Genomic DNA, 57,671 nt, shown 5'->3' with positions numbered 1-57,671 from the left:
ATTGACAGTTGGAAATAATGCCAAGCCAATCGCGATAAAGGCAATGGTTACCAACCAAACAATTTTATTGGCTGATTTGGGAATCATATTGCCATCGCCATCGGTATTTTTTGACCAATAAAAAATGCCATATAAATGGGTAAAAAAGTTAAACAGCGGCGCGAGCATCAAACCCACCGCACCCGCGGTTCCCTGTACAATGGTTTCACCTGCCGTTGCCAACATACCAAAGCCATTACCCGCGACATTGCGGCGAAAACTTAGCGATACCACACACAATAGCCCGATAAAAGACACCCCCAAATAAAACCAGTCTAACGCTCGATGTTCTGTGGTCAACCAAAAGACCGTAGCCAATGCCACCACCCCAAAAAAGAACCATACCACCGTCCATTCTTGTGCCCATTCACCGGTAATTTTATCCAAAATCGCAATTCGCATTTCGCCTCCAACAGTCATTACAACCATAACAACATTTTTTAATTAAGTTTCAAAAAATAAAACCAAAAATTTTCAGCATATCTACCAAGCATGTTTACCAAGTATGTCTAGAAAATTATTTTATGCCTCGATATCTTGGTAGTGGTGAAAAACGTGTGCATCAATGAGCGCAATCGCATCCAAGAATCGCTGATGATAGTCTGGGCTATCAATAAACAGCGGCGCAATATGATGACGGGCAAAGATTTGTTTTAAACGATTTTCAAAACGCTCACGCTGGGACTCGCTGCCTAGCGAGCGCATCCCATCGGCGACCCAAGGGGTATTATTGGCAAGCATCAGCGTATAATCTAAGCGAAACTCATCGATACAGGCGGTCAAAAACGGGTGGGTACGCCCTTCATATTCTTCACAGAATGCTTGCGTGGTCACAAAATCCGTATCCACCAAGGTGATTGGGGCAGGGGCAAAGCGTTTGGCGGTGCGTATCGCTTGTTCATGGTCAGTTGCCATGAGCGGATAGTCATCGTATTGCATACCAAGCTCAGTACCCCCCAAATCGGTTTGCACAAACAAGCGCCCCATTTCTAAGCCATAGCTTGCACCATAATAGTTGGCTAATTTATGCAGTAGTGTGGTTTTACCTGAGCTTTCACCACCCACCAATGCCACAGTTTTGGTGTAGTCACCTCGCGCTTGCGGGTGAATGGCTGACCAATACAGCGCGGGGTTATTGTGAATCTTGCGGCTATCAAAGCCGTGCTGGCGTGGCGTGGTGACCACAGGTAAATGTAAATCATAATCGACAAACGGATGGGTTTCATCCATAAACACAACAGGGGCTACTACCTCTACCTCATGGCTAGACGCGCTCAACTTAGGATAACGTTGTTGCAAATCCGCTAATACCGCATTGACCTGATCAACGCTCAAATCTTGATAATTGTCTTCATACGAGGGGGTCACCAAATCAGGTAAAATCTCTATATGCACAAATGGCAAATCAGCAAATGCCATCGTCATCCAGCGCGCTTTATCTTTCAAATCAATGGAAAAATTTGGATTTGGCGCAGGGTGAGCGGTAATAAAAATATATAAATCTTTGACTTGCCCAGACGCATGCAAAATCGTTCTTACATGCCCCAAATGCAGCGGCTCAAAATGTCCAATAATGATACCCACATCTTGCATCATGCTTTCCTCAATACTTCATCATGGTTTTTTTAACTATTTTTTATCGACTTGATTTTTTGATTACTTGGATAGATATCCCTAATAAGGATATAAAGAATAAGGATATAAAGTAACGCTATGATAATCGATTAGCCGCTACGAAGTTACAATCGTTTGTAACGCTAGTATCACAATTTGTAAGAATCGGTGTATACACGCCACCAAACACACTATATAGCCGCAAAACTGCGCTTGTTATAATCGCTCATGATAATAATGCGGTAGAAAAAGTTACTAAAAGAAACATCATTCTACGTTTTGTCACCCAACAACCCCCTGCATTTGCTTATAATAAATCATAACCAAAACATAGCATTTTTAATCAATAATTTTAGCTGATGGCATTAAGTTTTAGCATTGAGTTTTAAAGGCATTAAATTTTAGAGATGTTAGGTTTTAACTAAGTCGTAAGTGGTTTTCTCTATTTTTAACAGGTAAAAAATTGAATGGCAAATAAACTGGTAAAACTTCATCGCTCTCAGAATCATCGTATGATTGCAGGTGTGATGGGGGGTATTGCAGAGTATTTAGGCTGGAATGTAACATTGGTGCGTTTGTTGTTTGTCATTATCTCAACCGCGAGTGTCGCAGTGCCAGGTATTTTGATATATATCGTGCTATGGATTGTCATGCCAAATGCTACCCAAAATTCCTATCGTACGGTTTGATGGGTGTATAGGTTTCTTTGTATAACTGTTAGGTAGCAAAAAGAATAGCCAAAAAAATTAAAAATATTATGAATAATAACAACTAGCTATAACAATAACTATAAACTTCTCCACTTTTCCTCCTGCCCAGATAATACATTATCTGGGTATTTTTTTAACCTAAAAAAAGCCTTAAGGAAATACTTAAGGCTTTTGTTTATATTAAAAATCTTGAAAAAATTGACTAAGGCACAAAACGTACAGGCTCGGCAATCACTTGCTGGGCGCGTTCTGCGACTTTATCAAAACGGTGGATACTATTACCTTGGTTGTCAACAGCGACCGTCACCGGCATATCTTCTACCTCAAACTCATAAATCGCTTCCATGCCTAGCTCTGGGAAGGCAAGCACTTTAGCGCCTTTGATAGCTTTTGAGACCAAGTAGGCGGCACCGCCCACTGCAATGAGATAAATTGCCCCATGTTTGGCGATGACTTCACAGGTCGCAGGGCTACGCTCGGATTTACCAATCATCCCAATCAAGCCTTGATCCAAGATTGTGTCGGTAAATTTATCCATACGCGTTGAGGTGGTGGGACCCGCAGGACCGACCACTTCATCGCCTACTGCATCGACAGGACCGACATAATAAATAAAGCGATTTTGTAAATCCACGGGTAACGCTTCGCCTTTGGCAAGCATATCGACCATGCGTTTATGCGCGGCATCACGACCCGTTAAGATTTTACCGCTAAGTAGTAAGGTATCGCCGATGTTAAACTGACCTAAGGTTTCTTTGGTTAAGTCGTTAACATTGACTTTAATCACATCATCGGAGCCAAAGGACACTTCTGGCCAATCTGATAGTGAAGGGACAGGCAAGGCTGCTTCACCTTGACCGTCTAGGGTAAAGTGAATATGACGAGTCGCCGCACAGTTTGGAATCATGGCAACTGCTTTACTTGCGGCATGGGTAGGAAAGTCTAGTACTTTGACATCCAGTACCGTAGTCAAGCCGCCAAGACCTTGAGCGCCAACGCCAAGCTCGTTCACTTTGTCGTACATATTAAGACGTAAGCGCTCAACGCTATCAAGCTCGGCACCGCTTTGGGCTTTGGCTTGTAAATCATGGATATCGATGTGTTCCATGAGCGAGCGCTTGGCAAGCATCATGGCTTTTTCTGGCGTGCCGCCGACACCGATACCTAAAATACCAGGTGGGCACCAACCGGCCCCCATTTGAGGAACGGTTTTTAACACCCATTCTTCAATCGAATCTGAGGGGTTTAGCATCGCAAATTTTGCTTTGTTTTCTGAACCGCCACCTTTTGCGGCACAAATCACATCAACTTTGTCACCCGGTACCACGCTCATGTGCACCACCGCTGGCGTGTTGTCTTTGGTGTTTTGACGTTTACTAATTGGGTCTACTAGGATGGATGCCCGTAATGGGTTGTCTGGATTGTTGTAAGCACGGCGTACCCCTTCGTTAACCATGTCTTCAACGCTCATATTCGCGTCATCGCCTAAGTCCCATTGCACGTTCATACCGATATCAAGGAACACCACCGCACTACCAGTATCTTGGCAAATCGGACGATGACCCATCGCTGACATACGGCTGTTGGTGAGGATTTGCCCCATGGCGTTTTTGGCAGATTGGTTGGTTTCTTTTTGCCATGCTTCATATACAGCATCAACGAAGTCTTTTGGGTGATAATAACTGATGTATTGAAAGGCGTTGGCGATAGAATTGATAAAGTCGTCTTTCTTGATGACGGTCATTGGCTGGTCCTTTTCACTGGCTAAATAGTGGCGCTATTATAGCATTGTCATTTGCTAGATTGGCAAACAAGATTGGCAAAAGGGCGCAGCAATAACCGTTTTAAATGGTCAACCGCTAAAATTTTTATCCCATTAAAAAATTATTAACAGTTAATGGATAATACTTGGCAATGCAAGATTGAGTAACTGCATAAAACTGATATGTAGCCAGCCATAAATCGCCATAAATCCCACTATCAACACTATATAGCTTGCGGTGATAATTTTACCCTTTAATACAACTAAAGAAGGCGGGATGAAGGGGGCAGCGCTATCAGAGATTGGTGCATCGCCAAAATGATTGGGTTGCCAAGGTGTGCTACTAGTTTGATGGGCGAATAGCTGCTGCTGGCGGATAACGCGATACTGCATGACATATACCATACCCAGCAAGCCACCTATAATTGCACCGCCCACATGACTGGCATTATCAATACCGCCCACCAAAAAACCATAGCCCAAATTAATCACCATGACTATCAATAACGAGCGAAAATTTAACGCAAAATTATTGAATGATGTTTTGGTTAGCGCTGTTACCAATAGCGCCATCCCAATGCCCATGATACCGCCTGACGCACCGGCACTAATGATTGGCGGCTCACCTGTCATCACGCTATGCAAGCCCAAAAAGTTATTGAGCAAATTGCCGCCAACACCTGATAACAAAAACAACGCTAAAAAATTGACAGCGCCAAACATCCGCTCTGCCACTTGTCCAAAATAATATAAAGCAAACATATTAAACAGCAAATGCATAAAACCAATATGCAAAAACAGGCTGGTCACCAATCGCCACGGCGCATCACCCAGTGAAAAGGGTAAAAAATTGGCACCCCAAGCAATTAACGATTGATTAGTGGGATGGGTCGGATTGACGCCAAACACTAGCTGTAATGCAAACACCCCAATACAAATTACCACCAACGCCAACGTGATAGGGTAGTGTTGTAAAGCTTGTTGGATTGGGGATTCAAATGCCATAGCGCGCCTTATATAAACCAATTTAAGTGTAAACCAATTTAAGTGTAAGCCAATTTAAGCCAAAATTTCAAAAGAAAAAAGCCTGTATAAAATCATTATCATCAATTCATAAATCGCAATTATAGTATGAAATGGTAACAATGTTTTGCAAATCCGTCTGCTCAATCTAGAAAATGATAAGCTAAGCAGGCGGCATTTCCCCCAAATTTTTAGCATCGTAGATAAAAATTATAGATATAACTCATAGATACAAAAGGCTTTATGATAAAACGCCAACCCAAACCGCTTGTCATCCTCATTCATGGTTTGCACATGCATGCCTGGGCGATGCGACCGCTTGCCAAAAAACTCACCAAACTTGGCTATGAGTGTCACAGGTTTGGGTATTTTAGCGTCGCGCATAATCTTGCCAACCATAGCCGCCGTTTGCACCGCTGGCTGACCAAACATGAAAAACCGAATGCGCCTATTTATTTGGTCGGTCATAGTCTGGGTGGGCTGGTCATTCGAGACTTTTTGCAGCGCTATCCACAGTGGCAGATTACGCGCTGTGTGACACTTGGAACGCCGCATAATGGTAGCATCAGTGCCAATAACATGTTCAAAATCCTGCCCAAATTCATCGGTCGCTCGTATCTACAGGGGCTAGATGGCAGTGCACCTGCACTCAACGATGGAGTACAGCTAGGTAGTATTGCGGGGGTTCGGTCGGTGGGGCTTGGCAAAGTGGTATTACCCCGTAACCGTGAGCTTGCCAAGCTTGAGCCGCATCTGCAGCCCAATGACGGCACGGTGTTTGTGCATGAAACCCAGCTTGCCACTGCCAAAGACCATATCATCGTCAATGCGTCCCATACGGGACTCCTGATAAATGATGAAGTGGCGATACAAATCCATCACTTTTTGCAACAAGGGCATTTTTTGCATACAAAAAATTGTTGAGACAAAATAGGGTTAAAAACCCGTCAATTCAAAGTTTTTTTAAGAATTATCTTGGGGCAAAATGCTATAATCATCCAAAGTTTTTTAGGCGCGCTATTGAGCGATGATGTATTTAGCCATAATCCATTTAGCGATGGTCAGGCAAAGCTGTTGAAGAAGGTTAAGCTGTGTTGAAAGCAAGTGATGGGATGGGTTGTATGATGGGTCATAAGGTGCGTACCAATGTCAATGCGCAATCATCAGCCATCAGCGCCTTGTTAATTGCCTCGGTGAGTATATCGGGTGCGACCTTAACTGCCTGTAGTCCGTCATCGACGCCGCCATCCCCAACGTCACAATCGGCTTCGACCACCGCTTCGAGCGCTAATGGCAATGATGCCAGTAATACCAATGCGACCCCAAATGCAAGTATTGCGAGTACAACTCCAGCAGTGCCCAATCAACTCACGATTTACACCTCCATTGACAAAGCGGCCCTTGAGCCGTTATTAACTAGCTATGCTAGGCAAATCAATGTGCCGATTCATATCGTGCAAGATGAGCCAATGTCAATTTTGGCACGGTTAAAAGCAGAAGGTGCCAATAGCCCTGCGGATGTGATTTTGACTGAAGATGCGGGGATTTTTAGTACCGCAGTCGAAGAGGGGCTGTTACAACCCTTTAATGCCGAAAAAGCAGTGGCGCATGTCCCAGAGCGTTACCGTGATCCTGATGGCAATTGGATTGCGTTATCTAGCTACGCGCGTACCGCGGTGTATGATAGTCGTGTACTCCATACCAACGATATTTCAAGCTATGCCGATTTGTCTAAATTAAAATGGTCACAAAAACTGTGCCTAAGCCAAGGCAAATACATCCCTAATCAGTCACTGGTTGTCAATCTCATCAATAATCTGGGCGATAAACGCACCCAAGAAGTGATGCAAGGCTGGCTTGCCAATCTAAGTGTCCCTGTGCTGCTGGATGACAGTGAAGTGCTAAAGGCCATAGAAAGCGGTAAATGCCAAATCGGTCTGGTCAACAGCAACCACTACGGACGCTATCTGCAAGCGCATCCCGATACCCCGATTAAAATCAAATGGATCAATAAGGGCTACGGCGGCGTCAGTACCAACATTACAGGGGTTGCCATTCCCCATGCCGCCAAGCATACCGAGTTGGCGCTTGGGCTGATTGAATGGCTGGCTGCCAAAGATCAGCAATCACTGTATGCCAGTTTAAGTAACACCTTTCCGATTGACCCCAATGCCGAAGCCTCGGTCTTACTCAAGTCTTGGGGGGATATCGAAGTCAGCCCGATACCTGTGAGATTTTATGGCGAAAGACAAGCGTTGGCAGTCGATTCAATGCAGCAAGCGGGTTATTACTAATTAGCTTTGCTCACCAAAAAATGCAAATAACGCCCTAGCCATTTATAAGGGTCTTGTCCGCTATAGGCGACTTCCATATCAATTACCGCTTGTGGATTGGTATGTCCACCACGCTTGAGCGGTGAATAATCATGAAACACCCGTAACCCTGACGTATGCAAGATTTGGTAATGATGGTCACCAATCCAAGCAATCACCTCATCTTTTGCCACCGGGTGATTGGGCGTCAAACTGCCATTATCGGCTTTAAAATCTTTGTTATGTAGTAGATTAAAATTGCCCATCACCAAGTTACGATACACAAAGCTGGCAGGGTTATAAAAACACAGCGATAGTACTCCTTTTTCAGCGCCATCATCGACAAGCCACCGATCGAAAAAATCCATAATCAGTTTTGGCTCAGCCAACCACTCAAGCACCGCATGACACAGGATTAAATCATATTTGCCGGTTAATTTATCATCCAATTGCTGATAAGGGCAGGTATGCCAGGTGATATTTTGTGCCGCCTCGCCTGCGTTTTGTTTGGCAATCTCAAGCATATTGGCAGAGATGTCATTGATGGTGACGTCATGCCCGTCTTTGGCAAGTTCGATACTGATTTGCGCCAAGCCTGCACCAACATCCAATACGCGAAGCGGTCGGGTTTGTGTCTGTTGCCATGACTTTACCCAGCCAAAGATATCATGGCGCAGCACGGCAAGGCGAATTTCACCTTTTAAGCCGCCGTATATTTTTTTCTCAAAATGCGCGCTGATGTCATCAAAATTGCGGTCTTGGTTCGTCATACAAGATTTTTCAGTCCGCGTTGTTTTTCGCGTTGATAATCACGCTCTTTTAAGGTGGCGCGTTTATCGTGTAGTTTTTTACCCTTAGCAAGGGCAATTTCGCATTTGACGCGGCCATGACTCCAGTACACTTTAAGCGCCACACAGGTATGACCTTTTTGGTTGACCATGCCAAAGAGCTTATCAATCTCGCGGCGGTGCAGCAGTAGCTTACGGGTGCGAAGGGGGTCAGCGACAATGTGAGTCGATGCCGATAACAGCGGCTGAATGTGCGCGCCAAACAAAAAGGCTTCACCATCTCTAAAAATCACATAGCTTTCGGTGATACGCATTTTACCCGCACGGATGGATTTGACTTCCCAGCCGAGTAGCTCAAGCCCCGCTTCAAAGCTTTCTTCAATAAAATACTCGTGACGCGCTTTTTTGTTGCTAGCAATCAGGCTAGGCATTTTTGGTTTTTTAGTCATTTAGGTTTCCTTGCTGCAACATCGCGGACATACCCAATGCTGCACAGCGTGTGTTAATAATTTTGTTGCCATAATCTTATTACAACAATCGTGTTGCCATAAATCAGTATGATAAGCCGTTTAATATGGCGATAAATCCCGATAAATCAATTCTTGGGTTTTGATTACTAAGTTTAAGTTTTTGATTATTGGGCTTTGGATTACTAAGTTTTTTATTGCTAGGCTTTACCCTAAGTTTTCATTCAGCTTTGGGTAAAAGGCTGCAAAGCTGTCATGATAACACGCTAAACACAAATTGATAGTGAGATTTGATTGTTAATTGGGGGCAAATTTTGCTAGGATTAGCAACAAACTAGCAATCTTTGTTTTAATCATATTGTTAGCACCAAATAGCGCATTATTTATCATAAAGAGACAGCCATGTCAGCAGCCAGCCAGCCAATTACAAACCCTTATACTAAAATTATCTATCCGGGTACATTTGACCCGATTACCAAAGGGCACCTTGATTTGATTAAGCGCGCTTGCCGCCTGTTTGATGAGGTGATTGTCGCGGTGGCGATTGGTCATCATAAAAAACCGCTATTTACTTTAGAGGAACGGATTGGATTGGTAGAAAAAGCCTGTCATGATAAAGATTTGAGCAATATATCCGTGATTGGCTTTGATGGGTTATTGGTGGATTTGGCAAAAAATCAACAAGCCACCGGTGTACTGCGTGGATTGCGGGCGATGTCAGATTTTGAGTATGAATTTCAGCTTGCCAATCTCAATCGTGAATTAGACCCAAACTTTGAAGCGGTGTTTTTGACCCCATCGCAGCAATATTCTTTTATCTCCTCAACGCTGGTGCGCGAAATTGGCAAATTAGAGGGTGATGTGAGTAAATTTGTACCGCCGTGTGTCGAAGAGGCATTTGAACGAAAAAAACAACAGGGTTGGTAAGTCGTGGTAAAATAAACGTTTCTTAGTAAACGTTTTAAAAGCTATGGCATTAATAATCACTGATGAATGTATCAACTGCGATGTTTGCGAGCCACTTTGCCCCAACGATGCAATTTATGTGGGCGAGCTGATTTATGAAATTGACCCTGCGCTGTGTACCGAGTGTGTCGGTCATTTTGATGAGCCGCAGTGTTCGCTATTTTGTCCCGTACCTGATTGTATCCCCAAAGATCCCAACTATTTGGAGACGCCAGCGCAGTTGATGCTTAAATTTGAGCGCATCACCCAAACTAAAACCAGCCAATAAATTTTTATAACCGCTATTTTTCACCACGTCGATTTTTAACAAAGCTATTGTAGATAAGGAATGTCTATGCCCGCCAATAAAGCAGAACTGAGTGCTTTTCTGAAGCAATCTTTCCCCCAAGCCAACTGCCACATCGAATCGGTGGGTAACGGTCAAGCCATTGTATCCCATCCTATCGGTGATGATGAGTTACGACCGGGTGGCACGGTATCAGGGCCTGTGATGATGAAAGTGGCTGATGTTGCGCTATATGTGGCTATTTTGGGCGAAATTGGTATCGTCCCATTGGCAGTGACTACCAATCTTAATGTGTCTTTTCTGCGAAAACCCTCTGCACAAGCCAACCTTATCGCCAAATGCCAGCTTATCAAAGTGGGGCGCACGCTTGCAGTAGGCGATGTATTGATTTATTCAGAAGGTGATGACAGACCTGTGGCGCATGCAGTCGGTACGTATGCGTTGCCTGCTGACCATGACTAAATAGATAAAGCCTGTTATAATGCTTGCCTTGGCAGACCAGACGAACGCTGCTTGCCCTTGTTTACAGTGGGTAAGGGGAGGAAAGTCCGGGCTACACAGGGCAGAGTGCCAGCTAACGGCTGGGGGGCGTAAGCCTACGACAAGTGCAGCAGAGAGTAGACCGCCTTAGCAATAAGGTAAGGGTGAAAGGGTGGGGTAAGAGCCCACCGCATGACTGGTAACAGTTCATGGCAAGGTAAACTCCACTCGTAGCAAGACCAAATAGGTGTCCGTATGGCGTTGCCCGCGTTGGACACGGGTAGGTTGCTTGAGCGTATTGGTAACGATACGCCTAGATGAATGTTCGTCCTAGACAGAACCCGGCTTATCGGTTTGCCATGCTTATTTTAATCAACCTATTGTTATCAATAGGTTTTTTATTTTTGTGGATGACAATAATACCGTTTTAACTTCCTGATTATCATAAAGCGTGATAGCTAACTTAATCTCCCGATTTAGTAGATTTGAGATTAGCCACTAACCTTGAAACGGCAGGGTGAAATTTCGGATACGCATAAAGCGTTTACTAAACAGTGATTTGATAGGTTTTTGCGGCGTGATGTAAGTGATTCTTTGCTCTGACATGATATCAATCAGCTTAACGACTTCTTGCATGCCCCAACTATATACATCAAATGATTCTATAAAAGCATGGTGTTTAAAGGCATAGGAATGCTTGGATAAATCAAAACAACCCATAAACCAGTTGTCAAATACGGCGTTTGAAATATAGCCTTGACCAATGATTTTGATATGGGTGTGGCGATTATCTTGTTTTAAAGCATGCAGCAAGTTTACACATGCTAACTCATCGCCTTCATAATACTGAAAAAACTTACCGGCATCGTACAGCAAAAAACCAGTGATACCAGAGCGGGTATTATTTTTAATCGACTGGTTCAGAATGTGGGTAAACGTATGTTGATTTAACGCTGCAGTTAGCGTTATCTCACTACAATAAGCCATAAAGTATTTTTGCGACATCCCAATAGTCCTTGGTAAGTGGTACGTGAATATCAACTTTAAATAATTGCTACTATCCGCTACAGCCGCTTGCAACATTATATAAATTTGCAAATTAAAATAGTCATGATAGTCAATATTAGAAAAAATACCAATTACATTTGTGTTGTAATTCTAAAATCTATCCTATATTTGACCAATATCGTGAGCGAAAAAAAACCGCTTAAATCAGCGGTTTATTAACCCAAAAACAACTCAGAAATAATCCAGAAGTAACGCAAAAGTTACTTCAAGGATGGCGGCTGATGAGGGTGCCAACGCCTTTATCGGTAAAGACCTCTAGCAAAGTCGCATGAGGAACACGACCATCGACAATCACCGCACTTTTTACCCCGTTTTTTACCGCTTCTAGTGCATAGCTGATTTTTGGAATCATGCCGCCAGAGATAGTGCCATCGGCAATCATCTCATCCACCTTGCTTGGGGTAAGTCCAGTGGCAACATTGCCTTCTTTATCAAGCACCCCTTTGATGTTGGTGAGTAAAATCAGTTTTTCCGCGAGCATGAACTCAGCGACTTTCCCCGCCACCACATCGGCATTGATATTGTAAGTATTGCCTTCATCATCCACGCCAAGCGGTGCGATGACAGGAATAAAGTTAGAGGCAATCATCAAATCAATCACATCGCGATTGATGCTAACCACATCACCCACAAATCCCAAATCAATTTGTTGTTGGTTGCCTTGTTCATCCGTTTTGGTCATCGGTAATTTTTTAGCGCGAATGAGACTGGCATCTTTACCCGTTAAGCCAATAGCACGACCACCGTGTTTGTTGATGAGATTGACGATAGATTTGTTGACGCTACCACCAAGTACCATTTCCACCACATCCATGGTGGCTTTATCGGTCACTCGCATGCCATCAATGCGGTCAGAGCTGCGCCCCAATTCTTTAAGCAAGTTATCGACTTGTGGACCGCCGCCATGGACCACCACAGGATGAATGCCTACAGTCTTTAACATGACGATATCTCTGGCAAAAGAACTCTCTAATATCGGATCGGTCATGGCATTGCCGCCGTATTTGACCACCATCACTTTATCTTCAAAACGCTGGATGTAGGGTAGTGCTTCGGTCAATACGTCAGCGGTATGCATGGCCTGCTCAAGATCTAATGCCATTTCAAATCCTTATATAATTTTGCTAGAGACGTTTTTTAAAATGCGTTTTTAACAGCGGTGTTTATACAGGCTGAATTTGTGCGACTTGTTCGGCAAGGTTGTCATCAATCGTACGGCATAAGTCAACAAAAATAGATTGAATATGCCGCAGCTCAGCAACGTCATTGGCAGAAAAACGCACGGTCAAAAAACTGCCCGTATTTGACTTGCGTAAAATACCAAATCCCTCCGCAAAATCCAAGCGCAACCCATCAATCGTATTGACATTTTTGACCGCAAATGAGGATTTTAACCGTTTAAACGGCTTTTTCCCCAGTGCCGTGATACGGGCAATCACGGTTTGACCATAATGATTATCAGCGATAGGTAGGTACATATCCGCCGTACTAATGCAAGTGGGCAAACTTGCTAGAATATCGTTAAGGCTGATAGGTTGATGGCTTAACCAATTGAGCAAGCGGGCAGCTGCGTACATGGCGTCGTCATGTAGCACAAAATAGCCATCGTTAAAAATAAAATGCCCTGATAACTCACCTGCAAAAATCGCGTTGTCTGATTTGTTTTGTAACGACTTTCGCATCAAGCTACTGCCAGTTTTGGTCATCATCGGGGTGGCACCATGCGAAGCGATGAGACTGGGTACGTGATGCGAGCATTTGACATCAAAAATGACTTTTTTATCAGTTGATGTATACGTACTGGGCAATTCTTCAATGGCAATGCGAGAGAGTAGATAAAGCAAATTGTCAGGGCTAATCATCTGACCCTGTGCATCAATTACCATCACCCGATCGCCATCGCCATCAAAAGCCAAGCCAATATCTGAGCCTGTAGCTTTGACTGTGTGAGCTAATTGTGTCAAGCGATTGGATTGCGTTGGGTCTGGGTTACCTTGGGGGAAATTGCCATCGGGGGAGGCGTTTAGCATGATGCAATAATAGCCAAGCTGGCTAAATAGAGCCTCTGCAAAATCACTGGTCGCACCATGCATACAGTCGATGACAATTTGCTGTGGGGCATGAAAATAGGTGGTCTGAGTGAGTTTGGCTTGATTGATGTGAGTAAAAGCCTGCTGGATAGCTTGGATATAAGCTGCAAAAAAATCTTTGGGCGTTGAATAGTGGGTTTGCCTGATGGCATCAATAAGCCTGTCATCAGGCACGATGGCTTTGTAGCCAATTAAAGCCTCATAAAGCTGCTGCACATCATCACCGCTTGGCGACTCATGATTGATAAGCCATTTAATGCCATTGATATGTTTTTGCGAATGACTGGCGGTGACCATCAGCCCATTACCGGAAAATTGCTGTGCCATAAATGCCATCATCGGCGTGGTTGTCAATCCCAACCACTGCACTACTAGACCGGCTTGCTGGCAAGCATACGCCATATATTTGGCAATTTCTTGGCTTTGGTGGCGAGCATCGTAGCCGATGACAACCGTAGGTTTGTTCACCGCTAAAGTTGGCGTTGTTGCTGTCGTTTGGTGAGCATAGACAAAAAGCTCAGCAAATACCCTTGCCAATGACCACACAAAATCATCAGTAAATAAGGTGACATCACCACGAATATCGTAAGCTTTAAAAAGGGATTTTTGCGGAAAAAAAGGATGAATAAACAGAGTATTCATAAAAAAAACATCTAACTGATTTTATACTACCAAAATCATAGCATTGAAATTTGGCAAAATAATTAAATACTCTGTTATAAATTGTTAAAAAAAAATGAGAAAACGGTAACAATTAATGGGTTCCCGTTGAGCCAAAGCCGCCTTCACCGCGTACACTGATATCAGAAAACTCCGCTACAATCTCAAAAGTCGGACGCGCAATCGGCACGACCAAGTACTGCGCCATTTTCTCGCTAGGTTGTAACACATAATCGGTTTGACTACGGTTCCAGATAGAGACCATTAATTCGCCTTGGTAATCCGCATCAATCACACCCGTCAGATTACCCAGTACAATGCCATGCTTATGTCCCAGCCCTGAGCGCGGCATGATAAAACCGACATAATCCGGGTCTTGGATGTAGATGGCGAGTCCTGTACCAATCAACTGGCTTTCACCAGCTTTTATGGTGATAGGCTCATCGATACAAGCGCGCAAATCTATGCCCGCCGAGCCGTCTGTTGCGCGATGAGGTAGGGGAAATTTATCATCATTACCAATTTTGGGGTTTAAAATCTTGACTTGTACTTGCTTCATGCTCACCAACTTATCTTGAATTTATAAAAAATTGTAAAAAACCCCTATATTATAAACCTAAATGGCACCATATTGAGCGAATACCAAAGTAAGTTTTCTTAACCAAAAAGAAGAAACCAAAAAAAGAGCAGCCATAAGCTACTCTTTTGTATTGATATCCAGTATTCATCTATTAATTCAATTAGCAATTCAATTAGAATTTATAGTGAGCACCGACAGTGACTAAGTCTGTATCAACTGAAACATTATTTGTTACGTCAACTGAAGGCAGACGCGTATATTCAGCTTCTACAGATGCATTTGGTGAAAGGTTATAACCTAAGCCGACACCACCTGCTACACCCGACTTGTCATATTTATCATCACCAAAATCAACTTGGGTTTGCGCAATACCTAGTTTACCTTTGGCATAAACATTCGATGCTGGGAATTGGTATTTATAAGTGCCATATAAACCTGCAGTGTTAGTGCTAATTTCACCTACTTTCGTACCGCGATATTTTAAATCTTCTTTTGAAGAATCTACATATTCAACTTCCGCACCAAAGTTAGGGGTAAAGTTATAACCTGCATACACACCATAAGCCGTTTGGTTGTCAGCATCAAAACGGTCAGCATCAGTATTAAATTGACCCGCTTTTACACCGACATAGGGTTGACCGGTGTAGCCAACAGTATTGGTTTGGTAAAGTGCAGCATTTGCACCTGCAGTCACAACTGTACCTGCAATTAAGGCTAAAAGGGTTTTATTTAAAGTTTTCATCGTCTTCTCCTTCAGAAGTTTTTTGAAAAGTATCACAACAAGCCATGTAAAATTATTAGTTAAGTTAATTTGAATCTTTGGAATTCAAATATTGCCCTGCTTGTTTTGTTAAAGCCATCATAGCAAAATAAATTTAGATTACTGTCTGTGTTTAACAGGTCGGAAGTTAAGTTATGAAATGAAATTTGCCAAAAAGGTAACTAAGCTACCTATTTGAAATTTTTTGTTACATCTCCTATCAAATACCTGTTTTTTAGGAAATATTTAGTTACATCTACTTGGGCGTTTGGGTCAAATATTTGTCATACAGGCTGTTTTTCAATAAAAAAAGGGCTTAAAGTTACCTTTTTTGCCCTTTTTTTACGCCTTTTCTGCTATGCCGTTTTTTTTATCAATTAATTATTTGGCAGCTTTGCTTTTGAGTAACGCCTGAATATTGGCCAAATAATCCTCTGCGGTTTTCTTGGGTTGATGCGCTGCCGCTGATTTTTTCATGCCAGGGGCATCGATATGTTCTGTCGGCAACTCGTCGATAAATCGGCTAGGGGTGGTGGTTTTCATTTGACCGCCTGCACGGCGCTGGGCAGCCATTGTCATGGTCAGCTCTTTACGGGCACGGGTAATCCCCACGTACATCAAGCGTCGTTCTTCTTCGATGGATTCAGCAATAATGGAGTTTTTATGCGGTAATAGTTCTTCTTCAAGTCCCATGATATAGACATAATCAAACTCAAGCCCTTTAGCGGCGTGTAGTGTCATCAGATTGACTTTATTGGTATTTTCCTCTTCCTGCTGCTGCTCAAGCATATCAAGTAACACAAGCTTACGAATGACTGCATCAATGGTGCGATCATCGTCATCATCCGCGCGGTTAATCAGGTTTTGGATACTGGCGTATAGGGTTTCGATATTATCAATACGAATTTTTTCTTGCTGCGGGGTTTTTGCTTCGCTTCGTACCAAATCAATATAGCCAGTTTCATCAATCATTTGCTTGACCAGCGGCACAGGGTCGGGATGCTGGTATAGCTCTTGGGTGTAACGCTCGATAAAATCAGCAAATTCTTTAAGCTCGCCACTGGCTTTTTTGGGTAACACATGCGTCAGTCCACTATGACCACTTGCCATCAATAGTGAGACTTGGTGTTCTTGGGCAAATAGTCCGAGCTTTTCAAGGCTGGCAGGTCCAAGCCCACGTTTTGGGGTATTGATAATCCGTAAAAAGGCACTGTCGTCTTCAGGATTTAGAATCAAGCGCAAATAGCTCATAATGTCTTTGATTTCACTACGGGCAAAGAACGACGTGCCGCCTGATAACTTATAAGGAATTTGCAGCTGACGTAGCTGAGCTTCTAACATACGCGCCTGAAAGTTACTACGATACAGTACCGCATAATCTTGCCATTCATTGGCATTGCGAAGTTTGTGGGTGATGATTTCTTTGGCAACGCGCTCTGCTTCATCATCATCGTTACGACAATTGATGATGCGAATCAGCTCGCCATGCCCTTTATCTGACCATAATTTTTTTTCAAATAAATGCTCATTATTGGTGATCACTGAGTTAGCAGCGTGCAAAATACGCGACGTAGAGCGATAGTTTTGCTCAAGCTTAACTACCTTTAATTTGGGAAAATCCTCTTGCAGCAGTGCCATATTTTCAGGTTTTGCCCCACGCCATGCATAGATGGATTGGTCATCATCACCCACCACCGTAAAACGCGGCTGCACGCCCACTAGCAGTTTAATCAATTCATATTGCGCGGTATTGGTGTCTTGATATTCATCTACTAATAGATAGCGTATGCGATTTTGCCATTTGTCACGTACTTGGGTATTTTCTTGCAACAGCCGTGTCGGCATTACAATTAAGTCATCAAAATCCACCGCATTGTAGGCACGTAGGTTACGCTCGTAGAGTTGATACAGCGTTGCAAATAGCATATCTTCAGGGTCAGTCAACGTATCCGCTGCCTTTTCAGGGGGGATGAGATCGTTTTTCCAATCGGATATCATTTTGATAGCTTTACCAACCAATTCGCGGCTCTCAGCACCGCTCATGTTGTCTCGCACCATCAAATCCATCAACAGCCGCTTGCTATCTTCGGCATCCATGATGGAAAAATTGCCTTTAAGCGGCGTATGCAATAACTCGTAACGTAAAAACTGCAAGCCAAATTGGTGAAAAGTCGAGACAGTTAAGCCTTTGGTTTTGTCACTCGGTAATAATTTTTGCACACGGGCTTTCATCTCGCGAGCCGCTTTGTTGGTAAAGGTGACCGCGGTGATACGCTCGGCTGGCATTTGACATTCTTCAATCAGATAAGCGATTTTACGGGTAATCACAGATGTTTTACCCGAACCTGCACCTGCCAGTACCAGCAAGGGTCCAGAGACATATTGCATGGCTTCTTGTTGGCGAGGGTTTAATTGGCTCATAGTCGCTTCCACCGTTAATAAAAGTTGCTCAGTAAAAAATGGACAATCGACTATTATAGTCTAAAGCGCAAAAGATGAGGACATAGTTGGCGGTAAAATTTTGAGAAATAATCCGTGCAAAAATAGCTAAGCCAGTGGTTGTCAATGAGTGGCATAAAAAAAGATGCGGCATCGCATCTTCTATTAATTGAATTGATAACAATATATTAATTATGAGTAGACAATACCACCTGTTGGCTTGGCTGATTTAAGGTACTAACAACCGCATCAGTCGGACTTATCGATGGCTGAGTATCCGTTGTCAAATCGCTTGACAGTTTAAAGCTGAGTGCCAAAAATGACATCATAGCCACTGCCATCATGGCATTTTTGATTGGGCTATTAGCAATCGAACTATTAGCAATTGGTGCATTACTCATCATCTTATCCTCGATTAATCAGCTAGCAGATACCACTCTCTTCTTCTATTTGTTATTAACCCCATTATCTGCTTATTTTTTTCAAAAATATAATGCCAAAAAGTAATCAATTATTGCAAAACGCTAAAAGTGATGTCAAAAAAGGCTCGTCCAAAATTAGTAAGCTTAGTCAATAGGGGTAAATAAAAGTGTATATTGTTGCTTTACCTTATTGTGCATGAAATTGAGGGATAAACTAAGTTTCTATTTAGTAAATAAATGGGTAAAAAAATAATTAAAGTTAACAGATTTGTTATTATCTATGACATTAAGTAATTTTTTATAGGCCTCGTTATAGCGCTCGATGTCTTTAAGTTAACGAGTGTAACATCACAAAAAAGGCGACATTGATTGATAAACCAGTGTCGCCTTTAGTTTTAATCAAGTTTTAGAACATTATTGATTGAGCTTTTGGGCAGCCGTCATTGCAAAATAAGTTAAGATACCGTCGGCACCTGCACGGCGAAACCCTAACAGCGATTCCAAAATAACATCCTCGCTTAACCAGCCGTTTTGTATCGCCGCCATGTGCATGGCATATTCACCTGATACTTGATACGCATAAGTCGGCACGCCAAACGTATCTTTGACCTCACGTACCAAATCAAGATAAGGCTGACCTGGTTTTACCATTACCATGTCAGCGCCTTCTTGGATGTCGAGGGCGACTTCATGCAGGGCTTCAGCGCGATTACCAAAATCCATTTGGTATTGTTTTTTGTGTCCGCCTTTAAGGTTGCCTGCGCTGCCGATGGCATCACGAAACGGTCCATAATAGGCAGACGCGTATTTGGCAGAATACGCCATAATGGCGGTATTAATAAAATTTTCTCCATCCAATGCTTGGCGTAGCGCGGCAATGCGCCCATCCATCATATCGCTTGGCGAGATGATATCCGCCCCTGCACGGGCATGGCTCAGGGCTTGTTTGGCGAGGATGTCAACCGTAATGTCATTGAGCACGTAGCCATTGTCATCGACAATACCATCTTGACCATGGGTGGTATAAGGGTCGAGTGCCACATCAGTCATCACTACCATCTCAGGTAAGGCGTCTTTAATTGCTTTGATAGCAGTGCAGGCAAGACCATTCTCATCATAGGCGTGTTCAGCATGTAGCGATTTTAGGCTTGGGCTAATGACAGGGAATAAATCAATGGTGGTGACGCCTAGACTGAGTAGTTGCTTGGCATACTCAATCAGCAAGTCCACGCTCAAACGCTCAACACCTGGCATGCTTGCCACAGCTTGGCGCTGCTGTTTACCATCAATGACAAACACGGGCGCAATCAGATGCTTGGGTTCAATGCTGGTTTCTTGCACCATGGCACGGATATTGTCGTTGTAACGTAGGCGACGTAAGCGAGTATTGGGGAATGAACGATTAAAAATATAACTCATAAAAACCTCTTATTATCGAGTGATACTTATTATTAAGTAACGTTATCAAGTAACGCAGAAATTGTATAAGGATAAATAAGCAAAATTTGCTAGAATGATGATTTTTTAAAAAGCTATCTTACCACAATCTACTTACGCATGGAGGGCGCCGTGAGTTTAAACCCTGTAAATGCCAATCAATTAGCCGCTCAGTCATCGACTGATAGCACTAACATGACTGACATGACGTCTAAAGAAAATGACGAGCATTCTGATTTGGCAAACGAGTCGCAATTGCAGCTCAATGAAGACAGTGAGCATCACGCCATCAGCAAACCTAGTATTGATGTGCTAGGGCAGCAGCTCGCCAACATCATGTCCCAAAGCCCATTTGTGGCGCATACCTTTACTACCTATCATTATGAAGATGGCAAAGTATATGGTAAGGTCAAGTCCAATCCCGCCCTCATCGGCAATCCAAATTTTGAGATTTTGCATGGCGGTATGACGGCGACGCTATTAGATACCATTGGGGGGCTCGAAGGCATGCTTGAAATCTATCGTCGTGACCAAGGCACGTTTGAAGAGCAGACCAAAAAAATCAAACGCATGGCAACCGTCGATTTGCGCGTTGATTATCTAGCCCCTGGGCGCGGTCATGAATTCATTGTCACAGCCGAAGTGATGCGTATGGGACGTAAAGGCTGCACCACGCGGATGATGTTGGTCAATGATGAAGGAAAACTCATCGCGCATGGCATCGCCAGTTATGCGTTTTAAAACAGCCATTTATAGTAAAAAACCCATAAAAAACCCACAGTGATGTGGGTTTTTTACTATAACAGCTTATGGCTAATCTAATGCACTAGATCTAATGAGCTAGGTCTAATGTATTAGGGTTGCACGGTGGTTGTGGTGGTCGTTGTTGAGGTCGTGTTAGTGCTAACTTGGGCAGGCTGCTGCGCTGCATCAGTAATTTTTTGCTGGGCATTATTGGCAACCTGCGACAACTTGGTGCTGAAATTCGTATGTTTTTCTATGGGTGTTTCGAGCGGTACATCGCGACTCACGCCGCCACCTAAAACTTGGTATAGCTGGATTTGACTGAGCAATTGCGACTGCTTGGTATTTAGAATACTTTGTTGGCTGCTGTAAATCGAACGCTGTGCATCTAATACGCCCAAATAATTGTCCAGACCTGCCTTGAAGCGGGCTTGAACAATTTGATAGTATTTTTGGTTAGCAGCGAGCGACTGGTTGTACGCGGTCAACTGCTGATTTAACGTTGCACGATTGGCAAATACGTCATTGACTTCTTTAAAAGCGGTTTGAATTGCTTTTTCATAAGTATTTAATGCTTGTTGTTGCTCGATTTCACTCACTTGGTAGTTGGCTTTACGTAGACCTGCATCAAAAATCGGCAAGCTCACACTCGGTCCAAAACCCCAGCTAAATGCGCCTGTTTTAAACAAATCGCCTAAGCTTGAACTGGCAGCACCCACATTGCCGGATAGGCTAATGGTTGGATAAAACGCGGCGCGCGCGGCGTTAATATTTGCGCCTGCAGCTTTTAAGTTATATTCCGCTTGACGCAAATCAGGACGATACAATAACAAATCACTGGGTAAGCCCGTGCCAAAAATACGATTATTGGTGATGCTACTAATGCCCGCTGCAGGTAGTAGACTATTATCCACAGGGGCGCCTACTAGGTAGCGTAGGGCATTTTGGTTGGTCAACAAATTGGTTTGTGCTTGGGCGATAGACACTTTGGCGGCTTCAACCGCCGCTTGGGCTTGTACGCTAGTTAGCTGCGAATCAAGACCTGCTTTAAAACGCAGCTGGTTAATGCGAAGTGAATCTTGGCGCGTAGCTAAGGTTTGTTTGGCAAGTTGCAGTTGTGCCAGACTATAGCTGTATGCCACATAGCTTTGCGCAATGTTACTAATCAAGCTAATTTGCGCGGCATCTTTGGCAGCGGTGGTCGCAAGGTAGTTTTGTAAGGCGGCATCTTTGAGGCTAGCGATACGTCCCCAAAAGTCAAACTCGTAACTTGACATGGCTAGTCCAACATTATAAGTGTTGGCAGCATTGCCCTTAAAATCACCTGCACGATTTACATTGGCAGATGAATTGATAGTGGGCACATCGGCGATGTCTTGGATTTGGTACTGTGCGCGGGCTTTTTGAATCGCCAAAATCGTGGCACTGATGTCTTTATTATTGTCTAACCCCAATTGAATCAGTTGTTTTAGCTTGGCATCACTATAAAAATCCTGCCAACGCTGAGACGCGATACTCGGCTGATTGGTGCCGCTAACAGTCTGACTGTCATAGGTTTCATAAGGCTGATTAATTGCGATATGCGGCTGTGCTACGACAGGCTCAGTTTTGGCTTTTGGAATGGTTTGACAAGCGCTGAGCGATAGTAGAGTAGCTACTATAGCGGTCAGGGGTACTAGGCGAAAGGTAGAATCCATATAACTTACCTGTATAAACATAATGTGTTTGTTATTGTAAAAGATTAAATGGGTAAAATGTTTACCCATTTATGTCTTATTGATGGTTGGATTGTGAACTGTCATCAGGCTTGTAGATACTCACCTGTGTGGGCTGTGTGACAGCGACAGGTTCAGCAGGATTAGGCGAGTAAGGTGATACGGGTTGTAAGTCACCATCATTACCATCATTGGGGTCATGCGGTTTGCTACCTTTAATCAGTGAGCGTATCCACACATAGAACATTGGGATAAAGAACACCCCTAGGATAGTTGCACTGACCACGCCGCCTAACACACTTGTACCAATCGCATTTTGGCTACCTGAGCCTGCGCCCGTTGCCAAAAATAAGGGCACCACACCAATACCAAACGCCAATGATGTCATGATAATCGGGCGTAAGCGTTGGCGAGCAGCGACCGTAACCGAGTCATATAGATTATGTCCCAAATCTTGTCGTTCTTTGGCAAATTCAATAATCAAAATCGCATTTTTGGCAGATAAACCGACAACGGTCAGCAGACCCACTTGCAGATAAATATCGTTTGAAAGCCCACGTAAACCCGTAAACAGTGCAGCACCCAATACCCCAAGTGGCACAACAAGTAGCACTGCAAAGGGAATTGACCAGCTTTCATACAGCGCGGCTAAACATAAGAACACCACTAAAATCGAAATCGCGTACAGCATCGGTGCTTGCGCGCCAGATTTTTTCTCTTCTAATGATAAACCTGTCCATTCATAACTGATGCCTTTTGGCAGTTTGGCAATCATTTGTTCCATCGCAGTCATCGCTTGACCGGTACTCAGTCCTGGCGCTGCGTTGCCTTGTAAGTTCATTGATGACAAGCTGTTATAACGCGTTAGCGTAGGTGAACCATACTGCCATTCACCGGTAGCAAATGAGCTAAACGGAATCATCTGATTATCACTGTTGCGTACATACCACTTGTTGATGTCCTCGGGGGTGGTACGGCTCTCAGCTTCACCTTGCATATACACTTTTTTGATACGACCACGATCCATAAAGTCATTGACGTAGCTACTACCCCAAGCGGTACTAAGAACACTGTTAATCAGGCTCGGCGCGACACCCATCGCAGCAGCAGCATCATAGTTGACGTTGACTTTATATTGGGGTGAATCTTCTTGTCCATTTGGACGCACGCCACTGACTTGTTTATTTTGCGCCGCCATGCCCAGTAGCATGTTACGGGCTTGCAATAAGCCTTCGTGACCTAAGTTGCCTGAGTCTTGTAGCTGCAGATCAAAACCCGTTGCCGTACCCAAACCTTGAATAGCAGGCGGTGAAATGGCATATACTTGGGCTTCATTCACTTGGGTCATAAAATAACCCATGGCACGTTTGGCAATCGATTGCGCGGTATTTTCTTTACCAGGGCGCTCATCCCAATCTTTTAAGCGTACAAATGCCAATCCCATATTTTGCCCTTGACCGGCAAAACTAAAGCCATTGACCGTAAATACAGACTGCACAAGGTCTTTTTCTTGGGTTTTATAATAGGCGTTGACCTTTTCGATAACCGCTTGCGTTTGATTTTGGGTACTACCGGCAGGCAGTTGCACCAATGTCAACAGCACACCTTGGTCTTCTTCGGGAATAAATGAACTTGGAATACGGGTAAATAAGAACACCAATGCCGCAATCACCAAGGCATAAGGAATCATATATAGCCAGCGCATTTTGATACTGCGACCCACAAAGCTTTCATAGCCTTTACTAAGACGCATAAACATGCGATTAAATGCGCCAAAGAAACCGGTCTGATGCCCGCCGTGTTTGTCATGGGCTTTAGTGCGTTTGAGGATAGTCACACATAGGGCAGGGGTGAAAATCAAGGCAACTAGGGCAGATAGTACCATGCTGCTGATAAGCGTCACTGAGAACTGGCGATAAATCACCCCAGTTGAGCCGCCAAAGAATGCCATCGGTAAAAATACCGCCGACAAAATCAAGGCAATACCAATCACCACTTTACTGATTTCGCGCATCGATTCACGGGTGGCTTCCAGTGGCGTCATGTCTGGATTTTCTTCCAGCAAACGCTCAACGTTTTCGACCACGACAATCGCGTCATCGACTAATAGACCGATGGATAACACCATGGCAAACAGCGTCAACACATTGATGGTATAGCCAAATGCGTACAAAATACCAAACGTACCCAGTATTACCACAGGTACTGCCAACGTAGGAATAATCGTTGCGCGCCAGCTTTGTAAAAACAAGAACATCACTAAGAATACCAGCGCAATCGCTTCAGCAAGTGTTCTGACTACTTCCTCAATCGACAAACGTACAAATGGCGTGGTGTCATAAGCAACCGAGGCTTTTAAGCCCGCAGGAAAATTAGGTTCAAGCTCTTTGAGTTTGGCTTCTACGGCGTTACGTGTGCTTAAAGCATTGGCGCCAGATGACAGTGAGATACCGATACCTGCCGCATCTTCGCCATTGTAGCGGGCAATCTCGCTGTAGCTTTCACTACCAATTTCCACTTTGGCGACATCACCCAAGCGAATTTGCGCACCATCTGTATTACTTTTAAGCAAAATATTACGAAATTGCTCTGGGGTTTGTAAGTAACTTTGCACGGTCACTGTGGCATTAATGGCTTGACGGGCTTCGTCAGTCGGCGTTTGTCCTAGCTGACCGGCTGATACTTGCGCGTTTTGCGCTTGAATTGCGCTGGTGATATCCGAGGGTATTAAACCATAGGTACGAAGTTTTTCAGGGTCTAGCCAAATACGCATGGCATACGCAGAGCCAAACACGTTGACGTTACCCACACCCTCGACACGGCTGAGCTGGTCAACCACGTTAGAGTTGAGATAATCGGCAATATCGGCACGATCCATACTGCCATCTTCAGATGTCATCGCCAGTACCATCAAGAAGCCACTCGTGGACTTATTGACGTTGACCCCCATGCGCTGCACCATCTCTGGTAGCGAACTCATGGCAGATTGCAGTTTGTTTTGGACTTGGACTTGTGCCGTATCGGGATCTGTCCCGTTCTCAAAGGTCAAGGTAATTTGCGCAGCGCCACTTGATGATGAACTTGAGGACATATACATCAATCCATCAAGCCCTTTCATTTTTTGCTCAATCACCTGAGTGACGGAGTCTTCAATGGTTTGGGCAGCGGCACCTGGGTAGGTGGCTGAGATACTAATGGTAGGTGGGGCAATACGTGGATACTGCTCAATCGGTAATTTAAAAATTGCTAAGATACCCATCAGCATGATGAGCATGGCAATCACCCAAGCAAAGATGGGTCTATCAATAAAAAAGCGTGACATGATATCTCCCGTGCTTATGGTTGCGCAGTTTTGGCGGTAGTTGAGCTATTTGTTACGGTCGTTTTGGTCGTCGTCGTGGTAGAAGCATTGGTCGGTACCGCGGTTGAGGCTGGCTGCGATGCCACATAAGGCATGGCTTTGACTTGCTGATCTGGTTTGACTTTGGCGCCACCAACCATCACCACTTGCTCACCTTGTTTTAGACCGCTAGTGACAATCCATTGACCTTGGTGGGTACCTTGAACCGTAACTGGGCGTACTTGGATTTTATTATTGGCGTCAACCACATACACGGTTGATTCACCTTTGGCTGTACGATTAATGGCACTTTGTGGCAATAATACCGCATTATTGATAATACCTTGAATCAACTGGGCATTCACCATCATCCCGGGCAACAACACAAAGTTATCATTGCTAAATACCGCACGCAGATTAACCGTGCCTGTGGTACTATCCACTTTAGCTTCTTCAAAGCGAAGTTGCCCCACCATCGGGTAGGTTGAGCCATCAGCGAGCTTTAACTGAACCTGTGCGGTACGCGGTGTGCTAAGTTTACCAGCCGCAAATTGCTGACGAAGCGCCAATAACTCGGCGGCTGACTGACTGATATCGACATAAATTGGATTGAGCTGAGAAACAGTTACCATCTGCGTCGTGCCCGCGGTGGCAAGCGCACCGACATTGACATTTGAGCGACTGGTGATACCACTGATAGGCGCTTTAACCACAGTACGGCTCATGGTGAGCTGGTTGCTATTCACTGATTGTTGTGCGCCGCGAGCCGCTGCTTGGGCAGCATCAATATTGGCTTGTGCCACCCCGACTTGCGCCTGCGCATTTTTAACCGCTGCTTGCGCGGTACGCACGGCGGTCGCCCCTTGGTCATATTCTTGACTGGAGATAGCTTCAGTACCGCGTAGCTGTTTTAGACGGTTTAAATTGGTTTGAGCCAGCGCAAGTTCGGCTTGGCGGGTTTCTAGCACCGCTAAGGCATTATTATAGTTGGCTTTTGCGGTATTGACACTGGCAAGACTTTGATCAAGGCTTGCGCGACTACCGGCAAGTACACTGGTGTAGCTATCGGTATTGATTTGATATAACGGCTGATTTTGTTTGACAAAAGTGCCTTCGCGAAACAACTGGCGGTCAATAATACCTGATACTTGCGGCGTAACGGTGGCTTCTTGATAGGCGACAACTTTACCTGATAACTCTTTGGTAAGTGGAATCGTTTGGAATGTTACAGGCTGTACATTGACTATTGTGGGTGGCATTTGCGCCTGTGCTCCTGCACCGCCGCCGCCACTTTGTTGCTGGGCTGCTGTGTCTGACTTATTACACCCGATTAATAAGCTACAACTCGCTAATGACACCATGAACAACACTGGGTATCTCATACCAACCTCATAAAAAGTAGGGAATTTTAAAAAAAATATTATAAAATAAATGCGACATTGTTGTTGCAATATTTACGATAAGACACAAAACTTTAGGATAACTAAATGATAGCTACATTACTACCAGTTATCGGCAGCCATTATTTTAAAAAAAAATCTTAGATTGCGAAACCAACAATATTAAACAAAGTAAGTGTTTAAGCAACAATTATTACCTATTTGTATCGATAAAAATTTTAAAATGTCAAAGCCATTGATAGATTTTTTTAATAAGGAAGCATTTGCGCATGACTTTAAGTCGTAACAAGTCACCTGATTTACGTGTTGTCAAAACCCATAAAGCCATCCGTGAAGCCTTTATTATGTTGTTGTCCGAGCAGGAGTACAACGATATAACAATCCAAGCAATTTTGGAGCGCGCCAAAGTCAATCGCGCTACTTTTTATAAATATTACAGTGGTAAGGGTGATTTGGCTGGGCAGATGATTGATGATTTCAAGCAGGAAGTCAGCCAGCTATTTCAAGACAGGCTCAATGCCGATAGTCAAATGCTACAAATGATTATGGAAAATCATTCACAAAAAATGTTTGAACGCCGCCAACAGATGCTTGCCCTGTGGAAAATCCGTACCCAACACCACAATCTTTATCATGATATGTTTTTGATGGGTAAACAAAACTTTATTGAACTGGCTAAAAAACAAAAGGCGACAGACTATTTGACGGCTGAGGCGATTGATTACCAAGCCACCATGATGGCAACTATCTTTATGGCAAGTTTTAAATACTATTTTGAAAAAGATTTGCCAATCCCAGCCGATTTAAAGGTTGAATGGGAGCAAATGCTTATCATCACAATGAGTTAATTTTCGCATCACAATCAATTGATTAGCGCATTGTAACTAAAATGCGCGATAAACTGGCTTGCCAGTTGTTCTGTCAGGGCAAGTGGCATGTCGTGACCAAGCTCATCAATGAGTATCAATTGACTGTGCGCAATATGCTTGACAAGCGAATAGGCATGACTAAATGGAATGAGTTTGTCTTGTTTGCCATGAATGATGAGGGTGGGTTGGTGGATTTGTTTGTCAATATCGACCAGTGACCCCGTCGCCAAAATTGCCAGTAACTGCCGCTGCGTGCCTTTCGGATAAAAACGCCGTTTAAACAGTTTTTTAGCTTTGCTCAGCGCCGCTTGTTCATCAAAGTAATCGGGGCTGGCGATGGTCTTGATGGTTTGCACGAACTGCTGGGTCAATGCATCCGCATCTTGGCTTTTGGGTAGTGGCTGGGTAAAGGCCCTGATGGCTTCAATGGCGGGCGGGCGCGAAAAGGGTCGATTATTACTGGTGGATAATAGTCCCAATTTTTCTACTTGGTGTGGATAACGCACCGCCATGATTTGCGCAATCATACCGCCCATCGATTGACCAATCACAAAGTATTTTTTGATGCCCAACATTTTGAGCAGTTGATAGGCATCTTCTGCCATGTCGTACAAATCATACGGTGTTTGCAGGTTTTTAAGCGGTAAACCCAGTCCGAATCTGCCGAGCAATTTGGCTTTATAAATAGGCGAATCATGAGCGGGGGTTAGTTTTTTGTGCTTAAGTTTGCTGGATTTGCCTATGTCGCGATTGTCAAATCGCACGACCCGAAATCCAGCAGTGATTAGCGCATAGCAGAATTCATTGGGCCATACCAAGCTTTGCGCGCCTAGCCCCATAATCAGTACGATGGTAGGGTGAGCAGGATCGCCACCGACTTCAACGTAGAATTTATACTTTGGGGTGTGTACCTTGGCGGCTTGCATAAAATCCGCGTGTTTGGAAGGTCGAAATTTAATGTCGATGGTGGCAGGGTTAGCAGGGTCGATGGTGGCAAGTGATTGAATGGTATCTAATGCCGATAGTTCTTGAGTTTTTTTGGCTTTATCTTCGATAAGTTGTTGTTTAATATCTGATAATGAAGAGGGGATAGTATTAGACATACAGCATCCATAATCTTAAAGCTAACCATCAAAAAGCCATCAATCACAAAACTATTAATCAAAAATCTATCAAAAATTAGCAAAGTTGTATGACGATTTAATGACGTATTATTTACCGCCCATCGAATTGGACATCAAACTGATCACCACACAGCCTTTATTAACAATTAATAAAGCCGTTGGCTGGCAAGCGTCATCAAATCGAGTAAACCTTGGCGATATCGTGAATCAGGTAAGGTCAGCACGGCTTGTCTAGCAATCTCGCTTTCTTGCATCGCTTTGTCACAGCAATACGCCAGTGCGCCGCTGTTTTTGACAATCCCAATAATCTCGCCCGTATCTTGCACTTGCCCTGTCTGAATGGCAATCCGTAATTTTTCATGCGTATCACCCGTGGTCATTTCAAGCGCTTTAATCAGCGGCAAGGTTGGCTTGCCCTCAGCGATATCATCACCCACGTTTTTGCCGAGCACCTCACTGTCACCGACAAAGTCTAAGATATCATCAATGATTTGAAAAGCATTACCAAAGTGCTGACCAAATTTGGCGAAGGCGTCATTGTATTCAGGGCGATTTTCCAAAATAGCCACGCCTTGACTTGCCATCATAAATAACCGAGAGGTTTTGCCGTCAATGATTTTCATATAATCAGCTTCGGTAGCTTTAGGGTCATGCTGATGTTGTAGCTGCAATACTTCCCCTTCAGCGATATCACAGGTGCCATCTGAGAATAACTGCAATAACGGCAACGAGCCAAAACCCACCAAAAGATTAAATGAACGGGCAATCAGATAGTCACCGACCAGTACAGCCGTTGCATTATCCCACGTTGCATTTGCGGTCGGCTTACCACGGCGCATGCCTGACGCATCAATCACATCGTCGTGTACTAACGTTGCGGTATGCAGCATTTCGGTGATTGCGCCCAAATGCATGGCAGCTTGTGATGGCTGATCGTTACAGATACGTGAGCAAAGCAGCGAAATAAGCGGGCGCATACGCTTACCGCCTGCATTGATGACATGCTGACTCACCGACATGATCAGTTTGACTTTTGAGCTTAGACTGCCATACACCTGCTTATCCATAATCTCGAAATCGTCAGCGATAATAGATTGAATCTGCTGATAGGTGACAGGCGTGCTGTTATTGTCTTTAATGACATCAGCATTGATAGCAGTGGATGTAGGATTTGATTGTTGATTGTCTAGCATAGGTTGGCTCAAAGCTTGGAGTGAAAATTCGTGAAATTTGGCTTGTGGTGAAAGTCGGCAAAATCATACCATACTGCCGTTTTTTGTGTAAGTTATAGCTGTGTATTTTTATTGGCGACTTGTATTACTCAGCATACATGGCGTTGAGAAACGCGCAATAATTTATCAGCCAAAATCGCACCCGCATCCGTGAAGTTTTACTTGATTTTAAACAATAAAAACGTTAAAATCGCGACCTTATATTTCCCTGTGTATCCGTCGTAGAAGTGTTATCGCCCTTGGTAGCCACGGTGTACGGGTTTATTGGAGCAACCAAGATGTATGCAGTAATCAAAAGTGGTGGTAAACAACATCGCGTCGTTCAAGATGAATATTTAAAAGTTGAATTACTAAAAGCTGAAAAAGGCGATACCATCAAAATTGAAGACGTTTTAATGGTCGTTGATGGCAGCGATATCAAAATTGGTCAACCTGTGGTTGCCGGTGCAGTGGTCGAAGCTGAAGTAGTAGAACATGGTCGTGGCGAGAAAGTACGTATTGTAAAACACAAACGTCGTAAACATTACCATAAAGAACAAGGTCACCGTCAATGGTATACTTTGTTAAAAATCAAAGCAATCACTGCTTAATTGACTATTTCAAACACATTAATCTCTAGGAGACATCGACATGGCACATAAAAAAGCCGCAGGTTCTACCCGTAACGGTCGTGATTCAAACCCAAAAATGCTTGGCGTAAAAATCTTTGGCGGTCAACAAGTTGTTGCTGGTAACATCATTGTACGTCAACGTGGTACAGAATTTCACGCAGGTGAAGGTGTAGGTATGGGTCGTGACCATACATTATTTGCTTTAACTGACGGCGTCGTAAAATTTGCCGTTAAAGGTAAATTCAATCGTCGCTACGTATTTGTTGAAGGCGCAGCTGAATAATCACTCAGCTTGTTGTTAAACAAATCAACCCAATAAGTCGCACTTATTGGGTTTTTTATTGCTTATAGTCAAGTGTCTTAACGGGCTTTGGATGGTTTTCAATGGTTTGGTATTACCAAGTCAGTGCCAAGCCAGTGCTTAGTAAAAACTTTCTTATCACTCAGCTATTGTTACATTTGTTACAACTTCAACAACAATCATTGCATGGGGCGTCTAGTAGGGTAAGAAAAATTTAGCGACAATATCGGTCAGCGAATTTAGCTTAACTTGTTAATTTTTAATTTATTGATTAGCCTGTTGGGCTAATATTATTTTTGAATACTTTTGCTAAGCTTTTAACAATTTTTATTGAATGAGGAACCTACTATGACAACATCTACCAATAAAATTATCAGTAAATTAGCCACAAAATTAGTCACAGGTACATTATCAGCACTATTGATTACTAGCATGCCGATGACCGTCGCCATGCAATCAGCCAATGCCGCTGTTACCAACTCAGCGGGCGCGGCAAAAAACTTAAACAACCTACTTAAAAATGTCAAAAGCATGACCGCCAATTTTAGTCAAACCACCTCTGGGGCAGGCGGCAAGGGCTTAAGTAAAGCATCAAAGAATTTCTCAGGTACTATGGCGGTGCAACGTCCAAACCAGTTTCGTTGGCAGATTGATGGTACAGCGTCGCAACTGATTGTTGCCAATGGCAATACGCTTTGGGTGTACGATAAAGACTTAAATCAAGCGACCAAGCAAAGCGTGAGCAATCAAGTCGGGGATACCCCAGCACTGATTTTGTCAGGTGACCCAAGCAAAATCGCCAATAGTTTTAATGTGACCCAGCCGATTGCCTCAAAAAATTATTATGTGCTCTACCCAAAAAATGGCAATGCCAACTTTAAAAGCTTAGGCATCGCTTTTAATAGCGGTAATCCTGTGATGATGGTATTAAATGATAATTTGGGACAAACCACCACTATTCGATTCTCCAATGTGAAACGCAATGCTTCAATTGCCAGTAATCAATTTAGCTTCACACCACCTAAAGGCGTTGATGTGATTAACCAATAAGTAGTTAACTATTTCATTCAATGAATTGTTTAAATGATTTTTGGCTGACAAACCCTGCTTATGGCAGGGTTTTTTTGCTAAAGTGTTGCTATTTAATTAACGGTTAATTACCGGAAGATTGAAGCCTGCTACTAGCATTTTTTACATAAAATGAGTAAACTATCTGTGTTTTAGCCAGTTAACAGCAATATATAGTTACTTTTGTTAAAATACGCATTTTTATAAAGTGATGTAATGCTACTTTATATTAGGTTTTCATCGTGGTTTTAGCAATATATTTGACTAGCCTGTTTAGTAACTAGCCAATCACTCACCGATTACAATAATGGTCAATGGATGTGCAGCGGGGCAGCTTGTTAGCTGGTACGAGGTAATCTTAAGGAAAATAGTTCTTAAGACGTTATCTGCCATCGTCTTTGTGATATTACGCTTGAGCCAGACGGGCTTGGTGGAAGTATCAAAAATATCGTCCCAACTTGAATTGCTTAACCCATGTAACGGTTAGTCGTATTGCCCAGGAGTATCCTCATGATTCCAGTCATTGATTGGTCTGCAATTGTATTTATTTTGGCAGCCATAGGACTTTGTATTTTCATGCTTGTTGTACCAAGATTGTTAGGTGGTACTTCTAAAGGCTTTCAAAAGCAAGAAAATTTCGAGTCGGGTGTGGTCAGTGCTGGTTCTGCCAGAATCCGTTTATCTGCAAAATTCTATATCGTCGCTATCTTCTTTGTTATCTTTGACTTAGAAGCATTATATCTATATACCTATGCGGTATCGGTCAGAGAAGCAGGTTGGCTGGGATTTTGGACCGTTGTGCTGTTTGTGGTAGAGCTGTTAATCGGTCTATATTATCTGCTTAAACTAGGGGCACTTAACTGGTCACCTGCAGACAAAAAGCCAAAACCAAAACGTTTGGCTGCTGCGCCTGCGGGCTTTAATCTGGCGGATATTACCCGCTTTAATGGTGTTGAAGAGTTAGAAATTGACCCTACTGGTAAAATCCCGGCCCAGTTGTCTGGCGCAATGAACCAAAACCCAAACAATAACGCGGTAAAATAATAACCCGACTTTGCAATCTATGTTGCAAGGTCTTTTGCATTTGTAGTGACATACAGCGAAATCCTGCTTTAAAAATCAAGGTGATCGAGCATTATGAAATATACATTAACCAAAGCCAATCCAGATGCCGACAGATTTCCAGACCAAACCCGTCAAATTATTGACGAAGAGGAAGTCAATAAAAACGTCGTCATGACGCGATTAGAAGATTTGACCCATAGCCTTGCCAACTGGGGCCGTAAGCATTCGTTGTGGCCATTTAACTTTGGCACCTCGTGCTGCTATGTGGAGTACGCAACGACATTGACAGGCGTGCATGACTTGTCGCGCTTTGGCGCTGAGGTTATTCGTGCGTCACCGCGCCAAGCTGACGTGATGATTGTGGCAGGTACTTGCTTTATGAAGATGGCGCCTGTTATCCAGCGTCTCTACGAGCAAATGCTTGAGCCTAAATGGGTCATCTCAATGGGTGCCTGTGCCAACTCAGGCGGCATGTACGATGTGTATTCAGTGGTGCAAGGCGTTGATAAAATCATTCCCGTCGATGTGTATATCCCTGGTTGCCCACCCCGTCCAGAAGCCTTGATTCAAGCCATCATGCTGCTGCAAGAATCGATTACTAAAGAACGTCGTCCACTCGGTATTCATGTCAATGACCAAGGTATCTACCAACCTGTCATGCAGCCAGAACGTGACCGTAAACAAGCCGATCGCATCGCGGTCAAAAATCTACGCAGCCCAGATAACATTGATTAATGCTAGAGATTGGTTAATGCTAGAGCATTGATTAATGCTAGAGTAAGTCTCTGGATAGATTTAGGATGAATTTTCGCTAAGTAAAAGCTTATCGAATTGCATTCAAAACAAAAAAAGGTATTCAACTACCTTCTTAATAATTGTGAATGAGGAAAGTGCCACTCATGGTAACGGTAACTGATAATCAAGCACAAACTGATGTCCCAGCAGTGATTGCAGAATTAAATCGCAAGTTTGAGGGGCAGTTTGTTGTACAAAAAACCTTTGACGCTTTTCCCACTATTTGGGTCAGCCGTGAACAGGTCATCGAAGTACTCCTGTACCTTCGCACCTTGCCACAGCCTTACGTGATGTTACTGGATATCTCAGCGATTGATGAGCGCTTACGCCAGCATCGTAAAGATAGGGATGGCAATGCCTTACCTGACAGTGATTTCACCGTGTTTTATCACTTAATGTCATTGGAGCGCAATACGGATATCCGCATCAAAGTGGCGCTCAAAGAATCTGACTTACACATCCCAACGGCAACCCGTATTTGGCCGAATGCCAACTGGTATGAGCGCGAAACGTGGGATATGTTTGGCATTACCTTTGATGGTCACCCCCATTTAACCCGTATTTTATTGCCAAAATACTGGGAAGGTCATCCACTGCGTAAAGAATACGCCTCTCGTGCAACTGAAGTGCCGCCTTATTATCTCGATAAAGGCAAGCAGATGTTTGAGCAGGAGAATCTACGATTTGTTCCAGAAGAGTGGGGCATGAAACGTAGTGGCCGTGACGAAGACTTTATGTTCCTAAACTTGGGTCCTAACCACCCTTCTGCGCACGGTGCCTTTCGCGTTGTGCTTCAGTTAGACGGTGAGGAAGTCATCGACTGTATCCCAGACATTGGTTATCACCATCGCGGCGCTGAAAAAATCGCCGAACGCCAAACTTGGCATTCATTTATTCCTTACACTGACCGTATCGATTATCTTGGTGGGGTGATGAATGAGTTGCCCTACATCATGTCAGTGGAAAAACTGGCAGGCATCACGGTGCCGGATCGCGCAAATACCATTCGTATCATGATGAGTGAGTTCTTCCGTATCACCAATAATTTGCTGTACTGGGGCACCTTCATTCAGGATGCGGGCGGTATGACGCCAGTATTTTATATGTTCGCCGACCGTCAAAAAGCGTATGATGTGATTGAAGCGGTAACCGGTTATCGTATGCACCCAGCGTGGTTTCGGATCGGCGGTACCGCGATGGACTTGCCAAACGGCTGGCACAAACTGGTTCGTGAATTCTTAGATTGGATGCCAAAACGTATCGATGAATACGTCAAAGCCACCATGAAAAACAAGGTACTACAACTGCGTACCCAAAACGTTGCCCAATATGATGCTAAATCTGCACTGGCTTGGGGCGTATCAGGTCATGGACTTCGTGCCACGGGTATCCCTTACGATGTGCGTAAAGCGCGTCCTTATCTTGGCTATGAAAATTTTGATTTTGAAGTGCCAATTGAGTTTAATGGCGATGCGTATGACCGCTGTTTGGTCAAAATTGAAGAGATTCGTCAGTCACTGCGTATCATTGAGCAATGTCTCAACAACATGCCAATGGGCGCATACAAAGCCGATCACCCACTGGCTGTCCCACCACCCAAAGACCGCACCTTAAATGACATTGAGACCTTGATTAACCACTTTATTTCAGTATCGTGGGGTCCTGTCATGCCAGAAGGCGAGTCCTCCTTTATGGTGGAAGCGGTGAAAGGCATTACCAACTATTATATTACGTCTGATCGCTCAACCATGAGTTACCGTACCCGCATTCGTACACCGACCTTTGCGCACTTACAGCAAATGCCGTCAGTCATTAATGGTAGCTTGGTATCTGACTTAATTATTTATCTAGCGTCAATTGACGTTGTTATGGCAGACGTTGACCGTTAGGAGAAAACCACCGATGAAGATTGTAACTGATAAAACCCCAAAGGTGGATGTCGCAAGCATTCTAACCGAAGCAGAAATTCACGACATTCATGAATTTATGCATCACTACCCACAAAGCCGCGCGGCATCACTTGATGCGCTAAAAATTGTCCAGCGCCGTAACGGCTGGGTGGATGATGCACAAGTCAACGCGATTGCTAATATCTTAAAAATCCCAGTCACCGATGTGGAAGGGGTTGCCACGTTTTATAACCGTATCTACCGTTCACCAGTTGGTCGTCATGTGATTTTGGTCTGTGACTCGATTGGTTGTTATTTGGTAGGTGGCGAGAATTTAGGTCAAGCTTTTGAGCGCACTTTAGGTATTAGTTTTGGTCAAACTACCCCAGACAATCGTTTTACCTTGTTACCCATTTGTTGTTTGGGTAACTGTGATAAAGGTCCAGCGGTTTTGATTGATGAAGATACTTACGGTCCTGTCCAAATTGAAGAGATTGCTGAATTGCTGGAGCAATACGCATGAATATAACCCGTCAAATTAATAATCGAAAAATTGGCAAATCACCCAGTCAATTGGGCGAGCAAAGCATTCCTATTTATGGTGATAAAGCGACAGCCACCAGTGAGACCAAGCCCCTGACTTGGCGTTTGGCGCATTATGACTCAGTGCTAGATTTGGCAACCTATGAAAGCCTAAAAGGGTTTGAAGGTCTAAAAAATGCCTTGGCCAAATCTGCCAAAGAAGTGGGCAACATGATTAAAGATGCCAACGTGCGTGGACGTGGCGGTGCAGGCTTTAATGCAGGTCTTAAATGGACCTTTATGACGCCACCCGATGGCGGGCCTCGTTACTTGATTTGTAACGCAGATGAGATGGAGCCAGGCACGTTTAAAGACCGTCTATTGATGGAGCGCCTACCATTTCAGCTGATTGAAGGGATGATAATCTCAGGTTATGCCATTGGTGCAACCGCAGGGTATATTTTTATCCGTGGTGAGTATATTGAAGCCGCCAAACGCCTAAATAATGCATTGGATGAGTGCCGTGCCAAAGGGTATTTAGGTGATAATATCTTAGGTTCAGGCTATAGCTTTGATTTACACGTGCATACCGGTGCAGGTCGTTATATCTGTGGTGAAGAAACTGCGCTCATTAACTCGCTTGAAGGTCGCCGTGCCAATCCACGTACCAAACCCCCCTTCCCACAAGTATCAGGGGCATGGGGTCGTCCCACTGTGGTCAATAACGTAGAGTCTTTAAACAACATGCCGGGTATCATGCTGCATGGCGTAGAATGGTATAAAGGCTTGGCACAAGGCAAATCAGAAAACCCCGGCACTAAAATCATGGGTTGTTCAGGTCTAGTCAATGACCCAGGGCTATGGGAACTGCCATTTGGTACTACCGCTCGCGAAATTATTTTTGATTATGCCAAAGGCATGAAAGATGGGCGTAAATTAAAAGCTTGGTTACCAGGCGGTGCGTCAACTGACTTTTTAACCGCCAGTGACGAGCATTTAGACCTGCCAATGGACTTTGAACCCATCATGAAAGCGGGTAGCCGTTTAGGTACCTGCTTGATTATGGTGGTAGATGAATCGCAAGATATGGTGTCACTGTCACTCAATTTGCAAAAATTCTTTGCCCGTGAATCCTGCGGTTGGTGTACGCCTTGCCGTGATGGGTTGCCATGGGGGGTCAAAACCTTGCATGCCATCGATACAGGCAATGGTCAACCTGTCGATATTGACGTATTGCGCCAATTGACTAAAGATTTGTGGTTAGGTAAAACCTTCTGCGCCCACGCACCGGGTGCGGTTGAGCCATTACAAAGTGCGTTAAAATACTTTTTACCAGAATTTGAAGCCAAAATTGGTAACAATGTGGCGCCTGAAGAACAATTGTCCCCAACGGGCGTGCCTTCATCTGCAAATAGCGGAAAAGTTGAAGTGTATCAACCCGTTAAGACCACCAATGGGCAATCAGTGTAAGGAATTAGCATGGCAATTATTCATATAGACGGTCAAGACGTCGAAGTTGATGGTGCCGATAACTTGCTACAAGCTTGTTTATCGCTTGGCATCGATATCCCTTATTTTTGTTATCACCCCGCATTGGGCTCGGTGGGTTCTTGCCGTCAATGTGCCGTCAAGCAATATAATAACAAAGAAGATTATGAAGCGGGTCGTGGTCGTTTGGTCATGTCATGTATGGTCAATCCGACCCCAGACATGTGGATCTCAGTGACGGATGCAGAAGTGAAAAACTTCCGTAAAAGCTTGGTTGAGTTCTTAATGACTAACCACCCCCATGACTGTCCGACCTGTGAAGAGGGCGGTCATTGTCACTTGCAAGATATGACCTACATGTCAGGTCACAATCATCGTAAATACCGCTTTACTAAACGTACCCACCAAAACCAAGACTTGGGTCCATTTATCAATCATGAGATGAACCGCTGTATCGCGTGTTATCGCTGCGTGCGTTATTACAAAGACTATGCAGGTGGTGAAGATTTAGGGGTTTACGCATCAGCAAGCCGTGTGTACTTTGGTCGTGATAAAGACGGTCAGTTTGAAAGTGAATTTTCAGGTAACCTCACCGAGGTTTGTCCAACTGGGGTATTCACCGACAAAACTCACTCAGAGCGCTACAATCGTAAATGGGACATGCAATATGCCCCAAGTATTTGTCATGGCTGTTCGGCCGGTTGTAATATCTCAGCGGGTGAGCGCTATGGTGAATTACGCCGTATCGAAAACCGTTTTAATGGGGAAGTCAACGCTTACTTCTTATGTGACCGTGGTCGTTTCGGCTATGGCTATGTTAACCGCCAAGACCGCCCAATTCAAGCGGTTGAAACACTAAGCGGTAAACAAACCAATTTGAGCATTGACCATACTATTGATGCCATCAAAAACCGGTTACAAGGCAAAAAAGCCATCGGTATTGGTTCACCTGTTGCCAGCCTTGAATCAAACTATGCGCTAAAACGCTTAGTCGGTGCCGAAAATTTTAGCATTGGTATTAGCAAACAAGAAAAAACCGTGGTACAAAAATGTATCGATGTGTTGACCACAGAAAATATCCATAATCCAAGCATGCGTGAGATTGAGGATTATGATGCGGTATTGATTTTGGGTGAAGATATTACCCAAACCAGTCCGCGTATTGCACTGGCAGTACGCCAAGCGGCAAAAAATCGCGCCAAACAAATGGCAGATGCACTAAAAACGCCAGATTTCTTGGCAGAGCCTGTGGCTCGTATCGGTCAAAAAGACTATAGCCCAATCTTTATTGTGGATGTCAAAGATACGCGCCTTGATGATATCGCCAAAGTAAGCTGCGTTGCTACCCCAAGCGATATCGCTGAACTAGGCTTTAGCATTGCTGAGCACATGAAAACGTTGGCTACCTCACAATTACCAAAAGATTTGGTCATCGATGAAGACGATAATGCTGATATGCAAGCATTTGCTAAACATATCGCGCAGACGCTGCTTAAAGCAACCAAACCCCTTATTATCTCAGGCTCGTCACTGTACCACACCGCCATCATAGAAGCGGCGGCACAAATTGCCAATATCGCCGAACAAAAACGCGGTGAAGTGGTCATCTATGAAAAAGGCGTGGTTGACGCCCACAACGTCCAAGTGGATGCAGAGATTGCCAAAATCGATGCAGAGCAAGCCAAACTCAAACAAGAGATGGATGAAGCGGCATTTGCTGAACAAGCCAAGCAAGTTAAACGCCCAAGCCGTATGAACCCGACCAAAGGCTATCAAGAAAAAGCCGGTTTGTACTTGTCAGTACCTGCTGCCAATAGTATAGGCGTCAACTTACTCGGTGGTAAAGCGATTGATGAATTAGGTGATGATGCCGATGTGGTGATTGTCATGGAAAATGACATCAGCCGCCGCCTAACCGCCGAGCAAATGAACCAATTGGTGGCCAACAAATCACTGATTGTACTTGATCATGAAGCTTACCAATGGCATAACCAGGCTGATGTGATGGTACCTGTAGCAACCTTTGCAGAAGCGGACGGTACACTAATCTCAGCAGAAGGTCGTGCACAGCGTTTCTTCCAAGTTTATGATCCTGTTTACTATCGCCCGCAAAGTATGGTCAAAGAAAGCTGGCGTTGGTTGCATGCGGTAGAGTCTGAGCTCAATGGCCGTGCGATTGACTGGACGCAGCTTGATGATGTGATTACTGCAGTCGCAGACACCAATCCACAATTAGCCGCAATCAGACAAGCAGCGCCATCAGCCGATTACCGTATTACTGGTCTAAAAGTCGCGCGTGAGCCACGTCGTTATTCCGGTCGTACGGCGATGCGTGCGCCGATTTCTGTGCATGAACCAGAGCAGCCAAAAGATATCGATACGGGCCTCACCTTCTCCCAAGAAGGTTATGTGGGCACCCAGACGGATTCATCAATGATTCCATTTGCTTGGTCAGCAGGTTGGAACTCACCGCAAGCTTGGAATAAATACCAAGATAAAGTGGGTGGTCATCTAAAACATGGCGATCCAGGGGTGCGTATTTTTGATGCGTTAACCGCATTGCCAAAACGTGAGTATATTGCGCCTGCGGCAGCTAGCCAACAAGGTTCCACCCAGCTAGTACCTGTGTATAATATTTTTGCGAGTGATGAATTAACCGCTCGTAGTGAAGTTGTTGCCTCACAATTGCTACCAGCTGCTTTTAGTGTATCAACGGATGATGCGGATAAATGGCAGCTGCAATCAGGTGATATGTTAACGGTCACAGTGAAGGGTGTAGCGACTACCTTACCTGTGCAGCTTGTCGATTATTTAGCCGAAAGCTGTGTGGGCTATCCTGTGGGTCAGGCGGGTGAGTTAGAAGCCCTGCTGGCGCAGCCCTATACGGACATCAGTATCGTAAAATCAGCAACTACCAACACTGTCACCCAAGCGGTATCACCAGCTAATAATGGTGGCGTGACAGCTCAAGTAACTCCAGGGGAGGGGGTATAATGGATCATTCTGTTAGACAGATGCCCGATTTACCTGCATGGCTGGCTGGGGTAATGTCCCCTGAAGCTTGGTCAATTGTATTTTTGGCAGTGCAATCAATTGTTATTTTCTTGGCGGTGGTGATTTTTGCCGCGTTGATGATTCCTTATGAACGTCGCATGTTGGCACTGTGGCAAGACCGTTATGGTCCAAACCGTGTGGGTTGGCAAGGTTCGCTACAAGTTGCCGCGGATATGCTCAAAATCTTCTTTAAAGAAGACTGGACCCCAAAATTTGCCGATAAATTTATCTTTATCTTGGCGCCTGCGATTTCATTGTTTACCGCTTTAGCTGCTTATATCATTGTACCAGTCACGCCATCACTCGGTGGCGCAGACTGGAGCATCGGTATTTTGTTCTTTTTTGCGATGGCAGGGTTGGCGGTTTATGCCGTGATGTTTGGTGGCTGGGCATCAGCCAATAAATATGCCTTGCTCGGTGGTTTACGCTCTGCTGCCCAAACCATTAGTTATGAAGTCTTTCTAGGATTATCGCTAATGGGTGTGGTGGCGTTGGCAGGGTCATTTAACTTACGCGATATCGTATACTCACAAGCCGGTGGTTTTTGGCACTGGAATGTGTTTGGTCAAATTTTAGGGTTTTTAACCTTTATGGTCGCAGGTGTGGCAGTCACCCACCGTTTCCCATTTGACCAGCCAGAAGCAGAGCAAGAATTGGCAGAAGGTTACCACGTTGAATACTCAGGTATGAAATTTGGTATGTTCTTTGTCGGCGAGTATGTGAACATCGTGTTGGTATCGTCGCTGATTACTATTTTATTCTTTGGTGGTTGGTTGCCATTATTTGATGGACTGAGTTTTATCCCGCCGATTATTTGGTTCATGTTAAAAACGCTATTTTTCATGACCATGTTTGTATTGGCGCGTGGGGCGTTGATGCGTCCACGTTATGACCAAGTAATGAACTTTGGCTGGAAAATTTGTCTACCCATTACCTTGATTAATTTACTCGCGACGGCGGCCTATGTATTATGGCGCACCCATGGTGTAGGGTAAGGTGGAGATTAACGTATGTATTTGACTATGGTAAAAAACACGATTACGGGTTTTGGCTCAATTCTGCGCACCCTAATCATGGTCGCAAGTCATGCGACCCGTAAACGTGATACGATTTTATACCCAGAACAACCTGTTCCTGTACCGCCGCGTTTTCGGGGGCGTATTGTACTGACACGTGACCCGGATGGGGATGAGCGCTGTGTGGCCTGTAATTTATGTGCTGTCGCTTGCCCGGTGGGTTGTATTTCACTGCAAAAAGCGGAACGTGAAGACGGACGCTGGTATCCAGAGTTTTTCCGTATTAACTTCTCACGTTGTATCTTTTGTGGTATGTGTGAAGAAGCGTGCCCGACAACGGCTATTCAGATGACGCCAGATTTTGAGCTCGGTGAGTACAACCGTCAAAACTTGGTGTATGAAAAAGAGCATTTGTTAATTTCAGGCCCGGGTAAATTCCCTGACTACAATTATTACCGTGTGACTGGGATGGCGACCAAAGATAAACCTAAAGGGGCACACCAAAATGAGTCTGCACCGATTGATTTACGGAGTTTATTGCCATGATAACCGGAGCAACGATAGGGTTTTATTTATTAGCGATTGTCGCTATTTTGGCTAGTTTGCGCGTGATTACTCGTACCAATCCTGTGCATGCGTTATTAAACATGATTGTCACGCTGCTGGCGTTATCAGGTATTTTCTTTGCCTTAGGTGCGCCATTTGCCGGTGCGCTTGAAATCATCGTTTATGCGGGTGCGATTATGGTATTGTTCGTTTTTGTGGTGATGATGCTGAACTTAGGCACCCAAACTACCTTAGAAGAAGAAAGCTGGTTATCATCCTCGGCTTGGGCAGTACCGGCAGGACTTGCATTTATTGTGGGTTTGACCTTGTTTAGTTTGATTGGCATGAAACATGGTTTTGAAGGAATGATGCCAGCGTTTATCGGGGTAGAGCCAGTTACGGCAAAAATGATCGGTGCCAAATTATTTACTGAATATTTATTGTTGGTCGAAATTGCAGGGTTTTTATTACTAGCGGGTTTGGTGGCGGCTTATCATTTGGCAAAATCTGCCTTGGATGATGAAAACGAAAGTCATAACAGTGAGCTTGGTAATACCATACAACCTGCCTTAACGAAGTTTATTGATAGAGAGCCCAGCCAACCGGCTGTGTTACGCGAAGTTCAGGAGGAGAAGGCATAATGGGACACTTTCCATTAGAGCATGTGCCATTAGAGCACGGTCTAATCTTGTCAGCGATTTTGTTTGCCATTGGTTTTTGTGGTGTGATGGTACGACGTAATTTTTTGTTTATGTTGATGAGTCTTGAGATTATGATGAATGCTGCTGCCTTAGCATTTGTAGTGGCAGGTAGTCGCTGGGTCAGTCCTGACGGACAAATTATGTTTATTTTGGTGCTAACTTTGGCAGCCGCTGAAGTCGCAATTGGGTTGGCTATTCTTTTACAGTTTTATCATAAGCGTGGTCATTTAGATGTCGATACGGCAAATGAGATGAAAGGGTGAAATCAAAATGAGTATGTTACCTTTAACCTTTATGCTGCCGCTGATTGGCTTTCTGATTCTAGCGACCATGCGTGACCGCTTAAGCGAAAACGCAGCCGCAGTGGTCGGTGTCGGTAGTATGGGTTTGGCTGCTTTGTGTGCCTTGATGGCAGGCAGTGATTTTTTAATGAACCACCCACAAGGCGCTATCATTAATCAGCCATTGTGGACGTGGATGCAAGTCGGTAGTTTTGCCCCAAAATTTGGTCTCATGCTGGATGGTTTGGGCGTGACGATGATGGGCGTGATTACCGGTGTCGGTTTTTTAATTCATATTTTCGCGTCATGGTATATGCGCGGTGAAACAGGCTACGCAAGATTTTTTAGCTATATGAACCTGTTCGTCGCAAGTATGTTGTTACTTGTGCTTGCTGACAATTTAGTGCTGTTGTACTTAGGTTGGGAAGGCGTTGGTATCTGTTCTTACTTATTGATTGGTTTTTATTATCACGAGCGCGCCAACGGCCGTGCTGCGATGAAAGCCTTTACCGTAACCCGTGTGGGTGATGTGTTTTTAGCATTTGGCTTATTCTTGTTGTTCCGTGAATTGGGTACGTTAAATATCTCAGATATCAATGCCAATGTATCGCAAATGCTAACGTCGGCAGGGTCAACGGTGACGATTTTTGGTCATAGCTATCCTACTATCAAAGTTGCGGCTGTGATGCTAGTGCTTGGTGCGATGGGTAAATCTGCACAAATTCCGCTACATTCTTGGCTTGCTGATGCGATGGCAGGTCCTACGCCTGTTTCAGCCTTGATTCATGCGGCAACGATGGTTACCGCAGGTGTGTATTTAATTGCCCGTTTACATCCTGTGTTCTTATTGACCCCTGATGTGTTGGCAAGTTGGGTGGGTATCGTTGGGGCAACAACATTGTTGGTTGCTGGTTTCTGTGCGCTTGCACAAACCGATATCAAACGTATCTTAGCTTATTCAACCATGAGTCAAATCGGCTATATGTTCTTGGCATTAGGGGTAGGCGCTTGGCAAGTTGCAATTTTCCACTTGATGACCCATGCGTTCTTTAAAGCTTTATTATTTCTAGGGTCGGGCGCTGTTATCTTGGCTTACCATCATGAGCAAAACATCTTTAAAATGGGTGGGTTGTTTTATAAAAATAAATTCCTATTTGCGGTGTTTGCGATCGGGGGTGGGGCACTTGCTGCGATTCCTTGGATTACGGTGGGTTATTACTCAAAAGATGAAATTATTTGGGAAGCCTTCGCATCAGGTCATATGAATTTATTTTGGATGGCAGTGGTGGGTGCGTTTTTAACCTCGATTTATACGTTTCGTATGATTTGGATTGTGTTCTTTGGTGAAGAAAAAACGCCTATTCACGATCTTAAAGGTTGGACATACTGGCTGCCGCTCGCGGTATTGCTAGTGTTATCAACTGCGGTGGGGGCGATGATTCATCCACCATTAGCAGGCGTATTGCCACAAAGTTTTAGCGTGATTCATCCTGAGGTAGAACATGGTAAGCACACGGCAGAAATGATTGTGATGGCTGCGATGTTGGCGGGGTTGATTGTGGGTGCTTTCTTGTTTGCCCTAGATAAAGGTCGCATCGTGAGTAAGTTTAACCAAACAGGTTTGGGCCGTGCGCTTAATTACTGGTGCTATCATGGTTTAGGTTTTGATGCTTTGTATGACATTGTATTTGTTAAACCATTCTTATTGATTGGTAAGTTGATTAAAATTGACCCGATTGACCGCACTTGGAATATTTTACCAGCCCTATCGTTGGCAGGTAACCGAGTGGCGACATGGTTCCAATCTGGCTCGATTCGTGGGTATGCTGCAAGCTTCGGTCTTGGCATGGCAGTATTGTTGGTGTTGGTAATGATGATGATAGGGAAGTAACAGTTATGCAAAATAATCTCTTATTACCCGCCTTGATATTTATTCCAATCATTGCAGGTTTTCTGTGTTGGTTGGTTGAAAAAGTTGATGAACGTTTTCCGCGGTGGATTGCGTTTCTTGGCATGCTATTAACGTTTTTGATTACGGTAGCTATTTGGCAAAACGGTAACTTTATTGGTGCAGCACAAACCATTGCTGAGGTGACTGCTAAACCGACTTGGTTGGCAGAGTTTCAACTACCTTGGATGCCCTCATTGGGGGTCAGTTTCCATTTAGCCATTGACGGATTATCGCTGTTGATGGTGAGCCTAACAGCCTTCTTAGGTATGATGGCGGTGGCGTGTTCATGGGGTGAGATTACTCGCCGTGTGGGCTTCTTCCATCTTAATCTGCTTTGGAGTCTGGGCGGTGTTATTGGTGTTTTCTTAGCAATCGATATGTTCTTGTTCTTCTTCTTTTGGGAGATGATGTTAGTTCCTATCTATTTCTTGATTGCAATCTGGGGACACAATGCGATTGGTGGTAAAACCAAAGAATATGCCGCAACCAAATTCTTTATTTATACCCAAGCATCGGGTCTGATTATGTTGATTGGTATTTTGATTTTGGTGATGATTCATGCATCAACGACAGGTCAAATAACTTTTAACTATATGGACTTGCTCGGTACAGATCTTGGCAAATGGCAATATCCAATCATGCTGATGTTCTTTATTGGCTTTGCGGTTAAATTACCAATTTTCCCACTGCATGGCTGGTTACCCGATGCGCACGCACAAGCACCGACTGCAGGCTCGGTCGATTTGGCTGGTATTTTGATTAAAACTGCGGCGTATGGTTTATTGCGGTTTGTCCTACCATTATTCCCAGAAGCCAGTGCTCAGTTTGCACCGATTGCGATTACCTTGGGCGGTATTGGTATTTTTTATGGGGCTTGGCTTGCGTTTATGCAGCAAGATATCAAGCGGTTACTGGCTTATACCAGTATTTCACACATGGGTTTTGTGGTACTTGCGTTGTATGCCGGTACGTTAATTAGTTTCCAAGGCTTGATGATTCAAATGTTGGCACATGGTCTTAGTTCAGCGGCATTATTTATCATGAGCGGTCAGCTTTATGAGCGTCTACATACCCGTGATTTGAGCCAAATGGGTGGTATGTGGGGTCAAATGCGTTATTACCCACCGTTACTTATGTTCTTTGCCGCGGCATTATTAGGTATTCCAGGTACAGGTAATTTTATTGGTGAGTTCTTAATTCTTCTAGGGTCTTTTGCCTCGCATCCTGTGGCAGTGGTGTTTGCAACCTTTAGCTTAGTCGTTGCAGGTTTATACGCATTAATTATGGTTTATAAAGCATTATTTGGTACGCCAACAGCGACGATTGAAAAAATGTCACCGATGCGTGATATCAATGCGCGTGAAGCGGCAATCTTGTTGGTGCTTGCGTTTGGCTTAGTATGGTTAGGTCTATATCCACAATCATTCTTAGATACCTCTGATCACAGTATGCAGTGGATTAGTGAGGCATATCATGTCCAGCAAGTTGTACCTACTTCTCAAGAGCCATTTGCTCATATGGAGGTAAAATAGATGAATCCTATTATTCCATTTGCTAGCAATGTGCTCATGCCATTGTTTCCAATGATTTTAATTTCCATTACCACGGTGGTGGTGATGATTGCCATCGCCATGAAGCGTTCAAATTTTGTGGCAGGCACCCTTAGTGTCATTGGTCTTAATGCTGCCTTGGTTGTTGTCCTTATACAATTATTGGGTGGCAATGCTGATAGCATATTGCATGGTCTGTATGAATTATTTACGCCATCGCAAGGCTTGATTGCTCCCTTATTTGTGGTGGATAGTTTTGCCCAGTTCAATATGGTGATTATTTTAATCAGCTCGCTTGCGTGCTTTACCTTGGCGTATGGTTACATTGGAGGCTATCGCGATAATAAAGAAGAGTTGTATTTGCTACTGCTTATCTCAACATTGGGCGCGCTGTTTATGGTATGCGCTGATAACTTAGCTTCTTTCTTTGTCAGCTTAGAGTTATTGTCGGTACCGCTATATGGTATGTTGGCTTATACTTATGCGCGTGGTAAATCGTTAGAAGCGGGTTTTAAATACCTCATTTTATCGGCGACAGCCTCTGCTACCATGTTGATGGGTATGGCATTAATTTACGCAAACACAGGGACTTTATCATTCCGTCAAATTGGTATGGCAATCGTACCCATGTTTCAAAATGGTATCGTTATGCCGATTTTGGTGGTGGGGACTGCATTAATGTTATTTGGTATTGCCTTTAAACTCTCAGCAGTACCATTCCATACTTGGACGCCAGACGTTTACCAAGGTGCGCCTGCGCCTGTGGCGACTTTCTTAGGCAGTGTTTCCAAAGTAGCTATGATGGCGTTAGGGTTACGTTTCTTATTGTCTACGGCGACCTTAGCCTTGCCAGCAATCAATACCTTGATTGTGGTGATTGCCAGTTTATCGATGATTATCGGTAACGTACTGGCGCTTCGTCAGCACAATATAAAACGTCTGTTAGCCTATTCATCTATTGCGCACATCGGCTATGTGTTAGCGATTATCAGCGCCGTAAAAGTTGAATCAGCAGGTTTTGTCAGCCTTTACATGGCAGTGTATGCGTTTACCACCATTGGTGCGTTCGGTGTCGTGACTATCATGTCAAGCCCGTACAAACGTCAGGGTGAAGCAGAGTTGGTTGAAAACTTCCAAGGGATTTTTTGGCAACGTCCTGTGCTAACCGCTGTATTGACTGTGATGCTATTATCATTGGCAGGTATTCCATTGACCGCCGGGTTTATCAGCAAATTCTTTGCGATTTTTGCTACCGTTTCTGCGCAAAGTTGGTGGCTCACTGCCATGATTATCGTGGGTAGTGCAATTAGCTTGTATTACTATCTAAATCTTATGGTCACCTTGTTTAGACGTCCCCAAGAAGTACAGCCGCACGATGCGGTCAATCATTGGGGTATTCAAGCAGGCGGCATCATGGTGTTGTTGGTGACGTTAGCGGTATTGTACTTCGGTATTTTCCCCGAAACGTTATCAAAAATTATCACGCTAGTTCGCATATATTAATCCAATTTTAGTACTGCGAATAAAAAAGCGTATCTTAGCTCATTAAGGTACGCTTTTTTGTTTATAATGATGCAAAAAAATGGTCAAGATAATATGTCAGATGATAAAAGTATTCGCGTTAAAGTGATTGAAGTGACCCGTTGGGCGCCCACCTTGCTAAGTTTTAAAGTCACGCGCCCCGATGGCTTTAAATTTACCGCAGGGCAATTTGTTAGGCTCGGTATCCATGGCAAAGATTTACAATATTTTGCACAAAACCATGAGACCAAATTAATAACTTCTGAGACGCAAGATAAGCCCATTGACCTTGATGGCTATGTGTTTCGCGCGTATTCCGTCGCATCTTCGCCCTATGATGAATTTATTGAATTTTTCTCGGTGGTCATTCCTCACGGGGAATTCACCAGTAAGGTTAATCATATCCAAGTGGGCGATAGTTTATTGCTTAATACCACGCCATTTGGCTACTTGACCTTAGTCCGCTACCAGTTACCCCTACCCAATGATTTATGGTTGCTGGCAACAGGCACGGGTTTAGCCCCATTTTTATCGATTTTAAAGACCATCGAGGTATGGCAGCAATATCAGCGCATTATTTTGGTGTACAGCGCACGCACCTCGCAAGAGCTTGCTTATCAAGCGGAAATTGGCTCGATTAAGTCAATCTATGGCGACAATGGGGCAGCGTTTGTATTTTTGCCCATTGTCACGCGAGAAGCGGATTATGCCGGGCAAAAAGCGCGTATTCCTAACTTGATAGTGTCGGGCAAGTTAACCCAGTTGGTAGGGCAAAAACTGGATAAAGAGCGCAGTCACGTGATGCTGTGTGGTAACCCACAAATGGTCGAAGATACCAAAGAAGCCTTAAAATCGATTGGATTGACCATGAATCGGCGCGGCGAAGGCAATATTGCCGTTGAAAACTATTGGTAAGCATCTCGTTAATTGGCAAAGCATAATCAGTAAAAAAATTGGTGAAAGAAAAGCGGTAAGGGATGAGGGTTGATACCCATGAAAAATACTAAGCCGCTTTTGTGGCGGTATTGGTCACTGCAGGATTATCCGCTTCGGTAATCAATTGGTCACCACTGCCTATATTGAGAATTTCACCGACGTTGGCATTGGCTCTCATTAGGAGCTGCTGTTCAGCAAGATAGCCATGATTAACTTGCACTTTGCGCAATGTTGCCATGATTTTTTCGTTTTTCTTAAGCCAGCGACCAATATCGAGATACAAGATATCATCTTTTTGGTGCACCAAATTGATTTTCTCTAAAATCATGCCGAGCGGGTCTTTCTTTAACACTCGTTTAAAAAACCAAAGCGCCGCATGAATCGCTTTTGATTTCAGATAGGAATCTGAATACAAGGCAATGACATCGGTGTCAGTTAATTGCTGAAATACCAAGCGTTGGCGATAACGGTCAAATTGGGCATGTACCACACCTAAGTTGACAGCCAGGTCAGCGAAAATGCCATTATAGTTAACCGTTGCATACAGTCGAAGCCAGCCTTCATGAATCTCTAGATGCATGGCTAATATCGCTTTGACTTTTTCAACCACAAATTTTTGAATGGCATCGTTTAGCTGTTTTTCGGTGGCGGGCACGATAAACTCTTGACCGGCAAAATCTTCAATTTTTTCATACCACGTTTGTGATTTTTGCATCAGTTCACGTGCGATTTCTTCAGAATGGGTGGCAAAAAATTCATCCAGTTGCGTTTTGCTCGTTATCACTATCGTTTCTCAGTTTTTTTATATTTGTATTGAAAGCTATTATTGTAGTCAGTTTTTGGGCATTGTAAAGTTGCTAATCATAAAGTCATTAATCATAAAGTCGCTGACCCGTCTACAAAAAATCTTGTACCAGTAATTGGTAAACATTGATTGCTACTTATTAATTGCTCACCACTGATTGCTAATGGCGTATGAATTTAGCTTCAGCCAATGTTTGATTTAATCTATAATATCTGCGCGTTATAATACATGAGTGATTTGTATTTTTTTAGCAAGGTTGTAGAGATAGCGTCATCATCGTTTAAAGGGTTATATTTTGGTGTATAGCAAAGACAGTCACCGTGATGTTTTTCATAAGTTAATGCCACATACTGCGGCTTGCAAAGACAGCGTCATGCTATTTGCTACCATTACGGCAGTGGCAATTCATGCGGCTGTTATTTTTGGTATCCAATTTGAAGATAAAAGCTCACCAACCGCAGCGGTGCAAGAAGTCACCACGGTGTTGACCGAAAATCTGCAAAAGAATGAGAAAGCCGATTTTATCGCCAATGCCGGCCAGCAAGGTGGCGGTGAGTCCAACGAAAAGCTACGGCTTGAAAATAATACCATAAGCCCCTTACAAGACGAAGCAATCAATGACACCGATGATATCGTGAGTCAAGAACGCCAAACGCGTCAAGAAGCGTTTCAAGAAAGCTATCTACGTACCACGTTAAGCTTTGAAAAAATCCGCAGAGAAAATAACATTAAAAAACAAGACGATAGCGAAAATCTAGCCGCGCAAGAACAACGGGTACAGGCACAAATTGCCACCCTTGAAACCAAAATCAGCAGTAACCGCCAATTACTAGCCAAAAAATCTGCGGTCAAGACTATCAGTAGTAACTCCACCACCACGGGTGAAGCCGCGCGCTATATCGAGAATTTTCGCCAACAAGCCTATCATATTGGCAACCAGCAATATCCCCAAGAAGCCCGCGCCAAAGGCATCAAAGGTGATGTCATGCTGATGGTGATTATCGAGCCTAACGGGCAAGTCAAATCTATCAAAGTGTTACAGTCATCAGGCGCTACCATCTTGGATGAAGCAGCAAAAAATTCGGTGCGTAAAGCCGCGCCATTTGGTAAGTTCTCAAAGGAAATGCAAGATTATTTGGAGCTGCGCATTATCCGTACTTGGCGATTTGGTGATACCTTAACCGTTGATGACCAAAACCCCGCAATTTAACTTTTCACTAACTATGCTAAAGGCTGTCCTATGTCAACCGTACTACACAAAGAATTGGCGCTATTTGACCTCGATAACACCCTCATTGATACCGATAGTGACTATATGTGGGGCGAGTTTTTGGTCAAACATCATTTGGTAGAAGAAGCGCTGTATCGGGCTAAAAATCGGGAGTTTTATGAGCACTATATCGCAGGGACGCTCGATGCGGTCGTCTATAACGAGTTTGTGGCAGGCTTTTTAAAACAGCATACCTTAGCGCAGTTGCACCAGTGGCGTGAGCAATATTTACAAGAAGAAATCGCGCCAAAAGTGCGTCCAAAAGCGGTTAACGCTATCCAATCACATTTACAAGCAGGGCACGATGTAGTAGTGATTTCCGCCACCAATGCCTTTGTGGTTAAAGCAATTGCTAACAAATTATTTTTGGTAGCGGAAGATAATATTTTAGCTACTGAGCTTGAAGTCACCGAGCAGGGATACACGGGTAAAGTCGCAGGACAGCCAAACTTTAAAGAAGGCAAAATCATTCATTTAAAAAATTGGATTGCTCAAAAAAACGCGCAAGGTATTACTTACACCAAAACTTATGCCTATTCGGATTCAAAAAATGATTTGCCGCTATTAGAATGGGCGGATGTAGCGATTGCGGTATGCCCCGATGATACTCTACACGCGCATGCCTTAGCGCATCATTGGGCGGTGGAAGATTGGTCGATAAAAGCACAGGTGTAGTGGGCAACAGCCAAGATGAATGGCGACAGCTAAGATGAATCCAGTAACAGATTCAGGTATAATGGCGCATTTTTCATAGTAACACGTTAAGGTAACCTCACATGGAAATCAACCCGTATTTAGAGCATATCAAAGACTTAACTGACCGTGGCAACCAGCTTCGGGGGTATCTTTGACATCGAAGCCAAGCAAGAGCGTTTGGAAGAAGTCAATTTAGAGCTTGAAAACCCAGAACTGTGGAACGACCCAGAGCGTGCCACCAAAATCAGTAAAGAAAAATCGCAGCTTGATAATGTCATTGGCGTGATTACCGCTTTAGATGATAAGTTAGAAGACGCCACAGCCATGATTGACTTAGCGGTGGAAGCCGATGATGCGACGCTACTGGCAGACGTACAAGCGGAACTCGATGAGGCCGAAGCCAAAGTCGCAGATTTAGAGTTTAAACGTATGTTTAGCGGTGAGATGGATGGCAACAACTGCTATGTTGATATCCAGTCAGGCTCAGGCGGTACCGAAGCACAAGACTGGGCAGAGATGCTGCTGCGGATGTATTTGCGCTGGTGTGAATCACATGGCTTTAAAGCCGAAATCATGGAACTATCAGCAGGTGGTGTCGCAGGGATTAAAAGCGCATCGATTCATGTGAAAGGTGACTATGCGTTTGGCTGGTTACGTACTGAAATCGGTGTGCATCGTTTGGTGAGAAAATCACCGTTTGATAGCAACAACGGTCGCCACACGTCGTTTGCCGCGGTGTTTGTATCGCCTGAGATTGATGATAATATCGAGATTGATATCAACCCTGCCGATTTACGCATTGATACTTATCGCTCAAGCGGTGCAGGCGGTCAGCACGTTAATACCACCGACTCTGCGGTGCGTATCACCCACCAACCGACAGGGATTGTGGTTGCGTGTCAAAATGAACGTAGCCAACATGCCAACAAAGACACGGCAATGAAAATGTTACGTGCCAAACTGTACGAGCGTGAAATGATGCAGCGTATGGAAAAGCAACAAGCGCTAGAAGAAACCAAATCGGATATTGGTTGGGGTAGTCAAATTCGCTCGTATGTGCTCGATGACTCGCGGATTAAGGATTTGCGTACAGGGGTGGAAACGTCCAATACCCAAGCGGTGCTGGATGGTGATTTGGATAAATTTATCGAAGCGAGCCTAAAAGCAGGGCTTTGATTTAACTGCATTGGCCACAATAACCCATTGCTAATTTATCCGCACTTGCTAAAATTAGAGGGTCAATTTTTTAGTTGACGCGCTTTTTTTTCATAAGGATTTGATATGCTGTACCAATGGCAAGACAAAAAACCCACCTATCAAGCACCCTTCACAGGCTGGGTCGCAGACTCGGCTGAAATCATCGGCGATGTACATCTAGCTGATAACGTCAGTGTGTGGTTTGGCGCGGTGATACGCGCGGACAATGCACCGATTTATTTGGGCAAAAATAGTAATGTGCAAGAAAACAGTGTGATACACACCGATGAAGGTATCGCCGTCACCATTGGCGAAGGCGTGACGATTGGGCATTTGGCGATGCTACACGGCTGCACTGTTGGTGATAATAGCTTGATTGGTATCGGTGCGATTGTGCTCAATAATGCCCAAATCGGCAAAAATTGCATCATCGGTGCCAATGCGCTTGTCACCGAAAATATGCAAATCCCAGATAATTCCATCGTGATGGGAAGCCCTGCGAAAGTTGTCAAAACCTTGCCGCAGGGGCGCGAAGTGATGCTTCAACTATCCGCATTACATTATGTTGAAAAAGCCCATGCTTTTAAAACGGGACTTACACCCATAGCGATTGAGTATTAAGTTGTTATAAAGTAATTCAAAAAAAATTAGACCAAAAAAAAGGATAGTCAATTTACTATCCTTTTTTTATGCAGAACATGATTAAGCGATACGTTGTCTTAACGCTGTGGCACGTTCTACCAACGCCGTGTTGTTGCTGTCTTTGATTTCATCAAGCAAGCGTTTGGCACTGTCGTATTCCCCTAAATTCACATACTGTTCTGCCAAATCTACGTTTAACGTATCCGTGTCGATATCCTTAATCACATCCAGTATCGCTGATAAATCCTCAACAACTGGTGCCGTTGTTAGGCTTACGTTATCTGCTATCGATGTTGTTTCAAGACTAGCGGTTCGGGTCGTAGTTGTCTGATTAGTTGCTTGAGTAGCTGTATCATCAAAGGACAAATCAATCAAGTCATCTGATGGGGTAGGCTCAGTGACCAAGACATTTGACGTAGCGTCTTGCGCTTTGGTCGTGTCATCGTCTAGCGCAAAATCAAACATATCATCTGAGATAAGTAGCGAGTCAGACTGGCTAGGGGCTTTGACTTCTATAGGAGCGCTGACTTCTGCCAAATCAACAACAGGCTCAGTGACTGATGGGGTAGCAACTGTGGCTAATGTGGCTGCTTCTGCTTGAAGTATTAATTCATCATCCAAAGCAAACGATGCAATATCTGTAGCTTCATCACTTGCAAACGGTACAGAGGTTGCTGCATCGGAAGTTAGATTGCTAGATGCTTTGGTATCTGACGCGCCAAAGCTTAAGGCGGTTTCTGTAGTAGCGTCATTGGTTGGAGTAACCGCTGGCTCAGCGTTCAAATCAAAGTCGAAATCAAAATCATCTGCGATGTTGTCAGCGCTCGGTGCAGCCGTTTGGGTCATTATCATTGGTTCTACAGCAGTAGCGGTAGGTGTTGATTGCGTCTCTGGTAAACTAAAGTCAAAATCAAAATCGCTGTCGCTAATAGCCTCGTTATTGACGTTACTTGCCAAAGTGGTTGTTACAGATTCCTCTTTCACTGGGGTAACAATTTCGGTAGGCGATTCTAGGGCAGGGGCAGCGACAGTCTTAGCGGTCGCGGGCTCATTGCTAGGTAGATCAAAATCAAAATCGTCAAAAGTTAACTCATCTGATTGTGGTTGCGCCGCTGTGGTTTCAGTAGTAGGCTTAGTTTCAGGCGGGACAGGTGTAACAGGTGCGATTTTGGTTTCAGGCACATCGAGTGCAAAGTCAAAATCTAATTCATTATCGGCATTGTTGCTAGCACCATTAGCTAGGGTTGCTGGCTGTGCCATTTCAGTGACGCTGGGCATGGCAACCTGTGAAGTGCTGTTGATGGCTGGCTTATCACTTTCTTGTTTATTAAAGCCTGGCAAATCAAAATCAAGTACATCTGATTCAACAGCTTCAGGGGTATGGGTCATCACTGTGCTGCGTGCATTTATCGATTGTTCTTCATCTACCAGCATTTTTAGGTTATTGGCTTGGGTAGTGAGATCAGCATCGTTGAGTGCCAATACTTCTGAGTAGAAGCTATTAAAGTGCTGATAATCTTTAGCCAAGGCATAGCTATTAAGTAAAGTAAAATTCAACCCACTATGTGAGGGATGATTTTTTAGCGCACGACGTAACGTTGTGATAGCGCCATCATAGTCTTGGGTTTGAATCAATTGCTCAGCCGCTTGTAACTCATGCTGCGCACTCTCGGCGGTATTGAGGGTTTGAGCAGTCTGCAAAGTCGTTTGCGGTAGGTTAGGCGCAGCTGGGCTTGGCATCTGCGATTGACGTTGCAGTTCTAGTTCACGCTGCTGCTCAGCCAAGGTTTTTGGACGTTTGACTTCGGTCTGAGTATCAACCGTTGTCTGGCTCTTACCTTTTTTCATCAAGAAAACGCCAGCAACAATTACCAAAATCACTACTGCTGCGATACCTATCATTATTGGATCCATCTTTCACCTCATCGTTACGGTAGATAGTGATCATTAGGGCATAGCAAGATATAAGCTACCGCTTTATGCGACTAATGAATCACCACAAATTTGTTGTACGGTATGAAATGACACAGCACACAGGCAATATCATCCACGCGCTGTATTATTTTTTGTTTAACTCTTTTAAGCGTTTTTCTAATTGGGCAAGCTTGGTGTTTTGTATTTTCAAGCGATTTTCAGCGCCCACTAAGTCTTGATTGAGTTTGTTAACTTTAGTGGCTTGCTGGGCAGTGGCTTGGCGTTTTTGCTGCACTTGAGCCGCCACTTGGGATGACATCCCTTTGCTTACCTTGTTCTTAGTACTCTGACCTTGTACTGAACCATTGGTATGATTAGGTGCGATGATGGTCATTTCAGATTTTTTAGTCGCTGCGTATGGCCGCGGTGCTTTTTGTGCTTTAAGTGTCTTTTTTGTCGTTTTTGGGGTGGCTGGTTGTTTGGCAGCAGATTTTGGTGCGATGACAGATTTTTTGCTTGCGACACGTCTTTTGTTTTGACGATATTGTTGTCGCGCTTTATTGGCTGATTTTATCCCAATTTGTGAAGGGACTACTTTGTATTTTGGGATTTGTAATTGGGTATTGGCGACAAGTTTGCTTGGGTCATTATTTGGGAACGTGGTCGGGTTGGCTGACATGATATCTGCCATCACTTGATCCACATCTTTGCGGTTTGCCGCTGCGATATTACTGGCGATTGTCCAAAGGTTGTCATTGCGCTGTAGTGTATAAGTGGTTGTCTCGCCAATGATTTGCGGGTTTTTGGCGCTATACTTAAATTTGGACTTGTCTGAAGGTTGATTGCCATAACTAGCTGCCGGGCTTGGTAATTGATTGTCTGCAGCGTTTGTTTGGATGGGGTTTTGCGTTTGGGGCATGGCTTGCATATAGACAGCGCCATTTGGCTGAACAGATCGAACCGTTCGCGTCTCTTGAGTACGCAGGTAGTCACTGTTTTCGCTAGCTTGCGTCATTGGGGCGGCGCCAGCGGGCATACCAGTTGTAGGTAAATTAGGCAGCTGGTTGATGGTGGTTGATGGCAAGGTTATCGGCTGCATGGGCATAGGGTCGGGCGACATAACAGGCAACTGCACAGGATTGGCCGAACCTATGACGATGTTTTGCGTAGGTGATTGCAAAGCCGTGGTATTGGCTTGCGTGGTGATTTTTTGTGCGCTGTCGATGGGCATCAACAAGGTTTTTGGCAACGTTTTGGTCACGCCATTTTCCGTGATATTGAGCACCACATCGGTAAATGGGGCATTAATCGCACGTTTGGTGGTCAATACAATCTGACCGCCATTGCTACTGGTTGGGACAAATTTGATTTGAATATCGGCATCTTTTGACAAGCCTAGCTGGCGATACACATCAGCTTGGGCGGCTGTGACAGAAAAAGTTCTTGGATTGATATCACTGACATTAATACTGGCGTTTAAAGGTTGGTTTTGTTGGGTTTGTACATAAGTATCGCCAATATTGAC

At 44.1% G+C, this 57,671-nt stretch carries 51 protein-coding genes and 1 other RNA gene (1 of these 52 only partly in view); 30 read left to right on the top strand and 22 right to left on the bottom strand.

Annotated elements, in window-relative coordinates; genetic code table 11:
* Both pnuC and nadR read right to left on the bottom strand, forming a co-directional pair.
* On the bottom strand, window positions 1–441 hold the 5' portion of the coding sequence (gene pnuC / locus RTR63_RS00430) for a nicotinamide riboside transporter PnuC (protein WP_312522053.1). 306 nt of this gene lie to the left of the window's left edge; the window shows 441 of its 747 coding nt (coding positions 1–441); the start codon lies at window positions 439–441; the stop codon falls past the left edge of the window.
* A gap of 120 nt (window positions 442–561) precedes the next feature.
* A complete protein-coding gene (gene nadR / locus RTR63_RS00425; RefSeq protein WP_312522051.1) occupies window positions 562–1,635 on the bottom strand; it encodes a multifunctional transcriptional regulator/nicotinamide-nucleotide adenylyltransferase/ribosylnicotinamide kinase NadR in 1,074 nt (357 codons plus the stop codon).
* A gap of 485 nt (window positions 1,636–2,120) precedes the next feature.
* On the opposite strand from nadR, the gene RTR63_RS00420 reads away from it, so the two are divergent.
* Window positions 2,121–2,342 carry a PspC domain-containing protein gene (locus RTR63_RS00420; protein WP_096488610.1) on the top strand — a complete coding sequence of 74 codons (222 nt, stop codon included), beginning with the start codon at window positions 2,121–2,123 and terminating at the stop codon, window positions 2,340–2,342.
* Between the two features lie 223 nt (window positions 2,343–2,565).
* Here the strand turns inward: RTR63_RS00420 and RTR63_RS00415 are convergent, their stop codons facing one another.
* Both RTR63_RS00415 and RTR63_RS00410 read right to left on the bottom strand, forming a co-directional pair.
* Entirely contained in the window at window positions 2,566–4,107 is a 1,542-nt protein-coding gene (locus RTR63_RS00415; protein ID WP_312522048.1) for a fumarate hydratase, read from the bottom strand.
* A gap of 150 nt (window positions 4,108–4,257) precedes the next feature.
* Entirely contained in the window at window positions 4,258–5,130 is an 873-nt protein-coding gene (locus RTR63_RS00410; RefSeq protein WP_312522047.1) for a rhomboid family intramembrane serine protease, read from the bottom strand.
* A gap of 261 nt (window positions 5,131–5,391) precedes the next feature.
* Between RTR63_RS00410 and RTR63_RS00405 the strand changes: the two genes are divergently transcribed.
* Window positions 5,392–6,072: an alpha/beta fold hydrolase gene (locus RTR63_RS00405; protein ID WP_312522045.1), complete on the top strand. Its 681-nt coding sequence runs from the start codon at window positions 5,392–5,394 to the stop codon at window positions 6,070–6,072.
* 167 nt (window positions 6,073–6,239) lie between these two features.
* The gene (locus tag RTR63_RS00400; protein WP_312522043.1) at window positions 6,240–7,442 is read left to right on the top strand and encodes an extracellular solute-binding protein; all 1,203 of its coding nucleotides are present in this window, start codon (window positions 6,240–6,242) and stop codon (window positions 7,440–7,442) included.
* Here RTR63_RS00400 and RTR63_RS00395 read toward each other — a convergent pair.
* Both RTR63_RS00395 and smpB read right to left on the bottom strand, forming a co-directional pair.
* Complete coding sequence (locus RTR63_RS00395; RefSeq protein ID WP_312522041.1) at window positions 7,439–8,230, bottom strand: methyltransferase domain-containing protein; 792 nt, start codon at window positions 8,228–8,230, stop codon at window positions 7,439–7,441. The two genes, RTR63_RS00400 and RTR63_RS00395, sit on opposite strands and share 4 nt — an antisense overlap.
* A complete protein-coding gene (smpB, locus tag RTR63_RS00390) occupies window positions 8,227–8,697 on the bottom strand; it encodes an SsrA-binding protein SmpB (protein ID WP_007115442.1) in 471 nt (156 codons plus the stop codon). The genes RTR63_RS00395 and smpB overlap by 4 nt, the downstream gene beginning before the upstream one ends.
* A 420-nt stretch (window positions 8,698–9,117) precedes the next feature.
* Between smpB and coaD the strand changes: the two genes are divergently transcribed.
* The 4 genes from coaD (at window position 9,118) to rnpB (ending at window position 10,812) form a co-directional block, all read left to right on the top strand.
* Window positions 9,118–9,642 carry a pantetheine-phosphate adenylyltransferase gene (gene coaD / locus RTR63_RS00385; protein WP_312522039.1) on the top strand — a complete coding sequence of 175 codons (525 nt, stop codon included), beginning with the start codon at window positions 9,118–9,120 and terminating at the stop codon, window positions 9,640–9,642.
* Window positions 9,643–9,685: 43 nt separating this feature from the next.
* Entirely contained in the window at window positions 9,686–9,949 is a 264-nt protein-coding gene (locus RTR63_RS00380; RefSeq protein WP_096488615.1) for a YfhL family 4Fe-4S dicluster ferredoxin, read from the top strand.
* 66 nt (window positions 9,950–10,015) lie between these two features.
* On the top strand, window positions 10,016–10,429 hold the full coding sequence (locus RTR63_RS00375) for a PaaI family thioesterase (protein WP_312522035.1): 414 nt from the start codon (window positions 10,016–10,018) through the stop codon (window positions 10,427–10,429).
* Window positions 10,430–10,457: 28 nt separating this feature from the next.
* Window positions 10,458–10,812: RNase P RNA component class A (gene rnpB, locus RTR63_RS00370), an RNA gene on the top strand.
* A 133-nt stretch (window positions 10,813–10,945) separates the two neighbouring features.
* Here the strand turns inward: rnpB and RTR63_RS00365 are convergent.
* From RTR63_RS00365 to hemB, 8 genes are all read right to left on the bottom strand, one after another.
* Window positions 10,946–11,452, bottom strand: coding sequence for a BLUF domain-containing protein (locus RTR63_RS00365; protein WP_312522033.1), 507 nt, complete (start codon window positions 11,450–11,452; stop codon window positions 10,946–10,948).
* 268 nt (window positions 11,453–11,720) lie between these two features.
* Complete coding sequence (gene argB / locus RTR63_RS00360) at window positions 11,721–12,617, bottom strand: acetylglutamate kinase (RefSeq protein ID WP_065252347.1); 897 nt, start codon at window positions 12,615–12,617, stop codon at window positions 11,721–11,723.
* A gap of 61 nt (window positions 12,618–12,678) precedes the next feature.
* A complete protein-coding gene (locus tag RTR63_RS00355) occupies window positions 12,679–14,247 on the bottom strand; it encodes a phosphomannomutase/phosphoglucomutase (RefSeq protein WP_062334230.1) in 1,569 nt (522 codons plus the stop codon).
* 112 nt (window positions 14,248–14,359) lie between these two features.
* A complete protein-coding gene (gene dut / locus RTR63_RS00350; protein ID WP_065252349.1) occupies window positions 14,360–14,824 on the bottom strand; it encodes a dUTP diphosphatase in 465 nt (154 codons plus the stop codon).
* Between the two features lie 193 nt (window positions 14,825–15,017).
* The gene (locus RTR63_RS00345; protein ID WP_312522029.1) at window positions 15,018–15,587 is read right to left on the bottom strand and encodes a porin family protein; all 570 of its coding nucleotides are present in this window, start codon (window positions 15,585–15,587) and stop codon (window positions 15,018–15,020) included.
* Between the two features lie 399 nt (window positions 15,588–15,986).
* The gene (locus RTR63_RS00340; protein ID WP_312522028.1) at window positions 15,987–18,026 is read right to left on the bottom strand and encodes a UvrD-helicase domain-containing protein; all 2,040 of its coding nucleotides are present in this window, start codon (window positions 18,024–18,026) and stop codon (window positions 15,987–15,989) included.
* 206 nt (window positions 18,027–18,232) lie between these two features.
* Window positions 18,233–18,445, bottom strand: coding sequence for a hypothetical protein (locus RTR63_RS00335; RefSeq protein WP_284034360.1), 213 nt, complete (start codon window positions 18,443–18,445; stop codon window positions 18,233–18,235).
* Between the two features lie 435 nt (window positions 18,446–18,880).
* Window positions 18,881–19,885, bottom strand: a complete 1,005-nt coding sequence (gene hemB, locus RTR63_RS00330; RefSeq protein WP_312522024.1) for a porphobilinogen synthase — start codon at window positions 19,883–19,885, stop codon at window positions 18,881–18,883.
* 150 nt (window positions 19,886–20,035) lie between these two features.
* Here hemB and RTR63_RS00325 point away from each other — a divergent pair, with 150 nt between their 5' ends.
* Window positions 20,036–20,644 carry a thioesterase family protein gene (locus tag RTR63_RS00325; protein WP_312522022.1) on the top strand — a complete coding sequence of 203 codons (609 nt, stop codon included), beginning with the start codon at window positions 20,036–20,038 and terminating at the stop codon, window positions 20,642–20,644.
* Window positions 20,645–20,757: 113 nt separating this feature from the next.
* Here the strand turns inward: RTR63_RS00325 and RTR63_RS00320 are convergent, their stop codons facing one another.
* The 3 genes from RTR63_RS00320 to RTR63_RS00310 form a co-directional block, all read right to left on the bottom strand.
* Window positions 20,758–22,344 carry an efflux transporter outer membrane subunit gene (locus tag RTR63_RS00320; RefSeq protein WP_312522020.1) on the bottom strand — a complete coding sequence of 529 codons (1,587 nt, stop codon included), beginning with the start codon at window positions 22,342–22,344 and terminating at the stop codon, window positions 20,758–20,760.
* Between the two features lie 76 nt (window positions 22,345–22,420).
* On the bottom strand, window positions 22,421–25,684 hold the full coding sequence (locus RTR63_RS00315) for an efflux RND transporter permease subunit (protein WP_312522018.1): 3,264 nt from the start codon (window positions 25,682–25,684) through the stop codon (window positions 22,421–22,423).
* Between the two features lie 14 nt (window positions 25,685–25,698).
* Window positions 25,699–27,084 carry an efflux RND transporter periplasmic adaptor subunit gene (locus RTR63_RS00310; protein ID WP_312384301.1) on the bottom strand — a complete coding sequence of 462 codons (1,386 nt, stop codon included), beginning with the start codon at window positions 27,082–27,084 and terminating at the stop codon, window positions 25,699–25,701.
* 287 nt (window positions 27,085–27,371) lie between these two features.
* Here RTR63_RS00310 and RTR63_RS00305 point away from each other — a divergent pair, with 287 nt between their 5' ends.
* Window positions 27,372–27,950: a TetR/AcrR family transcriptional regulator gene (locus RTR63_RS00305; RefSeq protein WP_312522016.1), complete on the top strand. Its 579-nt coding sequence runs from the start codon at window positions 27,372–27,374 to the stop codon at window positions 27,948–27,950.
* Between the two features lie 14 nt (window positions 27,951–27,964).
* Here RTR63_RS00305 and RTR63_RS00300 read toward each other — a convergent pair whose 3' ends face one another.
* A complete protein-coding gene (locus RTR63_RS00300) occupies window positions 27,965–29,074 on the bottom strand; it encodes an alpha/beta fold hydrolase (RefSeq protein WP_312522014.1) in 1,110 nt (369 codons plus the stop codon).
* 167 nt (window positions 29,075–29,241) lie between these two features.
* Complete coding sequence (locus tag RTR63_RS00295) at window positions 29,242–30,162, bottom strand: polyprenyl synthetase family protein (RefSeq protein WP_312522127.1); 921 nt, start codon at window positions 30,160–30,162, stop codon at window positions 29,242–29,244.
* A 443-nt stretch (window positions 30,163–30,605) separates the two neighbouring features.
* Between RTR63_RS00295 and rplU the strand changes: the two genes are divergently transcribed.
* From rplU to RTR63_RS00210, 17 genes are all read left to right on the top strand, one after another.
* A complete protein-coding gene (gene rplU, locus RTR63_RS00290; RefSeq protein ID WP_007115464.1) occupies window positions 30,606–30,917 on the top strand; it encodes a 50S ribosomal protein L21 in 312 nt (103 codons plus the stop codon).
* 40 nt (window positions 30,918–30,957) lie between these two features.
* Window positions 30,958–31,221 (top strand): 50S ribosomal protein L27, encoded by a 264-nt coding sequence (gene rpmA / locus RTR63_RS00285; RefSeq protein ID WP_036591251.1) that lies wholly within the window; start codon window positions 30,958–30,960, stop codon window positions 31,219–31,221.
* Between the two features lie 366 nt (window positions 31,222–31,587).
* Window positions 31,588–32,289 (top strand): outer membrane lipoprotein periplasmic chaperone LolA, encoded by a 702-nt coding sequence (gene lolA / locus RTR63_RS00280; protein WP_312522012.1) that lies wholly within the window; start codon window positions 31,588–31,590, stop codon window positions 32,287–32,289.
* A 528-nt stretch (window positions 32,290–32,817) separates the two neighbouring features.
* Window positions 32,818–33,351, top strand: a complete 534-nt coding sequence (ndhC, locus tag RTR63_RS00275; RefSeq protein ID WP_159374373.1) for an NADH-quinone oxidoreductase subunit A — start codon at window positions 32,818–32,820, stop codon at window positions 33,349–33,351.
* A 93-nt stretch (window positions 33,352–33,444) separates the two neighbouring features.
* Window positions 33,445–34,107: a NuoB/complex I 20 kDa subunit family protein gene (locus RTR63_RS00270; protein ID WP_007115468.1), complete on the top strand. Its 663-nt coding sequence runs from the start codon at window positions 33,445–33,447 to the stop codon at window positions 34,105–34,107.
* Window positions 34,108–34,271: 164 nt separating this feature from the next.
* Window positions 34,272–36,056, top strand: a complete 1,785-nt coding sequence (nuoC, locus tag RTR63_RS00265; RefSeq protein ID WP_282849162.1) for an NADH-quinone oxidoreductase subunit C/D — start codon at window positions 34,272–34,274, stop codon at window positions 36,054–36,056.
* 13 nt (window positions 36,057–36,069) lie between these two features.
* Complete coding sequence (gene nuoE / locus RTR63_RS00260) at window positions 36,070–36,579, top strand: NADH-quinone oxidoreductase subunit NuoE (RefSeq protein ID WP_076774498.1); 510 nt, start codon at window positions 36,070–36,072, stop codon at window positions 36,577–36,579.
* Complete coding sequence (gene nuoF, locus RTR63_RS00255) at window positions 36,576–38,048, top strand: NADH-quinone oxidoreductase subunit NuoF (RefSeq protein ID WP_135889009.1); 1,473 nt, start codon at window positions 36,576–36,578, stop codon at window positions 38,046–38,048. The genes nuoE and nuoF overlap by 4 nt, the downstream gene beginning before the upstream one ends.
* 9 nt (window positions 38,049–38,057) lie before the next feature.
* On the top strand, window positions 38,058–41,060 hold the full coding sequence (gene nuoG / locus RTR63_RS00250) for an NADH-quinone oxidoreductase subunit NuoG (protein ID WP_312522008.1): 3,003 nt from the start codon (window positions 38,058–38,060) through the stop codon (window positions 41,058–41,060).
* Window positions 41,060–42,115, top strand: coding sequence for an NADH-quinone oxidoreductase subunit NuoH (gene nuoH, locus RTR63_RS00245; protein WP_282841564.1), 1,056 nt, complete (start codon window positions 41,060–41,062; stop codon window positions 42,113–42,115). The genes nuoG and nuoH overlap by 1 nt, the downstream gene beginning before the upstream one ends.
* 15 nt (window positions 42,116–42,130) lie before the next feature.
* On the top strand, window positions 42,131–42,682 hold the full coding sequence (nuoI, locus tag RTR63_RS00240; protein WP_007115474.1) for an NADH-quinone oxidoreductase subunit NuoI: 552 nt from the start codon (window positions 42,131–42,133) through the stop codon (window positions 42,680–42,682).
* The gene (nuoJ, locus tag RTR63_RS00235) at window positions 42,679–43,323 is read left to right on the top strand and encodes an NADH-quinone oxidoreductase subunit J (protein ID WP_312384315.1); all 645 of its coding nucleotides are present in this window, start codon (window positions 42,679–42,681) and stop codon (window positions 43,321–43,323) included. Before nuoI ends, nuoJ begins: the two co-directional genes overlap by 4 nt.
* Window positions 43,323–43,646: an NADH-quinone oxidoreductase subunit NuoK gene (gene nuoK / locus RTR63_RS00230; protein ID WP_007115476.1), complete on the top strand. Its 324-nt coding sequence runs from the start codon at window positions 43,323–43,325 to the stop codon at window positions 43,644–43,646. The genes nuoJ and nuoK overlap by 1 nt, the downstream gene beginning before the upstream one ends.
* Window positions 43,647–43,653: 7 nt before the next feature.
* The gene (nuoL, locus tag RTR63_RS00225) at window positions 43,654–45,555 is read left to right on the top strand and encodes an NADH-quinone oxidoreductase subunit L (protein WP_312522006.1); all 1,902 of its coding nucleotides are present in this window, start codon (window positions 43,654–43,656) and stop codon (window positions 45,553–45,555) included.
* Between the two features lie 5 nt (window positions 45,556–45,560).
* On the top strand, window positions 45,561–47,147 hold the full coding sequence (nuoM, locus tag RTR63_RS00220) for an NADH-quinone oxidoreductase subunit M (RefSeq protein WP_312522004.1): 1,587 nt from the start codon (window positions 45,561–45,563) through the stop codon (window positions 47,145–47,147).
* Window positions 47,148–48,668: an NADH-quinone oxidoreductase subunit N gene (locus RTR63_RS00215; RefSeq protein WP_312522002.1), complete on the top strand. Its 1,521-nt coding sequence runs from the start codon at window positions 47,148–47,150 to the stop codon at window positions 48,666–48,668.
* A gap of 93 nt (window positions 48,669–48,761) precedes the next feature.
* A complete protein-coding gene (locus RTR63_RS00210; RefSeq protein WP_312522000.1) occupies window positions 48,762–49,601 on the top strand; it encodes a ferredoxin--NADP reductase in 840 nt (279 codons plus the stop codon).
* A gap of 88 nt (window positions 49,602–49,689) precedes the next feature.
* On the opposite strand, the gene RTR63_RS00205 is transcribed toward RTR63_RS00210, so the two are convergent.
* Window positions 49,690–50,406: a hypothetical protein gene (locus RTR63_RS00205; protein WP_312521999.1), complete on the bottom strand. Its 717-nt coding sequence runs from the start codon at window positions 50,404–50,406 to the stop codon at window positions 49,690–49,692.
* Between the two features lie 319 nt (window positions 50,407–50,725).
* Here RTR63_RS00205 and RTR63_RS00200 point away from each other — a divergent pair, with 319 nt between their 5' ends.
* From RTR63_RS00200 to RTR63_RS00185, 4 genes are all read left to right on the top strand, one after another.
* Entirely contained in the window at window positions 50,726–51,637 is a 912-nt protein-coding gene (locus tag RTR63_RS00200; protein ID WP_312522125.1) for an energy transducer TonB, read from the top strand.
* Window positions 51,638–51,667: 30 nt separating this feature from the next.
* On the top strand, window positions 51,668–52,372 hold the full coding sequence (locus RTR63_RS00195) for an HAD family hydrolase (protein ID WP_159374383.1): 705 nt from the start codon (window positions 51,668–51,670) through the stop codon (window positions 52,370–52,372).
* A gap of 101 nt (window positions 52,373–52,473) precedes the next feature.
* Window positions 52,474–53,569, top strand: a protein-coding gene (gene prfB, locus RTR63_RS00190; protein ID WP_219330954.1) for a peptide chain release factor 2 whose coding sequence is annotated in 2 segments (ribosomal slippage) — window positions 52,474–52,545 and window positions 52,547–53,569 — 1,095 coding nt in all. Because the reading frame shifts where the segments join, the coding sequence is not laid out codon by codon here.
* 105 nt (window positions 53,570–53,674) lie between these two features.
* The gene (locus RTR63_RS00185; protein ID WP_096488635.1) at window positions 53,675–54,211 is read left to right on the top strand and encodes a gamma carbonic anhydrase family protein; all 537 of its coding nucleotides are present in this window, start codon (window positions 53,675–53,677) and stop codon (window positions 54,209–54,211) included.
* 81 nt (window positions 54,212–54,292) lie between these two features.
* Here the strand turns inward: RTR63_RS00185 and RTR63_RS00180 are convergent, their stop codons facing one another.
* Complete coding sequence (locus tag RTR63_RS00180; protein WP_312521996.1) at window positions 54,293–56,134, bottom strand: hypothetical protein; 1,842 nt, start codon at window positions 56,132–56,134, stop codon at window positions 54,293–54,295.
* Between the two features lie 157 nt (window positions 56,135–56,291).
* Window positions 56,292–57,671: type IV pilus assembly protein FimV (locus RTR63_RS00175; protein ID WP_312521994.1), on the bottom strand; the 1,380-nt coding region annotated here is incomplete at its 5' end.

The sequence above is a fragment of the Moraxella sp. CTOTU47724 genome (genome assembly GCF_032014955.1).
In the GTDB taxonomy this organism is placed as follows: Bacteria; Pseudomonadota; Gammaproteobacteria; order Pseudomonadales; family Moraxellaceae; genus Faucicola; species Faucicola tetraodonis.
Note: the sequence above shows the minus strand (reverse complement) of the source record. Positions and strands in the feature narration are given on the sequence as shown.

Bases quoted from the DNA above. Each gene is read 5' to 3' on its own strand.
- RTR63_RS00345 (WP_312522029.1), bottom strand. From the start codon at position 15,587: ATGAAAACTTTAAATAAAACCCTTTTAGCCTTAATTGCAGGTACAGTT.
- RTR63_RS00305 (WP_312522016.1), top strand. From the start codon at position 27,372: ATGACTTTAAGTCGTAACAAGTCACCTGATTTACGTGTTGTCAAAACC.
- RTR63_RS00300 (WP_312522014.1), bottom strand. From the start codon at position 29,074: ATGTCTAATACTATCCCCTCTTCATTATCAGATATTAAACAACAACTT.
- nuoK (WP_007115476.1), top strand. From the start codon at position 43,323: ATGGGACACTTTCCATTAGAGCATGTGCCATTAGAGCACGGTCTAATC.
- nuoM (WP_312522004.1), top strand. From the start codon at position 45,561: ATGCAAAATAATCTCTTATTACCCGCCTTGATATTTATTCCAATCATT.
- rpmA (WP_036591251.1), top strand. From the start codon at position 30,958: ATGGCACATAAAAAAGCCGCAGGTTCTACCCGTAACGGTCGTGATTCA.
- smpB (WP_007115442.1), bottom strand. From the start codon at position 8,697: ATGACTAAAAAACCAAAAATGCCTAGCCTGATTGCTAGCAACAAAAAA.
- argB (WP_065252347.1), bottom strand. From the start codon at position 12,617: ATGGCATTAGATCTTGAGCAGGCCATGCATACCGCTGACGTATTGACC.
- RTR63_RS00320 (WP_312522020.1), bottom strand. From the start codon at position 22,344: ATGGATTCTACCTTTCGCCTAGTACCCCTGACCGCTATAGTAGCTACT.
- RTR63_RS00210 (WP_312522000.1), top strand. From the start codon at position 48,762: ATGTCAGATGATAAAAGTATTCGCGTTAAAGTGATTGAAGTGACCCGT.
- coaD (WP_312522039.1), top strand. From the start codon at position 9,118: ATGTCAGCAGCCAGCCAGCCAATTACAAACCCTTATACTAAAATTATC.
- lolA (WP_312522012.1), top strand. From the start codon at position 31,588: ATGACAACATCTACCAATAAAATTATCAGTAAATTAGCCACAAAATTA.
- nuoF (WP_135889009.1), top strand. From the start codon at position 36,576: ATGAATATAACCCGTCAAATTAATAATCGAAAAATTGGCAAATCACCC.
- RTR63_RS00180 (WP_312521996.1), bottom strand. From the start codon at position 56,134: ATGATAGGTATCGCAGCAGTAGTGATTTTGGTAATTGTTGCTGGCGTT.
- RTR63_RS00415 (WP_312522048.1), bottom strand. From the start codon at position 4,107: ATGACCGTCATCAAGAAAGACGACTTTATCAATTCTATCGCCAACGCC.
- dut (WP_065252349.1), bottom strand. From the start codon at position 14,824: ATGAAGCAAGTACAAGTCAAGATTTTAAACCCCAAAATTGGTAATGAT.
- nuoG (WP_312522008.1), top strand. From the start codon at position 38,058: ATGGCAATTATTCATATAGACGGTCAAGACGTCGAAGTTGATGGTGCC.
- RTR63_RS00270 (WP_007115468.1), top strand. From the start codon at position 33,445: ATGAAATATACATTAACCAAAGCCAATCCAGATGCCGACAGATTTCCA.
- RTR63_RS00215 (WP_312522002.1), top strand. From the start codon at position 47,148: ATGAATCCTATTATTCCATTTGCTAGCAATGTGCTCATGCCATTGTTT.
- nuoL (WP_312522006.1), top strand. From the start codon at position 43,654: ATGAGTATGTTACCTTTAACCTTTATGCTGCCGCTGATTGGCTTTCTG.
- ndhC (WP_159374373.1), top strand. From the start codon at position 32,818: ATGATTCCAGTCATTGATTGGTCTGCAATTGTATTTATTTTGGCAGCC.
- rplU (WP_007115464.1), top strand. From the start codon at position 30,606: ATGTATGCAGTAATCAAAAGTGGTGGTAAACAACATCGCGTCGTTCAA.
- RTR63_RS00195 (WP_159374383.1), top strand. From the start codon at position 51,668: ATGTCAACCGTACTACACAAAGAATTGGCGCTATTTGACCTCGATAAC.
- RTR63_RS00395 (WP_312522041.1), bottom strand. From the start codon at position 8,230: ATGACGAACCAAGACCGCAATTTTGATGACATCAGCGCGCATTTTGAG.
- RTR63_RS00355 (WP_062334230.1), bottom strand. From the start codon at position 14,247: ATGAATACTCTGTTTATTCATCCTTTTTTTCCGCAAAAATCCCTTTTT.
- RTR63_RS00405 (WP_312522045.1), top strand. From the start codon at position 5,392: ATGATAAAACGCCAACCCAAACCGCTTGTCATCCTCATTCATGGTTTG.
- RTR63_RS00185 (WP_096488635.1), top strand. From the start codon at position 53,675: ATGCTGTACCAATGGCAAGACAAAAAACCCACCTATCAAGCACCCTTC.
- RTR63_RS00295 (WP_312522127.1), bottom strand. From the start codon at position 30,162: ATGGATAAGCAGGTGTATGGCAGTCTAAGCTCAAAAGTCAAACTGATC.
- RTR63_RS00410 (WP_312522047.1), bottom strand. From the start codon at position 5,130: ATGGCATTTGAATCCCCAATCCAACAAGCTTTACAACACTACCCTATC.
- RTR63_RS00365 (WP_312522033.1), bottom strand. From the start codon at position 11,452: ATGTCGCAAAAATACTTTATGGCTTATTGTAGTGAGATAACGCTAACT.
- RTR63_RS00335 (WP_284034360.1), bottom strand. From the start codon at position 18,445: ATGAGTAATGCACCAATTGCTAATAGTTCGATTGCTAATAGCCCAATC.
- nuoJ (WP_312384315.1), top strand. From the start codon at position 42,679: ATGATAACCGGAGCAACGATAGGGTTTTATTTATTAGCGATTGTCGCT.
- hemB (WP_312522024.1), bottom strand. From the start codon at position 19,885: ATGAGTTATATTTTTAATCGTTCATTCCCCAATACTCGCTTACGTCGC.
- RTR63_RS00380 (WP_096488615.1), top strand. From the start codon at position 9,686: ATGGCATTAATAATCACTGATGAATGTATCAACTGCGATGTTTGCGAG.
- RTR63_RS00420 (WP_096488610.1), top strand. From the start codon at position 2,121: ATGGCAAATAAACTGGTAAAACTTCATCGCTCTCAGAATCATCGTATG.
- nuoE (WP_076774498.1), top strand. From the start codon at position 36,070: ATGAAGATTGTAACTGATAAAACCCCAAAGGTGGATGTCGCAAGCATT.
- nuoH (WP_282841564.1), top strand. From the start codon at position 41,060: ATGGATCATTCTGTTAGACAGATGCCCGATTTACCTGCATGGCTGGCT.
- RTR63_RS00315 (WP_312522018.1), bottom strand. From the start codon at position 25,684: ATGTCACGCTTTTTTATTGATAGACCCATCTTTGCTTGGGTGATTGCC.
- nadR (WP_312522051.1), bottom strand. From the start codon at position 1,635: ATGATGCAAGATGTGGGTATCATTATTGGACATTTTGAGCCGCTGCAT.
- RTR63_RS00340 (WP_312522028.1), bottom strand. From the start codon at position 18,026: ATGAGCCAATTAAACCCTCGCCAACAAGAAGCCATGCAATATGTCTCT.
- nuoC (WP_282849162.1), top strand. From the start codon at position 34,272: ATGGTAACGGTAACTGATAATCAAGCACAAACTGATGTCCCAGCAGTG.
- nuoI (WP_007115474.1), top strand. From the start codon at position 42,131: ATGTATTTGACTATGGTAAAAAACACGATTACGGGTTTTGGCTCAATT.
- RTR63_RS00310 (WP_312384301.1), bottom strand. From the start codon at position 27,084: ATGAGATACCCAGTGTTGTTCATGGTGTCATTAGCGAGTTGTAGCTTA.
- RTR63_RS00375 (WP_312522035.1), top strand. From the start codon at position 10,016: ATGCCCGCCAATAAAGCAGAACTGAGTGCTTTTCTGAAGCAATCTTTC.